Origin of the sequence: Exiguobacterium sp. UBA6309 (assembly GCF_002439205.1) — a bacterium.
Classification (GTDB): Bacteria; Bacillota; Bacilli; order Exiguobacteriales; family Exiguobacteriaceae; genus Exiguobacterium_A.
This window is the reverse complement of sequence record NZ_DJTL01000005.1, coordinates 1-44,821: the sequence shown is the minus strand read 5'-3', so window position 1 is coordinate 44,821 and position 44,821 is coordinate 1. Positions and strand designations below refer to the sequence as shown.

The 44,821-nt window shown below is 47.8% G+C and carries 40 protein-coding genes, 1 pseudogene and 1 other annotated feature; of the genes and pseudogenes, 12 read left to right on the top strand and 29 right to left on the bottom strand.

Going from position 1 to position 44,821, the window contains the following annotated elements; genetic code table 11:
- Positions 1 to 22: 22 nt before the first annotated feature.
- From glnA to hflX, 4 genes are all read right to left on the bottom strand, one after another.
- Positions 23 to 1,369, bottom strand: a complete 1,347-nt coding sequence (gene glnA / locus B3M90_RS00330) for a type I glutamate--ammonia ligase (RefSeq protein ID WP_290755512.1) — start codon at positions 1,367 to 1,369, stop codon at positions 23 to 25.
- A 45-nt stretch (positions 1,370 to 1,414) separates the two neighbouring features.
- Entirely contained in the window at positions 1,415 to 1,813 is a 399-nt protein-coding gene (locus B3M90_RS00325) for a MerR family transcriptional regulator (RefSeq protein ID WP_023467758.1), read from the bottom strand.
- 141 nt (positions 1,814 to 1,954) lie between these two features.
- Positions 1,955 to 3,232 (bottom strand): aminotransferase class I/II-fold pyridoxal phosphate-dependent enzyme, encoded by a 1,278-nt coding sequence (locus B3M90_RS00320; protein ID WP_290782044.1) that lies wholly within the window; start codon positions 3,230 to 3,232, stop codon positions 1,955 to 1,957.
- 2 nt (positions 3,233 to 3,234) lie between these two features.
- Positions 3,235 to 4,476, bottom strand: coding sequence for a GTPase HflX (gene hflX / locus B3M90_RS00315; RefSeq protein WP_034785946.1), 1,242 nt, complete (start codon positions 4,474 to 4,476; stop codon positions 3,235 to 3,237).
- A 139-nt stretch (positions 4,477 to 4,615) separates the two neighbouring features.
- Between hflX and B3M90_RS00310 the strand changes: the two genes are divergently transcribed.
- Together B3M90_RS00310 and B3M90_RS00305 are read left to right on the top strand one after the other, a co-directional pair.
- Entirely contained in the window at positions 4,616 to 5,587 is a 972-nt protein-coding gene (locus tag B3M90_RS00310) for a tyrosine-type recombinase/integrase (RefSeq protein ID WP_290782041.1), read from the top strand.
- A 41-nt stretch (positions 5,588 to 5,628) separates the two neighbouring features.
- Positions 5,629 to 6,021: a DUF2283 domain-containing protein gene (locus tag B3M90_RS00305; RefSeq protein WP_290782039.1), complete on the top strand. Its 393-nt coding sequence runs from the start codon at positions 5,629 to 5,631 to the stop codon at positions 6,019 to 6,021.
- Between the two features lie 42 nt (positions 6,022 to 6,063).
- On the opposite strand, the gene hfq is transcribed toward B3M90_RS00305, so the two are convergent.
- Together hfq and miaA are read right to left on the bottom strand one after the other, a co-directional pair.
- Entirely contained in the window at positions 6,064 to 6,312 is a 249-nt protein-coding gene (gene hfq, locus B3M90_RS00300; RefSeq protein ID WP_023467753.1) for an RNA chaperone Hfq, read from the bottom strand.
- 48 nt (positions 6,313 to 6,360) lie between these two features.
- The gene (miaA, locus tag B3M90_RS00295) at positions 6,361 to 7,287 is read right to left on the bottom strand and encodes a tRNA (adenosine(37)-N6)-dimethylallyltransferase MiaA (RefSeq protein WP_290782036.1); all 927 of its coding nucleotides are present in this window, start codon (positions 7,285 to 7,287) and stop codon (positions 6,361 to 6,363) included.
- Between the two features lie 509 nt (positions 7,288 to 7,796).
- On the opposite strand from miaA, the gene B3M90_RS00290 reads away from it, so the two are divergent.
- Entirely contained in the window at positions 7,797 to 8,324 is a 528-nt protein-coding gene (locus B3M90_RS00290) for a hypothetical protein (protein WP_290782034.1), read from the top strand.
- A gap of 35 nt (positions 8,325 to 8,359) precedes the next feature.
- Here B3M90_RS00290 and B3M90_RS00285 read toward each other — a convergent pair whose 3' ends face one another.
- Positions 8,360 to 9,358, bottom strand: coding sequence for an ABC transporter permease (locus B3M90_RS00285; protein WP_214855351.1), 999 nt, complete (start codon positions 9,356 to 9,358; stop codon positions 8,360 to 8,362).
- The gene (locus tag B3M90_RS00280; protein WP_214855349.1) at positions 9,351 to 10,271 is read right to left on the bottom strand and encodes an ABC transporter ATP-binding protein; all 921 of its coding nucleotides are present in this window, start codon (positions 10,269 to 10,271) and stop codon (positions 9,351 to 9,353) included. The genes B3M90_RS00285 and B3M90_RS00280 overlap by 8 nt, the downstream gene beginning before the upstream one ends.
- A 126-nt stretch (positions 10,272 to 10,397) precedes the next feature.
- Between B3M90_RS00280 and B3M90_RS00275 the strand changes: the two genes are divergently transcribed.
- Positions 10,398 to 11,162 (top strand): SGNH/GDSL hydrolase family protein, encoded by a 765-nt coding sequence (locus tag B3M90_RS00275; RefSeq protein ID WP_214855347.1) that lies wholly within the window; start codon positions 10,398 to 10,400, stop codon positions 11,160 to 11,162.
- Between the two features lie 38 nt (positions 11,163 to 11,200).
- Here the strand turns inward: B3M90_RS00275 and B3M90_RS00270 are convergent, their stop codons facing one another.
- Positions 11,201 to 11,551, bottom strand: a complete 351-nt coding sequence (locus tag B3M90_RS00270) for a DoxX family protein (protein WP_035408747.1) — start codon at positions 11,549 to 11,551, stop codon at positions 11,201 to 11,203.
- Between the two features lie 205 nt (positions 11,552 to 11,756).
- On the opposite strand from B3M90_RS00270, the gene B3M90_RS00265 reads away from it, so the two are divergent.
- Both B3M90_RS00265 and B3M90_RS00260 read left to right on the top strand, forming a co-directional pair.
- On the top strand, positions 11,757 to 12,887 hold the full coding sequence (locus tag B3M90_RS00265) for a S1C family serine protease (protein ID WP_035408750.1): 1,131 nt from the start codon (positions 11,757 to 11,759) through the stop codon (positions 12,885 to 12,887).
- Between the two features lie 76 nt (positions 12,888 to 12,963).
- Positions 12,964 to 14,211: a lysine N(6)-hydroxylase/L-ornithine N(5)-oxygenase family protein gene (locus B3M90_RS00260; protein ID WP_214855341.1), complete on the top strand. Its 1,248-nt coding sequence runs from the start codon at positions 12,964 to 12,966 to the stop codon at positions 14,209 to 14,211.
- Positions 14,212 to 14,291: 80 nt separating this feature from the next.
- Here B3M90_RS00260 and B3M90_RS00255 read toward each other — a convergent pair whose 3' ends face one another.
- Positions 14,292 to 15,152, bottom strand: coding sequence for a DUF4003 family protein (locus B3M90_RS00255; protein ID WP_290776929.1), 861 nt, complete (start codon positions 15,150 to 15,152; stop codon positions 14,292 to 14,294).
- 124 nt (positions 15,153 to 15,276) lie between these two features.
- Complete coding sequence (locus tag B3M90_RS00250; protein WP_290782029.1) at positions 15,277 to 16,989, bottom strand: ABC transporter ATP-binding protein; 1,713 nt, start codon at positions 16,987 to 16,989, stop codon at positions 15,277 to 15,279.
- Between the two features lie 194 nt (positions 16,990 to 17,183).
- On the opposite strand from B3M90_RS00250, the gene B3M90_RS00245 reads away from it, so the two are divergent.
- On the top strand, positions 17,184 to 18,617 hold the full coding sequence (locus B3M90_RS00245) for a C40 family peptidase (protein WP_290782027.1): 1,434 nt from the start codon (positions 17,184 to 17,186) through the stop codon (positions 18,615 to 18,617).
- A 296-nt stretch (positions 18,618 to 18,913) separates the two neighbouring features.
- Here B3M90_RS00245 and B3M90_RS00240 read toward each other — a convergent pair whose 3' ends face one another.
- Positions 18,914 to 20,104: a helix-turn-helix domain-containing protein gene (locus B3M90_RS00240; protein ID WP_290782024.1), complete on the bottom strand. Its 1,191-nt coding sequence runs from the start codon at positions 20,102 to 20,104 to the stop codon at positions 18,914 to 18,916.
- 120 nt (positions 20,105 to 20,224) lie between these two features.
- Here B3M90_RS00240 and B3M90_RS00235 point away from each other — a divergent pair, with 120 nt between their 5' ends.
- Positions 20,225 to 21,493 (top strand): MFS transporter, encoded by a 1,269-nt coding sequence (locus tag B3M90_RS00235; RefSeq protein WP_290782022.1) that lies wholly within the window; start codon positions 20,225 to 20,227, stop codon positions 21,491 to 21,493.
- Positions 21,494 to 21,512: 19 nt separating this feature from the next.
- Here the strand turns inward: B3M90_RS00235 and B3M90_RS00230 are convergent, their stop codons facing one another.
- Complete coding sequence (locus B3M90_RS00230; RefSeq protein WP_035408770.1) at positions 21,513 to 22,523, bottom strand: LLM class flavin-dependent oxidoreductase; 1,011 nt, start codon at positions 22,521 to 22,523, stop codon at positions 21,513 to 21,515.
- A 163-nt stretch (positions 22,524 to 22,686) separates the two neighbouring features.
- Here B3M90_RS00230 and B3M90_RS00225 point away from each other — a divergent pair, with 163 nt between their 5' ends.
- The 3 genes and pseudogenes from B3M90_RS00225 (at position 22,687) to B3M90_RS00215 (ending at position 24,551) form a co-directional block, all read left to right on the top strand.
- The gene (locus tag B3M90_RS00225; protein WP_290782020.1) at positions 22,687 to 23,172 is read left to right on the top strand and encodes a pyridoxamine 5'-phosphate oxidase family protein; all 486 of its coding nucleotides are present in this window, start codon (positions 22,687 to 22,689) and stop codon (positions 23,170 to 23,172) included.
- A gap of 117 nt (positions 23,173 to 23,289) precedes the next feature.
- Positions 23,290 to 24,258: pseudogene (locus B3M90_RS00220) on the top strand (cation diffusion facilitator family transporter).
- Entirely contained in the window at positions 24,255 to 24,551 is a 297-nt protein-coding gene (locus tag B3M90_RS00215) for an MGMT family protein (protein ID WP_214855320.1), read from the top strand. The pseudogene B3M90_RS00220 and the gene B3M90_RS00215 overlap by 4 nt, the downstream one beginning before the upstream one ends.
- 21 nt (positions 24,552 to 24,572) lie before the next feature.
- On the opposite strand, the gene B3M90_RS00210 is transcribed toward B3M90_RS00215, so the two are convergent.
- From B3M90_RS00210 to B3M90_RS00165, 10 genes are all read right to left on the bottom strand, one after another.
- Positions 24,573 to 25,103, bottom strand: coding sequence for a hypothetical protein (locus tag B3M90_RS00210; RefSeq protein ID WP_214855318.1), 531 nt, complete (start codon positions 25,101 to 25,103; stop codon positions 24,573 to 24,575).
- A 51-nt stretch (positions 25,104 to 25,154) separates the two neighbouring features.
- Positions 25,155 to 26,804, bottom strand: a complete 1,650-nt coding sequence (locus B3M90_RS00205; protein ID WP_290782017.1) for an aromatic amino acid hydroxylase — start codon at positions 26,802 to 26,804, stop codon at positions 25,155 to 25,157.
- 60 nt (positions 26,805 to 26,864) lie between these two features.
- Positions 26,865 to 27,069, bottom strand: a binding site (T-box leader).
- A 78-nt stretch (positions 27,070 to 27,147) separates the two neighbouring features.
- On the bottom strand, positions 27,148 to 28,293 hold the full coding sequence (locus B3M90_RS00200) for an FUSC family protein (RefSeq protein ID WP_035408788.1): 1,146 nt from the start codon (positions 28,291 to 28,293) through the stop codon (positions 27,148 to 27,150).
- A gap of 105 nt (positions 28,294 to 28,398) precedes the next feature.
- Positions 28,399 to 30,333 carry a PTS fructose transporter subunit IIABC gene (locus B3M90_RS00195; RefSeq protein ID WP_035408791.1) on the bottom strand — a complete coding sequence of 645 codons (1,935 nt, stop codon included), beginning with the start codon at positions 30,331 to 30,333 and terminating at the stop codon, positions 28,399 to 28,401.
- A 17-nt stretch (positions 30,334 to 30,350) separates the two neighbouring features.
- Positions 30,351 to 31,271: a 1-phosphofructokinase gene (pfkB, locus tag B3M90_RS00190; protein ID WP_290782015.1), complete on the bottom strand. Its 921-nt coding sequence runs from the start codon at positions 31,269 to 31,271 to the stop codon at positions 30,351 to 30,353.
- Positions 31,268 to 32,014 (bottom strand): DeoR/GlpR family DNA-binding transcription regulator, encoded by a 747-nt coding sequence (locus tag B3M90_RS00185; RefSeq protein WP_290782013.1) that lies wholly within the window; start codon positions 32,012 to 32,014, stop codon positions 31,268 to 31,270. Before B3M90_RS00185 ends, pfkB begins: the two co-directional genes overlap by 4 nt.
- A 287-nt stretch (positions 32,015 to 32,301) precedes the next feature.
- Positions 32,302 to 33,126, bottom strand: a complete 825-nt coding sequence (locus B3M90_RS00180) for a fumarylacetoacetate hydrolase family protein (RefSeq protein ID WP_290755477.1) — start codon at positions 33,124 to 33,126, stop codon at positions 32,302 to 32,304.
- Positions 33,127 to 33,367: 241 nt separating this feature from the next.
- The gene (locus B3M90_RS00175; protein WP_214855308.1) at positions 33,368 to 33,820 is read right to left on the bottom strand and encodes a hypothetical protein; all 453 of its coding nucleotides are present in this window, start codon (positions 33,818 to 33,820) and stop codon (positions 33,368 to 33,370) included.
- Positions 33,821 to 34,017: 197 nt separating this feature from the next.
- A complete protein-coding gene (locus tag B3M90_RS00170) occupies positions 34,018 to 35,460 on the bottom strand; it encodes a SulP family inorganic anion transporter (protein ID WP_290755476.1) in 1,443 nt (480 codons plus the stop codon).
- Positions 35,461 to 35,532: 72 nt separating this feature from the next.
- Positions 35,533 to 36,441 carry a TetR/AcrR family transcriptional regulator gene (locus B3M90_RS00165; RefSeq protein WP_290772465.1) on the bottom strand — a complete coding sequence of 303 codons (909 nt, stop codon included), beginning with the start codon at positions 36,439 to 36,441 and terminating at the stop codon, positions 35,533 to 35,535.
- Between the two features lie 162 nt (positions 36,442 to 36,603).
- On the opposite strand from B3M90_RS00165, the gene B3M90_RS00160 reads away from it, so the two are divergent.
- Positions 36,604 to 38,076, top strand: a complete 1,473-nt coding sequence (locus B3M90_RS00160) for a DHA2 family efflux MFS transporter permease subunit (protein WP_290782011.1) — start codon at positions 36,604 to 36,606, stop codon at positions 38,074 to 38,076.
- Between the two features lie 40 nt (positions 38,077 to 38,116).
- On the opposite strand, the gene B3M90_RS00155 is transcribed toward B3M90_RS00160, so the two are convergent.
- The 6 genes from B3M90_RS00155 to B3M90_RS00130 form a co-directional block, all read right to left on the bottom strand.
- Entirely contained in the window at positions 38,117 to 38,581 is a 465-nt protein-coding gene (locus B3M90_RS00155; protein ID WP_035408815.1) for a 4Fe-4S single cluster domain-containing protein, read from the bottom strand.
- Positions 38,553 to 40,382: an anaerobic ribonucleoside triphosphate reductase gene (locus B3M90_RS00150; RefSeq protein WP_251137914.1), complete on the bottom strand. Its 1,830-nt coding sequence runs from the start codon at positions 40,380 to 40,382 to the stop codon at positions 38,553 to 38,555. The genes B3M90_RS00155 and B3M90_RS00150 overlap by 29 nt, the downstream gene beginning before the upstream one ends.
- A gap of 237 nt (positions 40,383 to 40,619) precedes the next feature.
- Positions 40,620 to 42,659, bottom strand: a complete 2,040-nt coding sequence (locus B3M90_RS00145; RefSeq protein ID WP_214855297.1) for an ATP-binding protein — start codon at positions 42,657 to 42,659, stop codon at positions 40,620 to 40,622.
- A 101-nt stretch (positions 42,660 to 42,760) separates the two neighbouring features.
- On the bottom strand, positions 42,761 to 43,300 hold the full coding sequence (locus B3M90_RS00140; RefSeq protein ID WP_290782008.1) for an AAA family ATPase: 540 nt from the start codon (positions 43,298 to 43,300) through the stop codon (positions 42,761 to 42,763).
- Positions 43,301 to 43,386: 86 nt separating this feature from the next.
- On the bottom strand, positions 43,387 to 44,070 hold the full coding sequence (locus B3M90_RS00135) for an LrgB family protein (protein WP_290782006.1): 684 nt from the start codon (positions 44,068 to 44,070) through the stop codon (positions 43,387 to 43,389).
- Positions 44,063 to 44,452: a CidA/LrgA family protein gene (locus B3M90_RS00130; protein ID WP_290782004.1), complete on the bottom strand. Its 390-nt coding sequence runs from the start codon at positions 44,450 to 44,452 to the stop codon at positions 44,063 to 44,065. The genes B3M90_RS00135 and B3M90_RS00130 overlap by 8 nt, the downstream gene beginning before the upstream one ends.
- Positions 44,453 to 44,821: the final 369 nt, after the last annotated feature.

The window sequence follows — 44,821 nt, the reverse complement described above, 5'->3', positions numbered from 1 at the left end:
ACTTTTTTTGTTTTTTCTTATATTAGAACAAGACCATGTACTGATCGCGTTCCCATTCCGTGACTTGCGTCCGGAACATATCCCATTCGATTTCTTTCAATTCAACGAAGTGCTCTGCGATGTGATCGCCGAGAGCGTGCATGACGACGTCATCCGCTTTCAAGACTTCGAGTGCGTGGCTGAGTGTTGATGGAAGATCATCGATTCCGTTCGCAACGCGTTCCGGTTTGTCCATGACGTAGATGTTACGGTCGATTGGAGCCGGTGCTTTCAAGTTGTTCTTGATTCCATCAAGACCTGAAGCGAGCAATGTCGCAAGCGCAAGGTACGGGTTCGCTGCTGGATCGACTGAACGAACTTCGATACGAGTCGAGAGTCCACGTGCTGCAGGAACACGGACGAGTGGTGAACGGTTACGTGCTGACCATGCGACGTAGCAAGGTGCTTCGTAGCCAGGAACAAGACGTTTGTATGAGTTGACTGTCGGGTTACAAACTGCTGTGAAGGCACGTGCGTGTTTGAGGATACCTGCTGTGAAGGCACGTGCATCATCCGACAATTGCATGTCTTCGTTGCCTTCATCGAAGAAGACGTTCTCGTTGCCTTTGAAGAGCGACATGTTCGCGTGCATTCCTGATCCGTTGACTCCGAAGAGTGGTTTTGGCATGAATGTCGCGTGCAAGTTGTGCTTCGCCGCGATCGTCTTGACAACAAGTTTGAACGTTTGGATGTTATCCGCTGTCGTGATCGCATCCGCATATTTGAAGTCGATTTCGTGCTGACCTGGAGCGACTTCGTGGTGTGATGCTTCGATTTCAAAGCCCATGTTCTCGAGCTCGATGACGATTTCTTTACGGCAATTTTCACCAAGATCGACTGGTGCGAGGTCGAAGTATCCACCTTGGTCGTTCAATTCAAGTGTCGGACGACCTTTTTCATCTTTCTTGAAGAGGAAGAATTCTGGCTCTGGTCCAACGTTGAATGATGTGAAACCGAGTTCTTCCATATCTTTAAGTACCCGTTTGAGCTGACCACGTGGGTCTCCTGCGAACGGCGAGCCATCCGGATTATGGATGTCACAGATTAAACGTGCAACTTTCCCTGTTCCATCTTCTGTCCATGGGAAGACGACCCATGTGTTTAAGTCTGGGAAGAGATACATATCTGATTCTTCGATCCGGACGAATCCTTCAATCGATGAACCATCGAACATCATTTTGTTATCAAGTGCTTTTTCCAATTGGCTTACTGGAATTTCAACGTTCTTGATCGTTCCGAGGATATCTGTGAACTGTAAGCGAATGAAGCGTACATCCTCAGCTTTAGCGATTTTCAAAATGTCTTCTCGTGTAATGTTGCGACGTGTCATGTGACAAATCCCCTCTCCGATTCGTTTTTATATGGTTACAGGTCCTTACTTGAAGAAACGCCCGAGCTCACCTTGGATGAGCGACGTCTTTCCATGTCGTCCTGCTTCCTTCAATTCATTTTTCAGGAGTTTATACAATTCGCCGTCAGATAGTTCCGGGCGCGTCTCGACGACGCTCTCCGCAACGCGTTCGCGTTTGACGAGATCGTTTTCGAAAATCAATTTGATCCCTGCGATATTCAGTCCCTGATCCAGGTATTCCTTAATCGACAACAGTCGATCGACATCGTTGAACGAATAGAGGCGACGCTTCGTCTCTGTCCGCTCCGGCTTAATCAGTCCCTGTTCTTCGTAATATCGGATCTGGCGGGCAGATAACGCGGTCAACTCTTGAACGACTCCGATGGGAAATAGTGGCTTGGACTGGCGTGATGAGTCTGCCATGTGGTTCCTCCTTTTTCCTTACTCCATGAGAATAAACCTCTGTCAGGCAACTTGTCAAGCGATGTAAGAAAAGTTAACACAACTTTTTTAATCACTTTACTCGAAGTCGTTCAGAGGTCGTTTTCACGAGATATGCTAGTATTAAACGTTTTTTTCTGGAATTAATTGTTTTTCCATCAAGTGATTGACGGCTGAGATAATCGCGATCTTGACGTGGCTATACGTTAAACCACCTTGGACGTATGCAGTATAGGGTGCACGGATCGGACCATCCGCTGACAACTCGATCGATGAGCCTTGTACGAACGTTCCTGCTGCCATGATGACATCGTCCGCATATCCCGGCATATAATCCGGAATTGGTAACGCATGTGCATTGACGGGTGAAGCAGCTTGGATCGCCTGACAGAAAGCAATCATCGGCTCCGGCGCATGGAACGAGACCGATTGAATCAAATCCGTCCGTTCTGCCGTATGGTGCGGTGCCGTGTCAAAGCCGAACTGACCGAGCATGCTTGACGTGAACATCGCACCCATCAACGCTTGGCTGACCGTATGTGGTGCCATATAGAAACCTTGATACATATCCGGAAGTGCGGATAACGATGGACCGGCTTCGGCGCCAATCCCTGGCGTCGTCATCCGGAACGATGCCCGTTCGATCAAGTCCGTTCGACCGACGAGATAACCGCCAGTCTTCGCAAGACCACCACCCGGATTCTTGATCAACGACCCTGCCATCAAGTCTGCCCCGACGTGCGTCGGTTCGATCGTCTCGACGAATTCACCATAGCAGTTATCGACGAAAATCAAGACATGGGGATGAGCGTCTTTGATGGCGGCGATCGCTTCACCGATTTCATTAACCGGTAGACTGCGTCGCGTCGCATACCCTTTTGAACGCTGAATCCCGACGACCTTCGTCTGCGGTGTGATCCGTTCGAGAACGGCCGGTACGTCGATCGTCTCGGCGTTTTTCATCTCGACGACATCATAGTGGACGCCCAGTTCCTTTAATGAACCGCGTCCGTCACCACGAATTCCGACGATCTCTTCGAGCGTGTCGTATGGTTTTCCTGTGATATAGAGCAGTTCATCGCCCGGCAATAACAAACCGAACAACGCGATACCGATTGCGTGGGTGCCGCTGATGATTTGTGGACGACAAAGACCGGCTTCCGCACCGAAGACGTCGGCATAGATCCGTTCGAGCGTATCGCGTCCTTCATCGTTGTAGCCGTAACCTGTTGACGGCATGAAATGAAAATCACTGACCTTGTGACGCCGAAACGCATCAAGGACACGGAATTGATTATATTCCGCGACCTCTTGCGCCTTCTTGACGTACGGAGCGATCTGTTCCTCCGCCCGGTCAATGAGCGGACGAAGCGTTTCGTAATGGATTAATTCTGAAAACATGTTTACACCTCGTATTGTTTCAATGTCGCGTATAGACGCGTATCTTTACGCAAGTAACCTTTTAGAATGACGGAACCATCTTCTTCGAACGATTCCTTCAAGTTCATCATGACTTCCTTTGCCGGATTGTAATGAGCAAAACCATCAACCGGGATGCGGATCTCGAGATACTCGAGGATCTCACTGATTGAACGTTCGATCTCTTCAATCAAACGCTCGATGTCCTGCGGATCAAGTGCAGAGATCAACAGTTTCCCGCCTGTAAACAAGCGGTTCAGCTGATCCTTCTTGTTGTAGACTTCTAGCTGCGGGATGTCACCGGCACCGAGTTCATCGAGAACATCGTTCGTCGTCTGCATCTGGTTCAAGTAATGCTCACTCGACGCATCGACGACGTGGAGGATCAAGTCCGCTTCTAGCACTTCCTCGAGTGTCGAACGGAACGCTGCGATCAACTTTGTCGGCAGATCTTGAATGAAACCGACCGTATCCGTCAGGAGGATTTGCCCACCTTCTGGCAAATCGACTTGACGTGTCAACGGATCGAGCGTCGCGAACAACTCATCCTTTTCGTATGTGTCGGCTTGAGTCAATCGGTTGAAGATCGTTGATTTGCCGGCATTCGTATAACCAACGAGTGCGATTTGGAACGTCTGGTTCTCTTTGCGACGTTCCCGGTAACGGGCACGATGCGCGACGGATGTCTCGAGTTGTTTCGAAATCTCATCGACGCGGCGCCGGATATGACGACGATCCGTCTCGAGTTTCGACTCACCTGGTCCACGTGTTCCAATTCCGCCACCAAGACGTGACAGTTGTGTTCCCTGCCCAGCAAGACGTGGCAACAGATAACTCATCTGTGCCAGTTCGACCTGCAATTTCCCTTCGCGTGATTGGGCACGTCCAGCGAAGATATCGAGAATCAACTGCGTCCGGTCGATCAACTTGATCGCTTCCGGGTCTGATAAGGCAATCCGGATATTTTTCATTTGACCGGGCGTGACTTCGGCATTGAATATGATTAAATCAGGTTCAAGTTCGTCTGCTAACGCAACGAGTTCCTCAACCTTTCCTTTTCCGATGAACGTACGGCGGTCAATCGCTTGTCGTTTCTGATCCAAACGACCGACGACGACACCATGCGCAGTCGTTACGAGTGCTTCGAGCTCCGCGACCGATTCTTCATAGACATGGTCCGGGACACCGGGGAGCTGGCAACCAACGACGATGACGCGTTCTGACATAATATCATTCCTTTCACGAGTAAAGACGTACTGCGCCCCTTATCATACCACAGCCACCGGTTCGTCTGAACTTTTTTGGACAGGAAACATCCGTTCGGTTTATGATGGAAGAAACACCATTACGAAAGGGAGGAAAACGATGGCACGCGAACAGTCGTATACGCTTCCAGAGTTCATTGAACGCTACCTATTTTATTTAACGACAAGCGGACGACAACTTTCGACCGTCCGGCGCTATCGGTACGATTTAATCGAAGTCCACCGCTATATGACGGATGTCGATCAACCACTTGAGACGATCGATGATTTCAAGGCGATTTCGATCGAGACGTGGAAGACGTTCATCAATGAGTACTTGATCGAAGAGAAACTCTACCAACAAGCGACGGTCGCCCGAATCGTCACCGTCATCAATCAAGTCAATTACCAAATTCGACAAACGAAGGCGAAGCTGATCGAATACGCACAACCGACACATGAATTGACGGCAAAACACGTCGCTTCCTTTAAGGAATACGAGCAACTCGTCCGAACGAATCAATCCGATCGCGGCTTGACGGAACATCAATTGAAGGCCCGTCCATATTTGATTGATCGAAACGAACTGATTCTCCGCCTGTTTTATCGCTACGGTTTACGCGTCCATCACATCATCGGCTTAAAGATGCACGATCTCAACTTCGCCCAGCAAGAGATGACCGTTCACGACCGACTTGGTAATCGTTACCTGCTTCATCTCGAGCGGGAAGATCAAGATATCATGTTGCGTTACTTGAAGACGATTCCGGAGCCGGTCCGCCCCCGTTATCACAGCACCGATCCCTTTTTCGTCGCCTTCGACTTCGCACGGATGACGTTCCGCTGGGTCTATAGTAAGAATGCACCAAAGCAATTGTCGATCGTCATGATCACGAAGATGATGCGTCAGCTGAATGAACGGTCCGATAATAAACGGATCTTGACGCCGTCGATGTTACGCAACAGTTTCATTTTAAAAACGTATCAGGACGAGATGACGAAAGAAGAACGCCTGCAGAAGACGTGTCTTTATAAGGATGTCTCGCTCCGGCGTTATGAAGAGGCGGTCGAGGCACTGACGCCGTTATTGTAAAAAATTCATTAGACTTGGAAGTGACATGAATGACGATTCGAATGACTTATGATCAAGAAGCAAAAATGGGATATCTATATCTATTTCCAAAAACATTTACTCCCGTAATTGAAGACACGGACGAGCTAGAAGAAAATGCATTCCTTAGCGTAGACGTTGATCAAGAGGGGCGCATCGTCGGAATCGAATTTTTTAATGAAGAGGCAAACGTGATCCGTGACAGTCTTGCCGATGCATTCCTTTATGAGGAACAAGCAACTTGTTTCTCGCTTCGATTGCGAAACATGGTTCCGAAAAGTTCGTGCCTTCTTCAAGGGGTAACGTTCTACTTTGCTGAAACCGATCATACCGGATTCATCGGATTTGATATCCTCGACTTGGAGCGATATCCTGTCGAGGTTCTTCGTACGCTTGCTCAGCCAGCTTATAAATAATAAATTGAACAAAAAAAGACGACCCCCCGGTCGTCTTTTTCATTAGCGAGAGACTTCTTGTGTCTCTTCTTGCTCATATAACGTCACGTTGCGCGCTGGTGCGAACGTCGAGATCGCGTGTTTGTAGATTAATTGCTGTTTGCCTTCTGACTCCAAAATGACCGTGAAGTTATCAAATGACTTGATCAGCCCCCGTAATTGATACCCGCTGATTAAGAAAACCGTCGTTGGGACTGCATCTTTCCGTAATTGATTTAAAAAGACGTCCTGAATGTTGTATGTCGCTTTCATGATTCCCCGTGCCCCCTCTTTTTATCTGTTTCTGTCTTCGGGCAACTCTTATTTAACCGCTTTCAGAAACTCTACAGTTCTATCATAGATAATTTTGAACGTTTCTTCAAATGAAAACTTTCCCATATCTACCCAAACGCCATCAAATTGATGACGGAACCAGGTCAATTGGCGTTTGGCGAAGCGTCGTGTGTTCCGTTTTAGCATGTCAACAGCAGGATCGAGTGGTGCTCCGTCAAGAACAGGTAACATCTCTTTATAACCAATCGCTTGCAACGCCTTCGTCTGTCGATACCCGGCAGCGTCCAGACGCGCCACTTCCTCTAGAAGGCCACTGTCGACCATCATGTCTACCCGCTGATCAATCCGGTCATACAAACGATCCCGGTCTTTCATGTGTAAAACGAACAACAAACTCTCGTAGAGTGCCGGTTGACTGCCAGTCGTTTGTGTCTGACCAGTCCGCGCGACCTCGATCGCCCGAACGACCCGCTGGATGTTATTCGGATGAATCGCTTCTGCGCGCACCGGATCGAGTTCCTTTAACCGATCATGTAGTGCAGTTGCTCCATGTGTTGCCGCATACGCTTCGAGTTCAGCCCGTAAGGCTGGATCTTCTGCCTGCTCAGTAAACTGGTAGTCATATAAAATTGAACGGATGTAAAGCCCTGTTCCGCCGACGATGATCGGCAACTTACCACGGCTCGCGATCTCATCGATCGTTGCTCGGGCAACCGTTTGGAAACGGGCTACACTCATCTCGTCGTCCGGTGTAACGAGATCAAGCAGATGATGCGGCACTCCTTCCATCTCTTCGGTCGTCACTTTTGCCGATCCGATGTCCATCCCTTGATAGACTTGAACCGAATCTCCGGATAAGACCTCTCCGTTTAGTCGTTTTGCGAGTTCAATGCCTGTCTTCGTTTTTCCGACTGCCGTCGGTCCGACGATGACGATAACTGGTTGTTTCTTCATTCTGCTTCACCCATTCTTTATCTTTTTCATTTTTGATTCGAGTGTACCACAGCCACTTACTCGGATTAAAAAAATCCACAAAAAAACCGCCCTCCTTGGACGGTTCCACACTTACTTGTCTTATACGCGACGGATGAAATCGTCATAGATGGCACTAAAGATGCACCATCCACAAATGACGACGCCTGTCAGCATGATGCTCCAATCTGCCATGGTCGTTCCTCCTCTAGTCATCGTTATTCTCTCTTTTGACGGTTTGAATGGTTTGTAAACCCTTTCGAGCAGGTTTGACACCAATTCTTGGAATCAGTATGATAAAAGTACGATTGGTACGTAGCGCGGAGGCTGACCTGCATCGGCTTCCTATTAGAGGCACTGCCTCTCGATTCCATGTCTTGTGTTGGCACGAGGCGACATAGGAAGATTTCCTTCTTCCACAGAACAGGTCCGGCATCATGCCCGGGCCTGTTCTGTGTGCTAGTAGATTATTTCGAAAGGAGCTGGTTCTCGTGCGCATTCAAATCATTGGTGGGTCTGGTACTGGAAAAAGTACACTAGGTGCATTCATCGGACAATCGGAACGGATTGCGTGGATCGATACCGACCATTATCTCTGGAAAGATACGAAGTTCACTGAAAAACGTGACGTCTCCGAGCGATTTTCCATGTATGAAGCAGATATACTGACTTACCGTGATTACGTCGTCTCCGGTTCCGTCTTCGCCTGGCACCCGGATGGTTTCACCAATCGGGACTTGCTCGTCTTCCTGTCGCTCGACGAATCGCTCCGGATGGAACGGCTCATCGCACGCGAAGCAGCACGTTATCCTGACTTTTCAGGATCAAATGAGTTCCTCGACTGGTGCCGGACGTATCATACAGCGACGGACCCGAAGATGATCGGCACGTTCGCGGAACACCAATTGCAAATGGAACGGTCGGTTTCCCCTGTTCTAAAATTAGACGCTTCCATACCGACACAGCTTCAGTATCAAAAAATAATGGAAACATACGACAAATTGCCTCATAAATCATGACAAACGGGTCCCCTCTTCAGGTGGACCCGTTTGTCTTAATACATATCTTTTTGCGTGAAGTTCCAGAAGGCAACGATTAGTGCCGCGGCCGTCCAACAACCGAGGACAGCAAGCGAAAACGGAAGTGTCATCCCTTCGATCGGTGGCGCTTGACCATCAAGGTAGTTAATCAGTCCAAAGTTGACGTTGACGAGATACTTCGAACTCGTCCAGCTCGAACCGAGCGTCGTCAGTAACGTACCGGAAATCAAAACTGCCATCATGATCCCGATGCCTGTCGCCGTATTCTTGACGAGAACGGAGACCATCAAGGCAATCGTCCCGACGACCGCCGTGACGATCCAGGCTAGACCGACCGCCATCAACAGATACTCCCACATCGGTAACGTATGCACGAATTCAGTCGAGAACGTTCCGCTCGGTGAAGCTTGGAATCCGGTCAAGATCGGTGCGGTCCAGCCGTCATAACCGAGGACGATTCCGGATATCGCATAACAGACGACGACGGTCAATGCCATCAGCATCGATGTATAAAGTAACACCGTCAACCATTTCGCCATGAGGATCTTCCAACGCCGGACCGGTCGCGACAGCAACGTCTTGATCGTTCCGTCATTTTGTTCCCCGCTGACGATGTCCGCCATGATGACGATGATGAACAGCGGTAAAATCAACGTCAATCCTTGCGAGAAGAAAATCCGGATGAACGTCGGGGCTCCCGGATAATTCGGATTGATGTCGTTATCGAGATAGTATTGGTTTTGTTTTAGGTCGAATTCAAGGAACTGACGGAACTCATCTTGAATACTGCTAGAAGCAAGACGGTTCTGTGTATCGACGATATCTTGTTGAAGTTCAACCCGCCAATCGAGTGTTCCTTGCTTTTTGATCTGTTCTTGAATGTCTCGATACTGTGCGTACGTAAACATTGAGACGAGGACGATGAGGATGATCGCAACGACAGCAAACCGACGTTTTGAAGCGATTTTCGTCACTTCATTTCGGACGAGACCGATCATGTTCGGATTACGCAATGTGATCGCCTCCCGTTAACGTGATGAACAGATCTTCAAGCGTCTGGACTTTCCGTTCGATCGTCCAAACTTCAACACCTGCTTCAAGCAACTGCTTGTTGAGTGCCGGCGTCTTACTAGCATCCATCAAGGTATGGACCGTATTCGCATCGACGACTTCGGATACTTGGACTAAATCAGAAGCCGATAAAATCTCGTTCGCCTTGAAGGCATCGTCGACACGCCAATCAACACCAGGAGCAAGCGACTCGACCAGCTCCTTGACCGTTCCGACTTGGACGATTTTACCGTAACTCATGATCGCGACACGATCGGCGAGCATCTCGATTTCAGCGAGAATATGACTCGAGACGAGGACCGACAGTCCCGTTTCCTCGACGAGCCGGCGTATGAATTGACGCAAATCCCGAATCCCCATCGGATCGAGACCATTCGTCGGTTCGTCGAGAATCAAGACGCTTGGGCGTCCGAGTAGTGCTTGGGCGATACCGAGACGCTGACGCATCCCGAGTGAGTATGTCCGGACTTGATCGTCGACCCGCGCCGTCAAATCGACGAGATCGATGACTTCCTGAATCCTTGCCTCGTCGACATTCGGTAACATCCGGGCGAAGACTTGTAAATTTTCACGACCTGTCAAATATTTATACAACTCCGGGTTCTCAACGATCGAACCAATCCGCTCCATCGCTTGGACGAACTGTTTGCGGACGTCGAAGTCACAGACTGTGATTTTACCGGACGTCGGTTTAATCAGTCCGACGAGCATCCGGATCGTCGTCGTTTTCCCTGCCCCGTTCGGTCCAAGGAAGCCGAAGACCTCACCCGGTTGAATTTCAAACGAGATATTATCGATGATCGTCTTTTTTCCGATCACCTTTGTTACATCTTCTAATTTCACTGTTGGTTTCACGTCTCTCACCTCTTATTGTCTATTCTAGCGGAATAATGAATCATTTGACTTGTCAGAACACTTCATTTCCGCACATTCTTTCTACATTTGCTACAATCAGGATAGAACCTAGAAGGAGGAACGTTCATGAAGCGATTACGCTGGTCCCTGTTTTTAACCGTTTCACTCTTACTGACCGCGCTGTTTGGTTACGGTTTCGTCAACGCCTATAGTGATGTCGTCAATCCACCGAAGCGTGCCGTCCTCACACCAACGAAGGAAGAACCTGTCAAAAAAGGCGGAACGTACGTCGCGCTTGGTGATTCCTTGACGCGTGGTGTCGGAGCATCTAACGGAAATAGTTATGCTGCTCTTGTCGGACGTGACCTCGTCAAAGCGAACACGGTCGAGCGTTTTCAGAATCTTGCCGTCAGTGGTGCCCGGACGGAAAATTTATTAAAACAACTCAAACAAAAAGAAGTCCTACGCTCAGTCAGTCAAGCGAAAGTCATCTCGGTGACGATCGGCGGAAATGACTTGTTCAATCGTGGCGAAGGTGTCACGAATTTCGATGCAAAGAAAACGGCCGCGACGATTACGACGGCTCAAGACAACTTAAAAAAGACGTTCCGGATTCTGCGCGAACAAAATCCGGATGCTGTCATCTTCTACGTCGGACTTTATAATCCTTTCCGGGCAACGGAAAACGGTGAGGCGTTCGATGTGATCGTGCAAGACTGGAATGCTAAATCCCGGACGCTCGGGATTGAATATGACGTCGAAATCATCGACACATTCAATCTCGTTCGCGACGTCAAACGTGATTTATCAAGCGATCAGTTCCATCCGAACGACTCTACCTATGAAGAGATCGCAAAAGCCGCATTACTTGCTGTCAATAAACGTTTCTAAAACAAAAAGCCGCCATTTCGGCGGCTTTTTGTTCCGATTCATTTCAGGCGTTTGGCCAAGGCGATCAGTCCCCATTGAAGCGGCAAACGTGTCCAGAGCAACCATGATGGAAGGCGCTTCCCATTGACCGGCTTCGGATTGACGGCCATATTGACGTTTGCCGGTAAGACCGCGTACAAAAAGGCCGGAAGCGTCTTACGAACGAGATGTACTCCTTTTCCTGTCAACAGCATGAGACCATAAGCGATCTCGATCACACCCGTTACTTGGACGAAAAAGCGCTTAAACGGAATGAACGACGGCATGATGCTGACAAACCCTTTCTCGTTGCGGAAATGACCAACTCCCGCAAACAATAATCCTGCTCCATAGACTAGACGTAATAGCATGATCATTCACTCTCTCTTTCCACTTTACGGATTCATTCGAAACAGCTTCAGTGTATCGAACTGATCCGATTATCTCAACTTTTAGAAATTGTCGTCGAATTATGGGGAATGATGAGTCATTTCGGAATGTCTCCCGTAATCAGGTGACAAGTCGCTTCATTTGCTATGATGAAGTCAGAAATCATACAGGAAGGGATGACGACTTATGGCTGGAAAAACAAAAGGACTTTTACCTGGATTGACTGGAGGAATCATCGGTGCCGTTCTGACGGCAACGATCGCGTTTCCGATTTTACTCGATCAAGAGCAACAGGTCGCGGACACACCACTCTCAAACGGAATGCCAAAACAAGTCTCGACGACGTCGAATGATCCAGTGACGAATGCAGTCGCCACTGCTCAAAAATCCGTTGTAACGGTGACGAATTATCAAACCGGTAATGCGATGTCGCAAAAAGAAGCAGCTGCCGGCTCGGGATCTGGTGTCATTTATAAAAAAGAAAATGGAAAAGCATACATCATTACGAACCACCACGTCGTCGATGGCGCATCAAAACTTGATGTCACACTTAACAACGGTAAAACACTTCAAGCCAAATTACTCGGTAGTGACGAAACGTATGACTTAGCCGTGTTAGAAGTCGACGCAAACGACGTTCCAGGCGTCATCACACTCGGGAAATCGGCTGACTTAAAAGCCGGACAGACTGTCCTTGCAATTGGTAATCCACTTGGTGAATTCCAAAATTCCGTTACCCGCGGAATCGTCAGTTCGAAAGACCGGACTGTACCGGTCGATACGAATAACGATGGACAAGACGACTTTAATACAACGGTCATCCAGACGGATGCCGCGATCAATCCTGGTAACTCAGGCGGTGCCTTGATCAATGAACAAGGACAACTCGTCGGTATCAACTCGATGAAAATTGCCGAGTCGGGTGTTGAAGGTGTCGGTTTCAGTATTCCAATCGATGATGCATTACCAATCCTTAAACAACTTGAGACGAACGGTAAAGTCGAACATCCGACACTCGGTGTTTCCTTACAAGATGTGGCGGCGTTCCCTGCTGGATATTTAAAAGATCAAGTTAACTTACCAGACAGTCAAAAAACAGGTGTCGTCGTCATGTCAGTCGAACCGAACAGTCCAGCTGCTGCGGCTAAACTGAAAACAGGTGACGTGATCACGAAAATCAACGACTCCGAGATTAAAGGATTCGTCGATATCAAAACGGCACTCATCAAATCAGACGGTCCACTCTCACTGACAATCATCCGTGACGGAAAAACGATGACGGTCGAGACGAAAACAACGACGACCGACCAGCTGTAAACTTCAGCCTGACGTTTCGTCCGCCTTCCTTTTCGGGTATTGTTTTAGAACAATATCGAATTGGGAGGCTTTTTCTATGTATGACTTAATCGGCATCGGCATTGGTCCGATGAATTTAGGGTTGAGCGCACTGGCTCATCCGACAGATTTAAAAACGTTATTTTTTGACGAAAGCGAACAATTCTCATGGCATCCCGGCATGATGATTCAGGACTCGATGATGCAAACGAGCTTCATCTCCGATCTCGTCACACTTGCTGATCCGACGAGCGCATTTTCTTACCTTAATTACTTACGATCGATCCAACGTCTCCACACGTTTTACTTCTATGAAAAACTTCTGATTTCAAGACAAGGTTACAATGATTACTTACGCTGGGTGGCGACACAGCTTAATGATTTACGATTTTCAACCCGCGTCGTCGATGTGCAAGATACCGGTGATAGTTTTGAGGTCCTCGTCGAAGATGTCACAACCGGGAAACGGGAAACGTTCGAAGCACGGAACGTCGTCATCGGTACTGGCTCAAAGCCCGCGATTCCAGACACGTTTGACGAGCGTGTCATTCACAATACACAATATGTCATGAACAAGGCAGAACTGTTGCAGCGCAAAAAAATCAGTATCGTCGGCTCCGGTCAAAGTGCCGCCGAGATCTTCCTTGATCTTTTGACGACACCTGCTCCAGAGCGTCCTGAACTCGAATGGATTGCGCGTTCGACACTGTTTGAGACACTCGAGACCGGTAAACTCGGAGAAGAAATTTTTTCACCGAGCTATGTGATGTACTTCAATCAGCTCCCACTCAAAGTAAGACAAGAGTCGGTCAAGAAATTCGCCCGGTCTCAGAACGGCATCAGTCCAGAGACCCTGCAATCGATCTATGCCCACCTCTATGATTTGACGGAAGAAGAACAGCAACAAGTCGCGATTCGCGCGAATCTTGAAGTGAAAAAGATTACCTATGACGAACGGTTCACGATCGCGATGCAACATCAAGAGCTCGAAGATGAACGCTCGTCCAAAACAGATGCTGTCATCGCGGCAACCGGCTTTTCGCCATCCCTTCCAAGCTTCATTGATCGACTCGATATCGTGTTCGAAGCACCCAACGCTTGGAAAGTCGACGCGGACTATCAAATCGTGCGTTCCGTCGAGACGGCGCATCATCTTTACGCAACCGCTAATTTAGAGCTGTCACATGGTCCAGCAGCTGATAATCTCGGCATGTCTGTTTCGCGGAATCAGTTGATCTTGAACGCTGTCGCCGGTACGGAACTTTATCCGGTCGAACAACATGCGACGTTTACGACGTTTGATTAAGTCAGATGAGCATACAGTAAAACGGACGAGGTATGGTGCGCACCATACCTCGTCCGTTTTGTCTATTTCAATGCTTCACGTCACGGTTTTTTCGTTAGTTCTAGTGCAGCCAGTAACAATAACGTAGCTTGCACCCGTGTCACACCTGATTTAGCCAGTAACAGATGAAAGGCAATCAACCAGTTGACCTCGTCTGAAAATCGATTCCGTGCCCGCTCCCGGTCGACGATCCGGGTCACGTAAATCCAGTCGACACGTTCCATTGTAGGCAGTAACGCAAGAATCGGCATTAAACGATCCCAAATAATGATTTCTCTTCGCTCTAACAGTTCCCGCCAAGCAACGATTCGTTCTTGTTGCGCTGACGCATCCGGATGCGCTGCTAAGATCTGCGCCGTAATGACACGTTCACTCGTCCGTTCCATATATTGCGCAAGCCACTCTTCAAACGTATCAACGCGTTCTAAAAACGTATCTGGTAGTGGGTGCTGTTCAAGCAAGGTCGATGTCACGACGTATTGTTTCGCGGCATTTAGATGAGGTCGTGTCGCATGCAAGCGCTCCATGTAAGGGAACGCATCAATCACTTGTCGCCGGTTCAGCACTTCGTTGAGTGCAAAAAATGGGCGGACTCCTTTATCACGAATCAAGCGATGTTTAATCTTCTTTTCCGCGACGATGATTTCTTCGATGAGAACATCGGGATCCGTGCTATTCAATTGAACATGGGCGACAAGTAACGGTGTATAGCGGCTCCGAAGTGCTGAAAAACGCGACGTCTTATGTTTGATCGTCCGCATCAGCCGTTCGTAGACATTCTGTTCAAAAACGGTATCATGAATCGTGTAGGACAGCGCAAAAAAACGATGGAAATCATGTGACGATTCCTCCCGTAAGACGGGATAACTCTCATCATAGTTCTCACAGAATTGACCGTACATCCTTCCACCTCGCCTTCTTTTCTATAAATCGTTTTCCCTAAAATTGGTTTGTACAACCTTATTTTTAGACGAACAAAAAAAGGCGACAGAACATGTCCGTCGCCTCTCATTCTTTCAATTTGATTCAAACTCGTTGTCTCTCTAACAGACGGGAGAAGTAACCACCTTGATCCATTAGTTCATCATGCGAGCCTTCTTCGACGATGCCGTCCTTCGTGACGACGAAAATCTTATCGGCATTTCGAATCGTTGCTAAACGGTGGGCGATAACGAGCGTCGTCCGGTTCTCAGACAGCTCGGCAAGCGATTCTTGAATCAGTGCTTCCGTTTCTGTATCAAGGGCAGACGTCGCTTCATCAAGAATCAGAATCGGCGGGTTCTTCAGGAACATCCGCGCGATGGCGAGTCGTTGCTTTTGTCCACCCGACAATTTGAGTCCCCGTTCGCCGATTTGTGTCGCATACCCATCAGGTAGATCCGCGATCACCGGACCGAGATGGGCACGTTCTGCCGCTTGCACGATGTCTTCGTGCGTCGCATTCAAATCACCGTAGGCGATGTTTTCAGCGATCGTCCCTGAGAACAAAAAGACATCTTGCTGGACGATCCCGATTTGTTGTCGCAGAGACTCCTTCGTCATCTGCCGGATATCGATTCCGTCAATCGTGATTGCGCCATCTAGAACATCGTAAAAACGTGGAATCAACGAACAGATCGTCGTCTTCCCTGCCCCGGACGTTCCGACGAATGCGACCGTCTGACCAGGTTCGACCGTCAGATTGATGTGTTCTAAGATTAGACGATCCGCTTCATATCCGAATGCGACATCCTTGAACGTGATGCCACCGTTCAAGCGATCAACAACGAGCGCATCTGGCGCATCAGGTAAAGATGCATCTTCATCAATCATCGAAAGGAACCGCTTAAAGCCAGCCATCCCTTTCGGATACATCTCAAGCAATGCCGTAATCTTATCGATTGGCTTCAATAAGATATTCATGTAGAGAATGAAGCCGACGAGTTCTCCTGCCGTTAAGGCTTCGCGATGTGTCAAGTACGCACCGACGACTAAGACGGCAAGTGTCATCAAACGAGTCATCAAGTAGATGCCGGACAGGCTCTTACTCATGACCTTGTAGGCATTGATCTTCGACTGCCGGAACGTCGCGTTGTCTTTTTCAAAACGCTCGATTTCGTAAGCTTCGTTCGTGAACGACTGGACGACACGGACACCGGAAACACTGTCCTCGACGCGTGAATTGACTTCCGCGATATTACCGTACATCCGGTCCCATGATTTATTCATCCGGACGTTCGCATAGCTGATCAGCCAGATCAGGAATGGTACGGCAATGATTGTCACGAGCGCGAGTGGCACGTTGATCGTCAACATGATCGAGAATGCACCAAGCAAGGTCATGACGGCAATGAACGCATCTTCCGGACCATGATGGGCTAGTTCCCCGATATCAAACAAATCATTCGTGATCCGGCTCATGATATGACCCGTCTTCGTATTGTCAAAGAAACGAAACGACTGTTTCTGGACATGACTAAACAACTGACGACGCATATCGGTCTCGATGTTAATCCCGAGCTTATGTCCGAAATAGTTGACGACGAATTGCATCAGCGTACTGATGACGTAGAGCGCTAATAATCCGACGCTGACGAGGATGATCCAGTTCATCTCACCGTTTGGCAACAAGGAGTCGATGAACCACTGGACTGCGAGTGGAAAAGCAAGTTCTAACACCCCGACGAATAAGGCAGATATGAAATCGAGCCAGAATAAACGTTTATGTGGGATATAATATTGATAAAAACGGTGTAACATGTGTAGCCTCCTTCCGAGTACTTCTAGTGTACTTGAACTTTTTTGAAAATACTCCTTCTACCTATTCATTTTTTGAAAAACGGTATTACAGTTTTCCAGACAAAAATTATATTTTTAATTCAGGGGAATCAGCACTTTTTATGACAAAATGGTAACAACGATTTTTACCTATCTCTTGGAAGGAGCTATGTCACGTGAAAAAGACCGTTCTCGCCCTCACGACGCTCGCTTTGGTCGGTACCACAATTCCGGTTTCAGCCGCGTCAACGACACTGACTTTGACGGATAACGTCAACATTCGCACGGCTGCCTCGACTTCCGCGAAGGTCATCACGACGCTAAAAAAAGGTACGAAGCTGACAGCTGTCAAGAAAGTCAACAGCTGGTATGAAATCCGCTATCAGTCGAAACCAGCTTTCATTACTTCAGCATACGTCAAAGCAACGACGGAAAAGGCTCCGACAACTACGACCTACATAACGAACACCGATGCCGTCAACGTCCGGCAAAAAGCAACGACGAGTTCGAAATCACTCGGAAAACTGGCAAAGAATACTGTCTTGACTGTTCAGAAACAATCAGGTGATTGGTACCAAATCACATATAAGAAACAAACGGCCTATGTCCATGCGACGTTAGTCAGCAAAAAGACGTCGAACGTCACGACAAATTCAAAACCACCCGCAACGACTCCCGTCAAAAAAGTCGTTAAAGCGGTTGATCGATCAAAAGTCTACACGGTTAATGCGAAGGAAGGCTTGAACGCACGGACTGCTGCAGCGACGAACGCAAAAATCTACAAGACATTACCGCATCAGACGGTGCTCGATGTCACAGGTGCGGTTGATTCGTGGTACCAAGTCAAGCTTGACGGAAAAGAAGCATATGTCGCTTCGACCTATGTCAAAGCTTCAACAAAAGCATCACCACCAACAACACCGACGACTCCTGGAGTCTCTTTGACGCCAGTTGATGCCTCGAAGACGTATCGCGTCAATGCCCCAACCGGTCTGAATGTCCGTACGTTGCCTTCGACGTCGTCTAAAGTTTTCACACAAGTCGGACACGGTTCGACAGTCAATGTCACGGGTGAAACGACAGGTAAAGATAGCGGCTGGTACCAGATCAAGATCGGAACGGGTCTCTACTATGTCGCGAAGAGTTACATCACGACGGGATCCGTCACGACGACGCCTCCGGTCACTCCGACGACACCACCTGTGACGACCGTTCCCGGTTCGACATTGATGGAACGTGCCATTTCGATTGGGCAACAATATCTCGGAACACCATACGTTTGGGGATCTAGTAATCCAGTCAACGGTGGCTTCGACTGCTCTGGCTTCATCAACTACACGTTGAATGCCGCTGGCTATTCTGTCGGACGGACGAACGTCAACGGTTACTGGAATGATGACCGGTATCTTGGGGCGAAGCTCTCGAAACTGCGTCAACCGGCACGCGGCGATATCATCTTCTTCGAAAACACGTATGCCGCTGGTCCAACGCATATCGGCATCATGTTGAACAACGATCAGTTCATCCATGCGAACACACCATCACTCGGCATCAGTCGTCTTTCAGAACGGTACTGGACACAAAAACTGTTAGGCTTTAAATCACTTTAAGACATTTTTCATCCATCCCTTGGGGTGGATGTTTTTTTGTCTTACCGCTTCTCTTTTGGATATACTGGATATGGAAAGGATGTGTCCGCATGTCTTACAAAACACTTTATGTCCGACTTCTCTTTCTTGCCTTATTGATTTTTGGTGGCTCGATGCTCTTATTATATCCAGACGGGAGACGTCTATATCGGTCACTTGATCGTTTCCGTCGCCGCATGCGTCTTATTGATTTTCAGAAGAACGACATCCTCACACGAACAGGCATGAAGCGCACTCGCTTCATGCCTGTTTTTTCGTCATTGAACATTAACCAATGCTTGTATCTCTCGCTCAAGATCGCCTTTGAGCCGTTCACTTTGAAGGTCATCCTTCAATCGTAAAACATCCTCCAGTCGTTCCTGACCAATCCCTCGTTGCATCGCCAGTACGAGCGTCTGTAACATCATCGCTTGGTCGAATCCACTCGCGGCAAGCCACGCATCTTGCATCTCCCATATCTTATCGACGCTCTGCTGCAGCGTCTGATTCGATAATTCGATGCCGTTGACAAGGAGATGGACTTCGAGTTGTCCGATGTAATGCTTCGCGTCATCGATCGCTACAGTGACGAGTCTTTCCCACGCCATCTGCATGCCGTTCGTATCATTTTCGAAAATCGCGATGAGTCCTTTCGTCAAATCGACTTCGATCCGTCCAACGGCAGTCGTTTCACTAAATGCAAAAAACTGTTCCAATCGATCAAACTCCTGCTGTGATTGTTCGATTTCTCCTTCCAGATATAAAAACAGTCCGAGGAAACGTTGAAACGAAACGACATGATAATAGACATCTTGCTCTCGCATGTACTGAACCCCTTCACGCAATAAGGCGATCGCTTCTGTATAATGATCATCGAACAAACTTGCTCGAAGTGCACGCAAGATTTGGAAATTTAAATAGGTTTTTGGCGCCAGTGGAATCTCACGTGGTACATCCATTGCTTCGATCAGCTCGTACGCTTCCTTCGTCCGTTTGAGATTGAACAAAAAATAGACTGTCGAGATCTGAACGAGCAACTGCTCATCTTGGCGACCGAGCTGTTGAAAAATTCGCTCTGCTTTCTCGTAATATGTCAAACCAAGCTCCGGGTCAGACGCTCGGAGGGCATCGCCGTATTTATGGTAGACCTGCCCTTGCCAATAGGAAGTCGTTTTTGGAACCAAGTAAGGTTCTAGAAGTTCCTGAATTTTTTCGTCTGAAAAATATGGGGTATGCCGTGAACGGATTGTTTCGATGAGTTCCCGCATCTGAACATCGCGCGGATCGAGCATTAATTCTTCGACTGTCACCTGTAATCGCCTAGCAATCGCCTGTAATGCGGGTACAGACGGTGTCGCTTTCCCGTTTTCGACCATACTGAGCATTGACTTCGTGATGATGCCGGTCGCAACGTCCGTTTGCGTCATTTTTTTCTGTTTTCGGATCTGTTTGATACGTTCCCCTAACACACCGGTCACTCCTTTTATCATAAAAGTTAAATTATATTGAACTTTATCTTTACATTTTTCTTCCACTCCTTTATTCTACACTAAAGTTCAATATAATTTAACTCTGAAGGAGTGAACATGATGTCATTTAATTTAAAACGTGTCTTATTCGGAAAGTTTTGTTCGTTGTTCGCAGCTAGTCTATTCACGTTCGTCGCTGGACTGACCGTCTTACGGGAAACGTCATCTGGTCTTCAGTTCGCGCTCGTCCTGCTTGCAGGATCGGTGCCACGGATTTTGCTCTCACCGGTTGCTGGTGTCCTTGCTGATCGTTGGAACCGGAAACGAATCATCGTCATGACCGAAAGCTTAAGTGCACTCGTCTTGTTTGGACTTTTGCTCTATTCGTTACAAGCCCCTCTACATACCGTTCATTACATCGTCGCGAGTGTGCTCTTGACGAGCCTGTCGACGTTCCTGTCCGTTACCTTATCAAGCTCGTTACCGCGACTCGTAGCAGAAGAGGAGTTACAACGCGGGAACGCGCTTTTCTCGACGATTCAATCGACCTCAACGATCACTGCACCACTCGTTGCGGGATTGCTTATCGCCACAGTCTCCATCACGCAATTCTTGATCTTACCGTTTCTCCTGTTTGCTTCTGCTGCCTGGTGGAATAGCCGTCTCCGCTTTCTTGCAGTGGATACCTCTCCTCTGGCTACTACTAATACTCCGTCTTTCGTCTCGGAGTTTAAAGAAGGCTACCGCTATCTGTTCCGTCAACCGGTATTGACGACACTCGTCCTGATGGCGATCGTCCTGAACTTCTTTTTTGTCGCTTTCGAAATCTTGTTACCAATCGTTTTGCTCGATCGACTGCAATTCACGCCATTTCGGTTTGGATTAGTCGAGTCCGCACTGGGTGCTGGTCTTCTTGTCGCTTCGTTGCTTCTTGCCTTACCTCGCTTTACCGTGAAACGTCCGTTACGGACGATATTCGAGTCGCTCTTTTTAATCGCCTCTTGTTATGCGCTTCCTGCACTTGCCCTACTCGGCTATGTTCCATCTGCTCTACTATTACCTTTTTTCATGATTCTATTGTTCATCGACGGCATGCTCGTCTTACGGATGAACATCCCACTACAGCTCATCGTTCAAAAACAGACCGATCCGGCTTACCTCGGACGTGTCATCGGTGTCCTTGAATCGGTCGCCATGGCGATGATGCCGATTGGTACCCTATTATTTGGTTTACTGAGTGATCATGTGTCTATCATCGTGCTACTTGCAGTCGGTACAGTCGGCTTGTTCGGTGCAGCGTTATTCGGATTCTTCCGATTGCGTAAAGACATCGTATCCGAACGCATTCCAGTAGTAGACGCAAAAAACACGTCCTCCCTCACTTCGTGAGAAAGGACGTGCGTATAAATCAGACTGTCGCTTTGACAGCGTCCATGATTAATTTTAATGATTGTTGTTTTGCTTGTTTGTCTGCGATCATCGAAGCAATCATCACTTCGTCCGTTCCATATGAATCGGCAAGCTCTTGTAATTGTTTCGCAACGGATTCCGGGTTACCGACGATCATCCGTTTCCGATTTTCAGCAATCCGGAACTGATCTTGGAACGTATACGGATACGCTGCTGCTTCTTCCGGTGTCGGCGTTCCTGTTGACGAGACCCCTTTTTCGAGTAAGAGCAGAGATAAATCAAGGCTTGACGCCAAACGTTCTGCTTCTTCCGTCGTTTCGGCACATGTCACGAAGATCGAAACGAGTGTTTGTGGTGTCTCATTAAACGACGTCGCCATGAAATTATGACGATAGTAATCCATTACTTCCTGACCACCCTGTCCATTGATGAAGTGAGCAAAGGCAAATCCGAATCCGCGTTGTGCGGCGTTCAAGGCACTACCACCACTTGATCCGAGCAACCAGCCTTCTGGTGTCGTATCGACTTCTGGTGTTGCGACGAGTCCCGCGAACCGATGTCCGGCAGGTGCCCCGTCTTTCAAGTAATCAACGAGATCATCAAGTTGCTCACCATAATCAGCTCCACCAAACCGTGGCGACGAACCTTCTTGTAACGCACGCGTCGCAAGCGGCATACCGCCCGGTGCCCGACCGAGACCGAGATCAATCCGGTTCGGAGCAAGTCCTTCGAGGACACGGAAGTTCTCCGCAACTTTGTAGGCACTGTAATGTGGCAACATAACACCGCCTGAACCAAGGCGAATCTGTTTTGTCACGGCTGCCATATACGCGATCAAGACTTCCGGACTCGAACCGGCTAGTGTTTTTGCAAAGTGGTGCTCGGATACCCACAGGCGATGATAACCGAGTTCGTCCGCGATTTTCGCGAGCTCGACCGTTTCGTGTAAGGCATCAGATGGGGATTGTCCTTTAGAGACCGGGGATTGGTCTAAAATACTAAGTTTCATATATGTCTCTCCTTTTTCTTTCGAATGCGTACTTACACTGTACGCCTCCACGTTGTACCGTGCAACGAAACTGCTTCTTTCCGTCATGGGGACGTTTTCATTTTGAAATTCAGGGAACAATCCTTACGTGAGCATAAAAATCTAACGAATGAGGTGGAGCTACATGTCAACGCATACTACGAATCAAGAAGCAGTCGAAACGGTCAAGAAACTGATCGATAAAATCGAGACAGCGATGCTGACGACGATTTCAGCAGAAGGACTCGTATCGCGTCCGATGCAGACACAGGATATCGAATTTGATGGCGACCTCTGGTTCCTCACTTCAAAAGAAACGGACAAGTATCAAGAATTACTTAAGAATCCGAGTGTTAACGTCGCGTACGTCGACAAATCATACGTCTCGATTCGTGGGACAGCAGAACTCGTCGAAGACATCGAACGAAAAAAAGAGCTCTGGAGTCCACGTTACGAAGCATATCTTGGAACGACATACGAAGATCCGAAAGTCGTCTTGATCAAGGTCAACACGGAAGCTGCTGAGTACTGGGAAACAGGAAACACGACAAAGTCCGTCAAACAAGTTTTGAAGAAAGTCGTCGGCAAAGACGATGAGAACGAAATCAATAAAACAATCGACTTGTCTTGACCAGTTAAACCCGCGCAGCTTGCGTGGGTTTTTTCATGTGAAGATAGTCGTTTTTCTCAAAATGATGTAACATAATAAAATGAACTAATACGTAACTTAACTAAAAGGAGTACAATCATGGGAGAATTTTTTACGTTATTACGCCGGGGTAACCGGTCTGCGTTGACGGCAGGCATCGTCAACTCTATCATCGCCATCATCAAGGCAATTGCCTACGTCCTGACGGGAAATGTCGCGATGTTCGCCGAAATGATGCACACGCTCGGGGATGCTGCCAACCAATTTTTCGTCTTCATCGGTTCTGCCCTCAGTAAAAAGGCACCGACGAAACGGTTCCCGAACGGCTTTGGTCGTCTCGTCAATCTCGTCTTGCTCGGTGCCATCCTCTTCGTCGGCATCATGGCCTACGAAACGATTCATGAAGGGATTGCCCACATCATCGAACCGACAGAATCGACAGGCTTCTGGATCACGTTATCTGTTTTATTCGCAGGTGTCGTCTTAGAAAGTGGTGTGTTCTTTAAAGCGATGCAGGAAATCGCGCATGATGCGAAACTGGACTAAAAAGGACCACGCCTCATCCTCGACAGCTTCCGGTCACTCAAACAAGCAAAACCCGCGACACGCCTTGTGTTCCTTGAAGACTTAGTCGCAACGGCTGGCGGGATCGTCGCGATGATCGCCGTCATCATCTCGCATGTGACACCGTTTCATCAGGCAGAAGGAATTGCTTCGATCCTGATCGGGCTGATGATGTTTTACGTCGTCGGAAACGTCTTCCTGCAAAACGCAGCTGGTGCACTTGGTGAAGCCGATGAGACGATGGCAGCACGTCTCGGCGGACTGATCATGAAAGACCCAGACGTCAAGGACATTAGTAAACTGGAAGTTATTAAGGAAGGCGATCATTTCCACGTCGAAGTTGAAATCGAAGTTGATCCAACGTTGACGATCGCTCAAGCAGACGACATCAAGGACCGCCTTGAACTTCAGATTCGACTACAACAAGGCATCATTGATGTGACGATCGGCTTTGACGAAGACGATAAGATTCAACAATATGTCATCGCTTCTGACGAGTCATGACTCCGTTTACGCAAGATGTTCTGACGATCATTCGCTCGATTCCTGCTGGTCAGGTCATGACGTACGGGCAAGTCGCCCGACTCGCTGGTCATCCGCGTAGCGCACGACAAGTGGCGCGGATTCTTCACAGCATGAGTAAGACGGAACGTCTACCGTGGCACCGCGTGCTTGCTGCTGGTGGAAAACTATCACTTGAAGGCGATGAACAGCGACTTGCGCTTGAAGCAGAAGGTGTCGAGTTCCTCACCGCCCGTCAACTTGATTTATCGCGTTATCAAGTAAGAAGCGAATAGATACAACAAGAGAGGGATGAATCAAGCTTTTGACGTACTCGAAGCCGCAGCAATTTGTCGACGTACTTCTGCTTCAAGCTGTGGTTCCGGTGGTTGCCAGCCTTCTGGTTTCATGACCTTTTGGTCAGATTCTCGGAAGATTGGTTTTCCGTCCGGTCCAAGCTTCGCCATGTTGGCACGTTGAACGATCTCGAACAATGGAGCCGGATCAAGCCCGATCTCAACAAAGCTTCCCATGATGAAGTAGAGCGCGTCCGTCAAGGCATCCCCTTGTCCAACGAGTCGTTCGACATCTGTTTCAGGTTGTTTCATCTGGAGCGATTTTTCGACTGCTGTATCAAGCCCTGACTTGAAACGTTCGATTGCCTCGAGGAACTCTGCTTCACTCGTCGCCGTTTGATGCAAGAACTCAACGACCGCTTCTTCCGCCGTCCAGGTCGAGCGTTTAATCCCACGATCAACCGTCATTGGTGTTGGCGTCGTTGCACCAGGGTGTGAAAACACACGGTGGAATTCCTTTACGTCTTGATAATAGTTTGTCATACCGATCATCCCCTTTTACCGAATGTCTCCATTCTAACAGGTTCAGAACCGGAGTTCGACTCATTGATGAACGACGTCGAGTAATGCCATCCCGCGCGTGATTAATTCATCTCGCTGTTCGGACGTTGCTTTTAAGCGTTCGAGATCAGCGACAAGACGTGGTTGGTCGACTTCATCCGCCAACTCAAGTAATTCGAGGCGGAGTAACCAAGCGTCCGGTAACTGGACGAGTGTCTGGTCGATCAGTTGCGGCAACCGTTCCCGACCAGCACGTCCTTCGCGAATCTCACGAATAACTTCGAAGATTGGATCAGCCGCTGTCAACGGACGCTCGATTCGTTCGAACTCGATCGTTTCTGGAATCGGCTTCAGTGCTTCAACTTCCGTTCCCGGGAATGCTGACGTGATGTCACCGACGATCAATTCCATCCGGTCCATCGTCATCGTTTTCCCGTCGTTCGAGAGCGTTGCTGCTTCTAAAACGACGAGTGCCCGGTGACCATTGACGTTTTGAATTGCTGAGATGTCACCTGTGACATGAACATTTCCTTCCGCCCAGTCGAGACGTTCACCGACTCTGACTTGCATCAATACTTCGTTCAATTCCTTGCCGTGAAGGAGTGTAAAACCTTCCGGATGATCTGCAAGTCCTTGACCTGTCAACACTTCACCGTTCGCAGCAAGCGCTGTCGGTCCAGTCAGTTTGACGATATGCAGCGAATCGTGAATCTCTTGCGTTTCAGGAACACCGACGAGTGAGAGACCGCTGTCGAAGACGAGCGTTGACAGATTGCCCGATTCAACGGCTTTCGTTAGTCCGTGGATGCCACCGCGAATGTAGGACATCGATTGAGCGAATTCTTCGAGTGCGTCGCGGAGTTGTTCAAACGATTCACAGACGAAGAGTTCTTTTTGCATGCTCGTCACGTCATGTTTCGTCGCAAGTGCTTTCTCAAGCGAGAATGGATGTTTAACGACCGCGTCCGTCAAACAATGGCGACTTTCACCGACTGATGATAGAAGACCTGCCCCGTAGATTTGCGGGTTGTCGATATCACCAATCAGACCGAATTCAACTGTCCACCAGAACAGACGTGAGATTTCGTTCGCTTCCGAAATCCCTTTGACGTGTGTCCGTGTCTCCGCAAGCTCAATTTCAGCTTGCTCGATATCGGCTGGCGTCGAGAATGGACTCTCTTTAACGATCGTCAATTTCTTGAGTGCCTTGAACACGTCATGCTCGGCTTTATGGTTAAAGGCATGTGCCCCTATCTCACCGAAGCGACGAACGAATTCCGCGTAGACCGGATTCATCAAGATCGGTGCATGCCCCGCTGCTTCGTGCAGAATATCCGGTGCTGGTGTATAGAGAATGTTATCGACCTTCCGAATGTCGGTCGCAATCGGTAATAAACCATGTCCTTGGAAATCGAAGAAGGCGACGCCAGGAATGAGACCATCAACAGCGACTGTTCCCCAGCCTCCACGGCTTAGGTTCGCTGTCATCTCACGTACATCTGGAATCCGTTCCGGACTGATGCCCGATGCAGCAAGCCCTTCGAGGTATGCTGGATGTGCTGTATCTTGTAACGTATTTAAATTCAGTCGCATGACGTATCTCCAAACGGCATGATCTGTTGGCGTGTAGTCTTCGTAGTGCTGTGGTGCGACATGTGGACGTAAGTGACTTGGAATGATTGGTGTAGACATATGAGTTCCCCCTTGAATGAATGTAAGATAACAAAAAAGCCCCTGCCGAACGTATCGTTCGACAGGGGCGACGAAAGCCGCGGTACCACCCTGATTACCCAGTCATCGACTGAGTCACTCATGATTGGGATAACGGTTTGCTCCGCTCGCTTACGCAAGAAGCTCAGAAACTGTAATTCAACACCATCTGTGTACACGTTCGCAGCGCCACGTGCTCTCTGAAACAGGGAGATGGTCTTTACTTCGGTTTCATCATCGCTTAATCTTTCGTTCTGTTATGCTGTTACGTTGTTATACTGTTATGCTTTTAGCAAGTAAAGTATCGTTAAGGAGGACTATACGCTTACTTTTTACTTTCGTCAATGGCTTTTTTACGTTTGAATCGATTAAATGTTTTATCACGGACTGATTTTTGTTCGATCGTCAGTGATGTGATATGGCGACGAAGCCCACCATTGAGCCGTTTTTCAAAGGATTCGAGTTCTTGTATCCACTCGTTCATCGAGACGACGATCGGTAAAATTTCCATGATGACTTCTTCCTCGAGTTCATCACGATCGAGAAAAGAGTGCTTGACGAAGGCAATGTTCTCTTTGACGAGATCCTCCATCGCGAGCGGTTCTTCCGTCAACAGGAGATCGTATGTCAGCAAGACTTTCTCTTGTCGCTGGGCGATATGCATCAAGTGATAGAACAGTTCACTTCGAAGATCGTCTGCAATCGAATCAAGTGCCTTCTCTCGTTCTCTAAAGCGCTCTGCCGTCGCGACGCCACGTTCGAGGCACGATTGCATATGTTTGAGGATCAGCAGGTTCCGTAGAAGCGAGGCATGCTTCTGACGCGTTCCTCTAATTTCTTCCTTGTGTAGGTTGAACAGGTTTTGTGTCTCAAGGAGCGAACGCCCCATCTTATCGATTGCTGCCCGATATGGGGTGACCTTGCCTTCAAAGGCAATTGCTCGCGTGACGACGAGTAGTTTCTCAAAGAGTTTCGTCGCTTTCTGGTAATAGACATTGCCGTAACGTGGCGGGAAAATCAACGCATTGATGCCGAGTGCACAACCAATCCCGAGCATGACGAGCAAGTAGCGGATCAAAACGACTTGCCAAAGTGGTTCGGTCGCAGTCGCGACACTTTCGAGAATGACGATGATCATCAAGACGACGTGTGGAATCGTCCGCCCGAAACCAAAAGCTAGCAAGATCGAAATTGCTGCCATGATGACGATCCCGATCGCAAGCGGATTCGCCGGGTTATCGCCTAAAATCCAAAGTGCGAGTAACGTCAAAAAGGCACCAATCAAGTTGGCCTCTGCTTCCTCGAGAAATTGTTTCCATGTCTGATAGACCGAAGGCAGGAGTGTCGTCGCTGCCGAGATCGCAGGCAGGATTGGGCTGAGGTTGAACAGATTACTGATCAACAGCGCCAAGATGACCGCGAGACCTGTCTTTATGGTCCGTGGTCCGATTTGTAAGGATTGTCCACCCATGTCCATCCCTCCTTCTTATTCAGTATGCCCTCTATTCTTCACCGTTAGCCGTCAAAATTCAACAAAAAATCCCCTCCGCTTAAAAACGGAGAGGATTTAGTTGAATTATGATGCTTTCGTACCTGTTCCTTCTGTCATTTCCGCTTTCGCGACCGATTGGTCAACAAGCGGTTTTTTGAGGAAGGATAGGATTGCCGCACCGACGAGTGAACCGATGAGGATCGCACCCGCGTAACCGACGATTGCCATGACCGTACCTGATGGACCATCAAGTAACGGGAAGACGAAGATACCGCCGTGTGGTGCAGGGAGCAAGACGCCGAAGACGATCGTCAACGCACCAGCAATCGCTGAACCGATGACGCTTGACGGAATGACGCGCAGTGGATCGGCTGCAGCGAATGGAATCGCACCTTCTGTGACGAACGATGCGCCCATTGCGTAAGCAGCAATTCCTGCTTCACGTTCTTGCGGCGTGAATTTCTTACGTGCGAACAATGTGGATGAGAAGGCAACGATGAGTGGTGGAACCATACCACCTGCCATGACAGCTGCCATGACTTCCGTGTTACCTGCTGTAAGAGCAGCTGTACCGAAAACGTATGCTGTTTTGTTGATTGGACCACCCATGTCGATTGCCATCATCGCTGCGACGAGCATACCGAGGAGGATTGCGTTTCCACCACTGAGTCCGTTCAATGAATCTGTGAGCCATGTCATGAACTTCGCAATCGGCTCATTGATGACGAGCAACATGATCATTCCTGTGATGAATGAACCAAACAGAGGATAGAGCAAGACTGGTTTGATTCCTTCAAGTGCTGCTGGAAGACCTTTGAATACTTTAACAAGCAAGAGTACGACGTACCCGGCAAGGAAACCGGCAATCAATCCGCCGAGGAAACCAGCGTTACCGTTGCTTGCAAGGAAACCAGCGATTAGACCAGGAGCAAGACCTGGTTTATCAGCGATCGACATCGCGATAAATCCAGCGAGGATCGGAATCAAGAGACCGAACGCGGCTTTCCCGATCGTCATCAATTGCGCAGCGAACTCATTGTACGATGGATCTTTTGGGTTAGCAGAGTTGATACCCCAGAAGAAGCTGATTGCGATCAAGAGACCACCTGCAACGACGAGTGGTAACATCGCGGATACCCCACTCATCAAATGTTTGTAGAATCCGCCACGAGCTGGTTTTGAGCTTTCGCTTGAACCGCTTGCTTTGTAGACAGGTGCATCCTGTTTGACGGCACGGTTGATCAATTCTTGTGGTTTCCGAATTCCTTGTGCAACTGGTACTTCAACGACGTGTTTACCGTTAAAACGATCCATCTCAACTGCTTTATCCGCTGCGACGATGATGGCTGTCGCATCGTTGATATCTTGTTGTGTCAAACCGTTCTTGACGCCTGTCGATCCGTTCGTCTCGACTTTGATACGGACACCCATCTCTTCCGCTTTTTGACGAAGGGCATCAGCTGCCATATACGTGTGTGCGATTCCTGTCGGACAAGCTGTGACGGCAAGGATATATGGTGCGTCTTGATCGACGTTGTCGCTTGAGACGTCAACTGGACCTTCTTCTTCGCGTTCCTTCGCTTCGATTGCTGCGATGACTTCGTCTTTCGTTTTAGCCGCAAGGATCGTATCGCGGAAGTTCATATCCATTAAATAAACGGATAGTTTCGAAAGTGTTTCAAGGTGTGCATTATCTGCGTTCTCACCCGCCGCAATCATGAAGAACAACCGACTTGGTTGACCGTCGAGTGCTTCGTAGTCAACGCCTGCCGAACGCCCGAAAGCGATTGCTGGTGTTTTGACCGCTGCTGTTTTTGCGTGTGGGATGGCAATACCTTCTCCTAAACCTGTCGTACTTTGCGCTTCCCGTGCGAGAATTGCTTCTTTATATGCCGAGCGATCGTTTAGTTTTCCTGCCCGATCGAGGACGTTGACGAGTTCATCGATGACAGCGGCTTTAGATGACGCTTGTAAATCGAGTTGAATCGTATCACGTGTCAAGAGATCAGTAATTTTCATGAGTAGTCACACTCCTTTTAGGATTGAATGAGTTCAACGACGTTGACGTCTACTAGGAGACGATCGATATCTTCTTTCGTACAAAGACCGAAGGAATAAGCAGACGCGCTGCCAGTCGTTACCGCATAGCGGAACGCTTCTTCTGGTGTTTTGCCGAGCGCGTGGCTGGCGACGAATCCAGCGACGAGTGAATCTCCGGCACCGACGGAATTGACGAGCTTTCCTGCCGGTGTGTTTGCCGTGTAGGCACCTTGACGATTGACGAGCAGTGCTCCGTCTCCTGCAAATGAGATAACGACATTCTCGGCACCACGCTCGACGAGCTGTTGCGCATATGGAACGGCCATCTCCTTCGACGTAATCTCGACGTCGAAAATTTCACCGAGTTCATGGTGATTCGGCTTGATTAAAAATGGACCGAGCGGTAAGACTTCAAGCATCGCTTCCTTCGTCGTATCGACAGCGAAGCGGACGTTCCGTTCATTCAAGATCGTCGCGATATGACGATAGAGATCATGCGGTAGACTGCTTGGGATACTGCCTGCGAAGACGACGATGTCACCGGCTTGCATCGTCTTGAATCGGGATAATAAATGCTCCAGCTCTTCCGGTTGAATCTTCGGTCCCGCTGCATTCAGCTCAGATTCTTGATCGGCACGAATCTTTACGTTGATCCGCGTCTCATCTTGAATCGGTGTGAAGTCCGTTAACACGCCTCGTTTCTCGAGTTCCGTCCGGATGAATTGTCCGGTACTTCCTCCAAGGAATCCGAGTGCTTGTGTTTCTACCTCATAGTTTTTTAGGACGAGAGAGACGTTGATTCCTTTCCCTCCGGCCACTTTTTCCGCCTGTTCGACACGATTGACTTGTCCTGCCTCAAATACCGGTAACGTGACATAATAGTCGATTGATGGGTTGAGTGTCAGTGTATAAATCATTTCGCGTTCACCACCTCTGTGTATTGACTGTATTTCGCTTCTTGCTCACTGGATGTCGTCGTGATGATCGTCGCCGCTTGCAAGGACGCCACCCGACTGAAGCTGATCGCATCCAGCTTCGTCTCATCGACGAGTACATACGATTGTTTTGCTAATTCGATCGCTGTCTTCTTTACGAGTGCCTCTTCCGGATCTGGTGTCGTGAAGCCTTGTGCCGGATGAACACCGTTCATCCCAAGGAACGCGACATCAAAATGGTAAATCAACATTCCTTCACGTGCGTTGTAACCGACGAGTGCCTGCGTTGAATGCTTGAGTTGCCCTCCGACGACGAACGTCGGGATACGGTGATAGAGTAACGTGTTCGCTAGAGGAAGACTGTTCGTTACGACCGTAATCGCCTTCTCTTCGAGATACGGAACGATGGCAAGCGTCGTCGTTCCGGCATCGAGATAGACATACATACCGTCTTCAATCAGGTCGGCAGCCGCTCGCGCGATCCGTTCCTTCTCTTCGACATGCTGGTCACTCTTCTCGAAGTAACTCAGTTCTTCAATTTGCAAATGGTTTGCTGTTGCTCCCCCGTGTACTCGACGCAGGTGACCTGCTGTCTCGAGTTGTGATAAATCCCGACGAATCGTGGATTCACTCGCACCGGTTTGTTCGACGATCTTTTGCATCTTGACGACTTCTTCTCGGGCTAAAAGCTCAAGGATGAGTTGATGGCGTTTTTTGGTTAACATAAGGTTTCCCTCCGCATCTTTAATATAAAGCGTTTACATATAAAAATCAATCAAAAACGGTCAAAATTTATATAAATTCTTTATAAAACGTTCAAAATACGACTTTTTTCGACATGAAATCGTTCTTATAGTTTCATTATACATCAAAAACGGTCATTTTATGACTGTTTTATTGTTTGAAATCAATCATTTTTTAAATTTTTGACGATTTTTACAAAATAAAAAACCACTTTCCAAAGTAATTTGGAAAGCGGTGAATGCAATTCAATCAATTCGGTCATCTTCGTTCACTGGACTTCATTTTGCAAACGACCGATTCCTTCAATCGATACTTCGACGACATCCCCTGTCTGAAGGTAGACCGGTGGTTTCATACCATGTCCGACACCAGCTGGAGTTCCTGTCGCGATGACATCTCCGGCTTCAAGCGTCATCCCACGTGACACTTCCACTAAAATCGTTACGACGTCACGCAACATTAAGGCGGTTGATCCTGACTGTCGGAGTTGCCCGTTCACACGTGTCTCGACGAGGACGTCACTTGGATCAAAGCTATCCGCTGAGACGATGACCGGTCCAAACGGACAGAACCCATCGAGTGATTTACCACGGAAGAACTGGACGTGTTCTTTTTGTAAATCCCGTGCCGTCACGTCATTGACAATACTGTAGCCAAACACATGATCAAGCGCATTTTCTGGTGTCAGATCACGCCCCGTCTTGCCGATGATGATGGCGAGTTCTCCTTCATAATCCAGTTGCTTCGTCAAATCCGCATGCCGTTCGATTGGTTCGAACGGACCAACGATCGATGTCGGTGCTTTCGTGAACAAGACGAATTTCCCCGCTCCCGCTGTATCCATCTCCTTGATGTGATCGGCGTAGTTCTTGCCGACACATATGACGTTTCGTGCCGGTACATAAGGTGTGAGCTGTCGTACATCCCCTTTAAGTAGTGGCGCGATATCTAAATCAAGGTCAACTTCGAACTCACGTGAAATCACTTCAAACAATGAATTCGTATAGACTTGTGCCGTCACATCATATGTAGAGCCATCCCGTTCAACCCCGATACCTACTTTTCCTTCTTGCTCAAATCGAAACCATTTCATTCTAATTGCCCCCTTTGTTTTTAGTATAGCGAAACTGAAAACACGTCGCACTTATCCTCTCCAGCACATGTTCAATCCTCAAATCGTTTTACTATTATTTTTAGTGATAAAACATAATTCATACATGGTATTCAGTCATTCTTTGACTTTTAGTTCGTTTCAACAGTTGAAGATCATATAGATATCTTATAAATCATATCGGACGAGTAGTAGGTTTGAATGTTAAAACATCACACATCATTTATTCTTGTGATAAGAAGTTAAATTTTTCTATAGGAATATGATGAATATTTATAGGACACTTGTACTTTTCTAATACATTTTGGAGTAAAGGAAAAATTTCATCCAAATTATTTTTATGTTTGAAATTACCAATAACTTCAATATCCAAATTCCATCGACACTCTTCTTTATCCTCTAAAAAACCACCTGCCACGGTACATAATTCATCATATGTTTCTTGAGTAACTTTCTCAGGTGAAATAATGATTGCTTTTATAAAATTATCATATCCAAAGTCGTCTTCCGAGATTCCATCAATATTTTTTAAATAAGGAAAATCGTCAATTGTGCTAGGACGTTGATAATCAATCAGTATCATGCAATAAATAGGTGGTGTTAAATAACCAGTTCTCAAAAAATATGCTTCGACCGACCTTAAATTGATTATTCTATTCAGGTGGTAATTTTTCATTTAGTGAACCTCGTTTATTTATTAGAGTGAGTTGAATTAAAGTTTTTTAACGTTAGTTCAGATAACTTTCTTTAATAGTTTACACCTTATCACATCATACAACTATCGGATATATAGTACTTATATGACTCGTCAAGATAATAGAAAGGGGTAGCATTCCCATGTACCTAGGAATGCTACCCCTTTGATAAAATTCATTATGCAATCCGTTGCGCTAATCGATCAACAAGAGCCTGAGACTCTTCATTTAATCCAACAAGTTCGACTTTTTTGCCGAGTCGTTCATATTTCAAGACGACGTTCTCGATCGCTTCGATGGCTGAATCATCAAATAAGTGACACGCTGAGAAATCGAGCGTGATGATCGATGATAGATCAGCATCGAGCTGGAACTGTTCCGCAAATGCAGTCGTCGACGCAAAGAATAACGGTCCACGGATCGTATAACGGACTCGTTCTGTTTGTTCCTTGCGCTCGACTTGGATGCGAGAAATTTTTGACGCGAATAATAACGCTGCAAGCAAAATCCCGACAAGGACACCCATCGATAAGTCATGCGTCAATACCGTCACGAGCACGGTCGCGAGCATGACCGCAGAATCACTTTTCGGTGACGTCTTGAGCATCTTGAATGATCCCCAGTCAAACGTCGCATACGAGACGAAGAACATGACGCCGACGAGCGCTCCCATTGGAATCGTCATCAATAGATCGTTCATCGTGAACATCAATAGCATCAAAAACACACCTGCTGTCAACGTCGACAAGCGACCGCGTCCACCGGATGTGACATTGATGACTGATTGCCCGATCATCGCACAACCTGGCATTCCACCGAACATACCGGCGATGATGTTCGCAATTCCTTGTCCGCGCGATTCCATCGCTTTGTTCGACGTCGTATCCGTCATTTCATCAACGATTCGTGCTGTCAGTAACGATTCGATCAAACCAACGAATGCGAGTGACAAGGCATATGGGAAGATGATTTGAAGCGTCTCGAGTGAGAACGGGACATCTGGCAAGAAGAAGCTTGGTAACGCCGCTTCGATTTGTCCCATATCCCCGATGACACGGGTATCGAGCGAAAAGACGACTGTTAATACCGTCATGATCGTGATCGCAACAAGTGGTGCCGGAATCGCTTTCGTGACCCGTGGGAATAACAAGATGATGGCGAGTGACGCGGCGACCATCGCATACATGATCCAGTTTTGCCCTTCGAACTGTGGCAATTGCGCCGAGAAAATCAGAATGGCGAGTGCATTGACGAATCCGACCATGACAGCTCGAGGAATGAATCGTAATAGCTTGGCAATTCCTAAAAAGCCGAACGCGATTTGTAGAATTCCGGCAAGTATACCGGCAGCTAGTAAATAATCAACACCGTGATCTTTGACGAGCTGGACGACGACGAGTGCCATCGCGCCAGTCGCAGCCGAAATCATTCCAGGGCGGCCACCGGCAATCGAGATGACAATTGCAATGATAACGGAAGCGTATAGCCCAACCATCGGGTTGACACCAGCGATCAGCGAAAACGCGATTGCTTCCGGGACGAGTGCTAAGGCAACGACGATTCCGGACAACAAATCCGCTTTTGGTTGCAAGAACCACTCTTTTTTCCATTGAGTAAACATATGATGATTGAGACCTCTTTTCTAACATGAATGATCTCAGTGTAATTGGATTAGTTTCAAAAAGCAACCTTTTTAGGAAGTTTTGGTCCGAATGCGGGCAATCTCATCGACCATCGTTTTATAAGTCGCCATGATTTCCTGTCCCGCGAAGACCGGATCTTCATCCATCGTCTCGAGTGCCCGGCGCAGGAGATGGATTTTCGGTTTCTTACGTTCGAGCAATTCCTCATAGATGAAATCGAGAACTTCTTCATGTGCTTCCTTCGATTCTTCGGAAATCGAAGACAAGGTGATCAAACGCTTCATGTGTGCGCTCGTCTTTTCGAATAAATCCTTCCGGATGACGACTTCATCTTGTGGACGATCGAGCCAGACCGATAGGAATCGTGGCGGAATCAATTGTTCCTCCGTCCGACTGACGTCTTCGACGAGATGCGTCAACCGATTGAACACGTAGCGGACGACTCGTTCCGGCTGTGTGTTCGGTTCGGATTGACGGAAGAAGTACATCGCATATTGCAACATTCCCGTGTAAATGACTGCTAAATCTAGAAGATACGGTTCCTTCGTCTGACCGAATAAATCACGTAACCGATCGAACGTCCACTCGATCTCAAGAAGTCGATTGTTTTCCATGAACGTCTTTAGTTCTTTTTCATTTGAAGCAATGGCCTCTTCGAACAATGTATATAGTTTATATTTTTGCATCAATTCCAAATAACAGTTTCCTTGTTGAATGAACGTCTCGTAATCCGAGACATCCCGTCCGACAAGAATTTCCTTACGCGCGATCCGCATTTTTTCAAAGACGGTATTAAAGACATCAATGAATAATTCGTTTTTAGAGGAGAAGTAATTATAGAACGTCCCTTTAGAAACGTTACTGTGTTCGAGAATATCCTGAATGGATGTCGATTGATAACCCTTTTCGACGAATAGTTGATAGGCAGCATCTAATAATTGTTTCTTTTTTGGATTCATGGTCTTGTCCTTTTCTGTTCATAATTGGTTCGACAACCACTTATTTTAGTGTATAAAGCAAATAATTTGAACTCATTCGACTTCTGCTGGTAAGATAGCCAAGTCAGTCATAGAATTCAAGTCTAACATTTTAGACTCGTAGTACAAAAGGAGCATAACGAAATGCAATCAAGCAAGCAATCATCACGACTTTATTTAATTTTAGCTGTCCTCATGGCAGGTGCGTTCGTTGCGGTCCTAAACTCGACGTTACTCAACATCGCCTTACCATCGATCATGAAATCGTTCGGTATTCAGACAAGCACCGCCCAGTGGTTGACGACGGGATATATGCTCGTCAATGGAATCATGATTCCGACGTCAGCATTCCTCGTCCAAAAGTTCTCAACGCGCCAACTGTTCTTGACGGCGATGACACTGTTCTCACTCGGAACGATTATCGCCGGACAAGCACACATCTTCCCGCTCCTACTCGGCGCGCGCATGATGCAGGCGTCGGGTTCCGCGATCATGATGCCACTGTTAATGAACGTTCTCTTGACCGGTTTTCCAATCGAGAAGCGCGGGCAAGCGATGGGAATCTTCGGACTCGTCATCACCTTCGCTCCAGCAATCGGACCGACATTGTCCGGGTGGATTCTTGAACATTATGAGTGGCGGATGTTGTTCCATCTCGTCACACCGATCGCATTGCTCGTACTCTTCACGGGTGCTTTCTTATTGAAGAAAGAGACGGTTCAAAGTTCACTTAAGCTCGATTTGTTCTCACTCGTCCTCTCAAGCTTCGGCTTCGGTGGTTTGTTGTATGGATTTAGTTCCGCCGGTTCTGCCGGATGGGGCTCTTGGACGGTCATCGGATCATTGATCATCGGTGTAATCAGTTTGACTTCCTTCATTATACGTCAATTCATGCTCGAAGAACCGATGCTTGAGTTCGGTATTTTCCGGTATCCAATGTTCGCTTTATCACAAGGGATTTCAATGGTCTTGAACATGTCGATGTTCTCCGCGATGATCTTGATGCCGATCTACATCCAGACAATTCGTGGCATCTCACCATTTCACTCTGGTCTCTTGATGTTACCGGGTGCGATCGTCATGGCGATCATGTCACCAATCACAGGTCGTCTCTTCGACCGATTTGGTGCTCGCATCCTTGCCATCATCGGCTTATCACTGACGGTCTTGACGACGTTCTCATTCAGTCAGCTAGCTGCGGATACGTCATACGCGTTCCTCGTCATCATGTATACGTTACGTTTCCTTGGAATCTCGATGGTCATGATGCCGGTCATGACGAACGGATTGAATCATATTCCACAACATTTGACGCCACACGGTACGGCATTAAACAACACGTTGTCACAAGTATCGGGTGCGATTGGTTCAGGTCTGCTCGTGACGATCATGACATCGCGGACGAAACACCACGTTCCGGAACTCGCTTCACAACCTGAAGCTGCAAATCCGGAATGGTTGCAGATGCAGGCGATGATCGAAGGAATCAATGATACGTTCTTCATCGCGACGTTACTCGCACTTGCTGCTTTGATTTTATCGTTTTTCATCAAAAAACGACGGACAACGACACTCGCAGTCGTCGAATCCGTCGATCAAGAACAAAAATATGCATGATTTGATTCTCCCCTGTCTAAAAAGATGTGGGAGTTTTTGTCTAATCCAAACGTTTGTTTAAATGCTGTCGATCATACATTCGTTGATTCGTACTCCCCCGAAAGCTTGTCGTTCGGTCAAGTTTCGATAGGATGAACGGACCATCAATCAATCCATCTAGTCGGCGTAACAAGGGGTGCCATTCTCGGTGCTTAATGATCTCTTCCAACACATAGCCCGTATACAAGATCACTTCATAGTCTGGTCCGAGTCGTTCTAGTAGCCGATAGAGCGCTATTGCTTGTAACAACGGTTCCCCACCGGATAGCGTCAGGCGCCGGTGACCGGTTGCTTGAATCCGCGCGACCGTCTCGTCAATTGTCCAAGCTACGCCACCTGCAGGATCCCAGGAGGACGGATTATGACAGCCGGCACAGTGATGCGGACAACCGGCAAGAAATAACACCGTTCGTAAACCGGGACCATCGACGACGGAGTCAGGAAGAAGCGAGAGGACCCGTAACATCGTGTTTTACCCGATTCTGTTCTTCTGCCCGTTTCGCTTCATTCCAGCGGTCCAGCGTACCGACGAGATATCCGGTGATCCGTCGAATGCGTTCGATCGATCCACTCCCGCAAACCGGACATTGATCCTCGATCGTCTGCTCTGTTCGGCAATCAAGACAACGATCGACGGGATGATTGATTGATCCATAACCGATTCCAGCCTCCGCCATTAAACGAACGATGTCTTCGATTGCTTCCGGATTTCCAGCAAGCGCACCATCCGTCTCGACATAGGTGATATGACCGCCATTACATAATGCATGGAACGGGGCTTCGAGTTGAATCTTCTCACGGATCGTCACCGGCGCATCGACAGGAATGTGAAAGGAATTTGTATAATACGGTCGATCTGTCACTCCTTCGATCTCACCAAAGTCACTGACATCGCGACGTGTGAACTTACCGGATAATCCTTCGGCCGGAGTTGCGAGTAAACTAAAGTTCAACCCTGTCTGTTCGCCAAAATCGTCGACTACCGTCCGCATCGCTTGAATCAATGCAAGACCAATCCGGTGTGCCAGTTCGGAATACCCATGATGACTCCCCGTCAGGACGGTCAAACATTCCGCGAGACCGATGAAGCCGACCGCCAACGTCCCGTGCTTGAGGACCGGACCTACCTGATCCTTATTTCTTAGCGTCTCACCGTCTTTCCAGACGTGTTGATATAAAAATGGAAACTCGTCAGCCGTTCGACTTGCCTGGAACTCATACCGTGCGATGAGTTGCCGGCATGCAAGTCTTGTCGTATCTTGGACGACTTCGAACATTTGATCGACGGTTTGACTCTGGAGTGCCAAACGGACGAGATTGATGCTCGTGAAGGATAAATTACCACGACCTGTGACGGACGGTATGTCTCCACGATCCTCGAATACACGGGTTCGGCATCCCATATACGCGACTTCTGCTTTTCCTGGTTGCTCCTGGCGATTAAATGGCGCATCGAGAAACGCAAAATTCGGAAACAGTCGTTTTCCTGTCACGCGGGTAGCAAGCTGAAACAAATCGTAATTCGGGTCTGTCGGTGACAGGTTGACGCCTTGTTTGACTTTAAAGATCTGAATCGGAAAAATCGGTGTCTCACCCTTGCCCAGTCCACGCTCCGTCGCTGTTAGCAAGGCTCGCTGGAATAGCCGCCCTGCTTGCGTCGTATTCGTTCCGTAATTGACGGATAAAAACGGAACCTGTCCACCACCGCGCGAATGCATCGAATTCGTATTATGAATGAATGCTTCACATGCTTGAAACGTTTTTTCATACGTCTCCTGCCATGCATGTCGCTCCCGCTTACGCCGCTTCCAATGCGGAACGAGGTCATTTAGTTTCGTCCATTCCCGTTGATAGGTCTTTTCAACGAACGGCGCTAAATCATCATCAAAGGTTGCGAAGGCTTGTCCGCCATGCTGCATGTTTTGATTCGCCTGGACGATGATTGCCGCAAGGGCGAGGGCAGAACGAATGTCTTGCGCCGGACGGATCGAACCGTGCGTTGTCTGAAATCCGTTTGAGAGTAACTGACCGAGCGGAATTTGGGCACAAGTCGTCGTCCCAGTCACATAATAATCGGCGTCATGAATATACAAAATGTTGTCGTCAAGCGCCTGCAAGACATCCGCTTCGAGATGTCGTCGCATCATCTGCCGTGCTGCTTCCCCAGCAATCCGTTGTAACTTCGCAAGTGGTGTTTTGCCATCAATGTTTGCATTCTCTTGTTCGATCTCTTGCGGTGGTGTGAGTAACGCTTCTAAGCTCTCCATGATTCTTCTTCCTCCCATGTTTTTTTGTAATCACTATAGCGAGAGTTCAGAAACGTTCGCAATCCCTGCACAATTTACGATTTTTTCAACTGTTTCAGCCGTTTTGTCATCAATCTGTTCGGTTTATTGCGTAAAAGCCCGATTCTTCTACATTTTAGCCGATCTCCTGAATTGGACGAATCTCACACGAAAAACGACAAAAAAAGAAGAGGCATATTAGCTTGCCTCTCCTTCTCCTTATTCTGCTTCGAGTAACGCGTCCGTCGCACTTGGTAACTTGACCCGAAAAACCGTCCCTTCTCCCAAGATCGATTCGACTTCGATGTTGCCATCATGTGCTCGAACGATTTCCTTACAAATCGATAATCCAAGACCTGTTCCGCCGATTTTTCGGCTGTCTGAGTTATCGACACGATAGAACTTGCTGAATAGATGCGGCATCGAATGACTCGGAATCCCGATTCCGAAATCACGGACGCTGAGTTCAATCTGATTGTGCTGATGGGTCAGCGTCACAACGACATCCCCACCGTCCGGTGAGTATTTGACTGCATTATTCAATAGATTTCCAAGTAGCTGTTTCATACTGTTCGCATCTGCTTCGACCATAAAGTCCTGTTCGTCATTCAAATCAAGCTGCAGACTATGTTGTTCCGTCGCTGCTTGATAAAACTGAATTTGTTCCTTGACGATTTCTTTCAAATCAAAGATTTGTTTATCATACTCTTGCTTTCCTGACTCCATCCGCTGGACGTTCAAGAAGTCGCTGACAAGATTGGTCAGACGTTTTGATTCATCGTGAATCGTCTGCAAATACCTTTTGTTCCGCTCGGGATCCAAATCTCGTTTCAACATGAGCTCCGTAAAGCCATAAATCGAAGAGAGCGGTGTTCGAAGTTCATGCGAAACCGTCGAGACGAGTTCTGATTTGACCCGATCAACCTCTGTCTCAGCCGTGACGTCACGAAAGACGAGGATCGTTCCCTTCGACTGTTCTCCATGCGCGATCGCTTCGGCATAAACTTGAATGAAATATTCACCCTGGTCGATCGACAAAGAGAACATGCCCTCAGGGATCTCACCCGATAAAACTTCTTCAAAGTACGCTTCAAAAGCTTCTTTCTGGTCCATCTGCTCGAACATCGTCTCTGGTCGGACTTCAAGAAACGTCATCGAGTCATTGTCTTCCTCGACCTGTAACGACTGGAAGATATCAAATAATGCCTGATTCCCTAAGATCGTCTTTTCCTCATGTTTGATATAAAGAATCGCTTCCCGAACGGAATTCAGCAGTTGTGCTGTCTCTTTTCGTTCGTATTCCATCTGTTCGTAGAGTGACATTCGCATCAATGAGATCGCAATCTGTTTCGAGAACGATTCCAGTTCCGCCAAATCCTGTTGATTGAATGGTGCGTCAAACCGTGCTAGATAGAGACAGGCAATCAATTCTTCTTTTGCCGGATCCATGATCGGAATGACACCTTCATAGACGTGATACGGATATTTGATCAGATCGTCGTTCGCGACCTTTTTTGAGGAATGTGCCGTTTCCTTTGAAATCATGACTCGCTTTAGTAGTAACGACTCCGTCTTCAGACTCTCTTGTTGTTCTTCCGTCATTTCTTTTGGAACGACTTGCGCGATTTCATTATTCTTAATCAATAACAATGCCCCGAACTCTGTCTTCGTCAACCGGACGATCGTACTGATGACAGACGAGTAATCAAATAAACTCTCCTTTGACGCAAGCGTTTCGATTAATTCATTCCGATCTTGTAGATGCAACTCGTTTGTCCGGGTCACTTCCAAGGCACGCTCAAGCTCATTCTGTTTTTGCTTCAATACTTCCTGATTGTGTTCCATTTCTTGATTCTTTGCTGACAATTCCGCATGTTGTGATGAGATCGACCGTGCCATCTGGTAAAACGATGCCGTCAATTGACCGACTTCATTATGGCTGTCGACATCATGCTCGAGCGAAATCGACTTTCCTTCCGCAAGACGACGACTTTTGACATTCAATTCGCGGAGCTGTGACGTCACCCGATGAATCAATGGACGGACGATGAACAATAGACAAAATAAAAAAACCATCAAGTTCAAAAACCAGAACCATTGTGTCTTTTGTAACTGGTCGAGTACCTGTTCTTTCGTCCGACCGTCTGCATTGTCCACGTATAAATAACTGGCAACCGATGTGATGACACTTAGTGCAAAGACACTATAAAAAATTGCCATCAACTGTCTGCCTAACTTCTCAGTCATCCAGTGTTTCATGTTCATAAATCCTCCTAGCAGTATATTGCCCTTCGTTCAAGATGGTTTCCTCCTCATGTATTATCATCTAATGATTCCCGGAAACCTCTTTCTTGAACCCTTCACGATCGGGCAGGCGAGAGTCCAATCCCAGTCACGAGAGCAATCGCATCGATGACTTGCCCTTTCGTCAGATTGTCCGTCTCGATCTGTTGACTGAACAGCGGATCGGATAATTGCCGTAATCGTTGTTCCGCTTGTTGACCGCCCCACGAGTTCGGACGCTCGAAGCGGCTAATTAGCCGGCGTTTGACAGTCGTCTCTTTCGCCATCAATGCGATATGACGGACGTCATGACCGTTCGCTCGTAACGTGCCGATGATTTCCTGAAAGTATGCCGGGTTCGTCAAGGTCATCGGCACGATGATACGCGCCTTTTCCGTATCGAGCTGCTCGAGGAGCTGTCGGTTAAACGTGCGCCACAACGGCTCATCTTGAAAATCGTCCTTGTTTTCCGGCAGTTGCGCCCGTAGAAAATAACCTGTCTCTTCCGGGTCAAAGATGTGTGATCCGCTCCAGCGCTTTTGTAACCCAGTTGCTGCCGTTGTTTTCCCGACGCCAAACGTACCGTTAATCCAAATGATCATCTTCTTCTCCTCCACCCTGTTTTCTGTTGTACTATACTGCTAAAACGGTCGACAAGTTTCAATCGGCTACAAAAAACACTCCGTTGAAAAAAACAGAGTGTTTATCCATATAACCATGTGATTAAAAACGGTGCGATGACGCTGGCACAGACCGCCGTCAAGACCATCGTCAACAGACCGACCGCCCCTTCGCGCTGGTCAAGACTCATCGATTTCGTCGCACCCATGACGTGGGCAATCGATGCCAAGCCTACTCCACGGCTGACGAAGTGCCGAATCTTCAAGCCCGTCATTAATTTTGGTCCGACGATTGATCCTGTCAATCCGGTCAATAAAACGAAGGCAGCCGTCAGCGTCGTCGTCCCGCCAGCTTTTTGTGAGATCGCTAAAGCAACGGGTAACGTGACCGATTTCGGTAACAAGGCAAGGTTCGTCGTCCGCTCGAGATGAAGCAACAGACCGAGTAACAGATCTGAACTCATTGCAATACAGGTTCCAAGCAAAACACCAAGTCCGATTTCTGGTAGAAAACGCCGAACTTGATGCCGGACGCGGTAGAGCGGAATCGCAAATGCCGTGATTGCCGGACCAAGCATCTTCGATAGATATTGTCCACCTTGCATGTATTCTGCGTGTGAGACTCCAGAATAGACGAGAATTAAGATCAAAACTGCCGTTACCGTCAGGATTGGTAACGTCCAGACTCGAGGATGACGTTGATAGAGGAACATCGCTACGCTAAACAATAAAATAGTCAGAATGATCCAAAACAGTGCCTCATTCATGTCGTGTCACCGCCTCTTTTCGGTGTGCTAAACGATCGACGATGTACGCTGATCCGACTAATGTCAGAAGGCTACTGACGACGACGATCAACACGATCTGTAAACCGGATGTCCGGAGAAATGCCGTATAATCCATGATTCCGGATAGTGCTGGAACAAAGAACAATGGCATGACGAACAGAAGAAATGTCCCGCCCCGTTCGACGGCCACAAGCGGAATCAGACGGCTTTTTAACGCTAGGTACAGTAGAATCAAGCCGATGATGTTACCAGGTAATGGTAATTGAAAGGTTTCGCTCACCCAGTCCCCACTGAGTGAAAAGAAAAAAATGAGTGCGATTTGAGCAATGATTTGAATAATACGCATAACGCGTGACAGCATGATAAAGGTCCCCTTGTTAACAGTTTCGGGTCTTATTATCCGCCTCTTTTCCTTAACAATCAATGAAATTTGGTTAATCAACCGAAGTAACCGTTCTCATGAAAAACCACACTTCTTTTGTATTAGAACAAACAAAAAATTACTCAATCGTGTATCAGTACAATAAATGATTCGAGACGAACGAAAAAGAGGCTGACTCCAAAAAAGAATGACGCGTCTTTTCACGCCCTTTCCTCAGGCGAGACACAAGCCAGTTTTTCTGCTTCATTCAAGCAGGAAAGCGGGTCTTGTTTGTCTCTGACAGCGCATAATGCGCTTTTTCCTGTAGGAGTGGCGTGTGACGCGTCATTCTTTTTGTTAAAAGATAAG

Excerpts from the sequence above, each read along its gene's own strand:
- B3M90_RS00160 (WP_290782011.1), top strand. The coding sequence starts at position 36,604 with ATGCAATCAAGCAAGCAATCATCACGACTTTATTTAATTTTAGCTGTC.
- miaA (WP_290782036.1), bottom strand. The coding sequence starts at position 7,287 with ATGAAGAAACAACCAGTTATCGTCATCGTCGGACCGACGGCAGTCGGA.
- B3M90_RS00310 (WP_290782041.1), top strand. The coding sequence starts at position 4,616 with ATGGCACGCGAACAGTCGTATACGCTTCCAGAGTTCATTGAACGCTAC.
- B3M90_RS00180 (WP_290755477.1), bottom strand. The coding sequence starts at position 33,126 with ATGAAATGGTTTCGATTTGAGCAAGAAGGAAAAGTAGGTATCGGGGTT.
- B3M90_RS00230 (WP_035408770.1), bottom strand. The coding sequence starts at position 22,523 with ATGAAACTTAGTATTTTAGACCAATCCCCGGTCTCTAAAGGACAATCC.
- glnA (WP_290755512.1), bottom strand. The coding sequence starts at position 1,369 with ATGACACGTCGCAACATTACACGAGAAGACATTTTGAAAATCGCTAAA.
- B3M90_RS00255 (WP_290776929.1), bottom strand. The coding sequence starts at position 15,152 with ATGTACGGTCAATTCTGTGAGAACTATGATGAGAGTTATCCCGTCTTA.
- B3M90_RS00305 (WP_290782039.1), top strand. The coding sequence starts at position 5,629 with ATGACTTATGATCAAGAAGCAAAAATGGGATATCTATATCTATTTCCA.
- B3M90_RS00265 (WP_035408750.1), top strand. The coding sequence starts at position 11,757 with ATGGCTGGAAAAACAAAAGGACTTTTACCTGGATTGACTGGAGGAATC.
- B3M90_RS00170 (WP_290755476.1), bottom strand. The coding sequence starts at position 35,460 with ATGTTTACTCAATGGAAAAAAGAGTGGTTCTTGCAACCAAAAGCGGAT.
- B3M90_RS00320 (WP_290782044.1), bottom strand. The coding sequence starts at position 3,232 with ATGTTTTCAGAATTAATCCATTACGAAACGCTTCGTCCGCTCATTGAC.
- B3M90_RS00135 (WP_290782006.1), bottom strand. The coding sequence starts at position 44,070 with ATGAATGAGGCACTGTTTTGGATCATTCTGACTATTTTATTGTTTAGC.
- B3M90_RS00275 (WP_214855347.1), top strand. The coding sequence starts at position 10,398 with ATGAAGCGATTACGCTGGTCCCTGTTTTTAACCGTTTCACTCTTACTG.
- B3M90_RS00250 (WP_290782029.1), bottom strand. The coding sequence starts at position 16,989 with ATGTTACACCGTTTTTATCAATATTATATCCCACATAAACGTTTATTC.
- B3M90_RS00150 (WP_251137914.1), bottom strand. The coding sequence starts at position 40,382 with ATGGAGAGCTTAGAAGCGTTACTCACACCACCGCAAGAGATCGAACAA.
- B3M90_RS00225 (WP_290782020.1), top strand. The coding sequence starts at position 22,687 with ATGTCAACGCATACTACGAATCAAGAAGCAGTCGAAACGGTCAAGAAA.
- pfkB (WP_290782015.1), bottom strand. The coding sequence starts at position 31,271 with ATGATTTATACACTGACACTCAACCCATCAATCGACTATTATGTCACG.
- B3M90_RS00260 (WP_214855341.1), top strand. The coding sequence starts at position 12,964 with ATGTATGACTTAATCGGCATCGGCATTGGTCCGATGAATTTAGGGTTG.
- B3M90_RS00195 (WP_035408791.1), bottom strand. The coding sequence starts at position 30,333 with ATGAAAATTACTGATCTCTTGACACGTGATACGATTCAACTCGATTTA.
- B3M90_RS00210 (WP_214855318.1), bottom strand. The coding sequence starts at position 25,103 with ATGATCGGTATGACAAACTATTATCAAGACGTAAAGGAATTCCACCGT.
- B3M90_RS00325 (WP_023467758.1), bottom strand. The coding sequence starts at position 1,813 with ATGGCAGACTCATCACGCCAGTCCAAGCCACTATTTCCCATCGGAGTC.
- B3M90_RS00205 (WP_290782017.1), bottom strand. The coding sequence starts at position 26,804 with ATGTCTACACCAATCATTCCAAGTCACTTACGTCCACATGTCGCACCA.
- B3M90_RS00235 (WP_290782022.1), top strand. The coding sequence starts at position 20,225 with ATGTCATTTAATTTAAAACGTGTCTTATTCGGAAAGTTTTGTTCGTTG.
- B3M90_RS00145 (WP_214855297.1), bottom strand. The coding sequence starts at position 42,659 with ATGAAACACTGGATGACTGAGAAGTTAGGCAGACAGTTGATGGCAATT.
- B3M90_RS00155 (WP_035408815.1), bottom strand. The coding sequence starts at position 38,581 with ATGTTACGGGTCCTCTCGCTTCTTCCTGACTCCGTCGTCGATGGTCCC.
- B3M90_RS00175 (WP_214855308.1), bottom strand. The coding sequence starts at position 33,820 with ATGAAAAATTACCACCTGAATAGAATAATCAATTTAAGGTCGGTCGAA.
- B3M90_RS00130 (WP_290782004.1), bottom strand. The coding sequence starts at position 44,452 with ATGCTGTCACGCGTTATGCGTATTATTCAAATCATTGCTCAAATCGCA.
- B3M90_RS00200 (WP_035408788.1), bottom strand. The coding sequence starts at position 28,293 with ATGGGTGGACAATCCTTACAAATCGGACCACGGACCATAAAGACAGGT.
- hflX (WP_034785946.1), bottom strand. The coding sequence starts at position 4,476 with ATGTCAGAACGCGTCATCGTCGTTGGTTGCCAGCTCCCCGGTGTCCCG.
- B3M90_RS00215 (WP_214855320.1), top strand. The coding sequence starts at position 24,255 with ATGACTCCGTTTACGCAAGATGTTCTGACGATCATTCGCTCGATTCCT.
- hfq (WP_023467753.1), bottom strand. The coding sequence starts at position 6,312 with ATGAAAGCGACATACAACATTCAGGACGTCTTTTTAAATCAATTACGG.
- B3M90_RS00185 (WP_290782013.1), bottom strand. The coding sequence starts at position 32,014 with ATGTTAACCAAAAAACGCCATCAACTCATCCTTGAGCTTTTAGCCCGA.
- B3M90_RS00270 (WP_035408747.1), bottom strand. The coding sequence starts at position 11,551 with ATGCTATTACGTCTAGTCTATGGAGCAGGATTATTGTTTGCGGGAGTT.
- B3M90_RS00165 (WP_290772465.1), bottom strand. The coding sequence starts at position 36,441 with ATGAATCCAAAAAAGAAACAATTATTAGATGCTGCCTATCAACTATTC.